The 57,671-nt window shown below is 52.1% G+C and carries 51 protein-coding genes and 5 pseudogenes (1 of these 56 only partly in view); 40 read left to right on the top strand and 16 right to left on the bottom strand.

Annotated features, from left to right (window positions below):
• Positions 1 to 178 precede the first annotated feature (178 nt).
• The 18 genes and pseudogenes from AC6I8J_RS07650 (at position 179) to AC6I8J_RS07735 (ending at position 23,442) form a co-directional block, all read left to right on the top strand.
• Positions 179 to 4,165: an RHS repeat-associated core domain-containing protein gene (locus AC6I8J_RS07650; RefSeq protein WP_497825218.1), complete on the top strand. Its 3,987-nt coding sequence runs from the start codon at positions 179 to 181 to the stop codon at positions 4,163 to 4,165.
• A gap of 3 nt (positions 4,166 to 4,168) precedes the next feature.
• On the top strand, positions 4,169 to 4,420 hold the full coding sequence (locus tag AC6I8J_RS07655) for a YxzC family protein (RefSeq protein WP_161737028.1): 252 nt from the start codon (positions 4,169 to 4,171) through the stop codon (positions 4,418 to 4,420).
• A 232-nt stretch (positions 4,421 to 4,652) separates the two neighbouring features.
• Positions 4,653 to 5,741: pseudogene (locus AC6I8J_RS07660) on the top strand (RHS repeat-associated core domain-containing protein); the annotation flags it as partial.
• A gap of 1 nt (position 5,742) precedes the next feature.
• Positions 5,743 to 6,099 carry a hypothetical protein gene (locus tag AC6I8J_RS07665; protein WP_145886919.1) on the top strand — a complete coding sequence of 119 codons (357 nt, stop codon included), beginning with the start codon at positions 5,743 to 5,745 and terminating at the stop codon, positions 6,097 to 6,099.
• Between the two features lie 383 nt (positions 6,100 to 6,482).
• Positions 6,483 to 6,773 (top strand): annotated as a pseudogene (locus AC6I8J_RS07670) (hypothetical protein); the annotation flags it as partial.
• Positions 6,774 to 6,956: 183 nt separating this feature from the next.
• Positions 6,957 to 8,351: pseudogene (locus tag AC6I8J_RS07675) on the top strand (type VI secretion system Vgr family protein); the annotation flags it as partial.
• 2 nt (positions 8,352 to 8,353) lie between these two features.
• On the top strand, positions 8,354 to 9,148 hold the full coding sequence (locus AC6I8J_RS07680) for a DcrB-related protein (RefSeq protein WP_497825219.1): 795 nt from the start codon (positions 8,354 to 8,356) through the stop codon (positions 9,146 to 9,148).
• Between the two features lie 3 nt (positions 9,149 to 9,151).
• The gene (locus AC6I8J_RS07685; protein WP_497825220.1) at positions 9,152 to 10,339 is read left to right on the top strand and encodes a PAAR domain-containing protein; all 1,188 of its coding nucleotides are present in this window, start codon (positions 9,152 to 9,154) and stop codon (positions 10,337 to 10,339) included.
• A 70-nt stretch (positions 10,340 to 10,409) separates the two neighbouring features.
• The gene (locus tag AC6I8J_RS07690; RefSeq protein ID WP_260057978.1) at positions 10,410 to 10,667 is read left to right on the top strand and encodes a hypothetical protein; all 258 of its coding nucleotides are present in this window, start codon (positions 10,410 to 10,412) and stop codon (positions 10,665 to 10,667) included.
• A gap of 332 nt (positions 10,668 to 10,999) precedes the next feature.
• On the top strand, positions 11,000 to 11,167 hold the full coding sequence (locus tag AC6I8J_RS07695) for an immunity protein Tsi6 family protein (RefSeq protein WP_285088437.1): 168 nt from the start codon (positions 11,000 to 11,002) through the stop codon (positions 11,165 to 11,167).
• A gap of 141 nt (positions 11,168 to 11,308) precedes the next feature.
• Complete coding sequence (tri1, locus tag AC6I8J_RS07700) at positions 11,309 to 12,400, top strand: ADP-ribosylarginine hydrolase Tri1 (RefSeq protein ID WP_285085846.1); 1,092 nt, start codon at positions 11,309 to 11,311, stop codon at positions 12,398 to 12,400.
• Positions 12,401 to 12,794: 394 nt separating this feature from the next.
• The gene (locus tag AC6I8J_RS07705; protein ID WP_497825221.1) at positions 12,795 to 15,380 is read left to right on the top strand and encodes a type VI secretion system Vgr family protein; all 2,586 of its coding nucleotides are present in this window, start codon (positions 12,795 to 12,797) and stop codon (positions 15,378 to 15,380) included.
• Position 15,381: 1 nt separating this feature from the next.
• Positions 15,382 to 16,161 (top strand): Ivy family c-type lysozyme inhibitor, encoded by a 780-nt coding sequence (locus AC6I8J_RS07710; protein ID WP_497825222.1) that lies wholly within the window; start codon positions 15,382 to 15,384, stop codon positions 16,159 to 16,161.
• 214 nt (positions 16,162 to 16,375) lie between these two features.
• Complete coding sequence (locus tag AC6I8J_RS07715) at positions 16,376 to 17,092, top strand: hypothetical protein (RefSeq protein WP_497825223.1); 717 nt, start codon at positions 16,376 to 16,378, stop codon at positions 17,090 to 17,092.
• Positions 17,093 to 17,306: 214 nt separating this feature from the next.
• Positions 17,307 to 18,152, top strand: a complete 846-nt coding sequence (locus tag AC6I8J_RS07720) for a hypothetical protein (RefSeq protein ID WP_497825224.1) — start codon at positions 17,307 to 17,309, stop codon at positions 18,150 to 18,152.
• 17 nt (positions 18,153 to 18,169) lie between these two features.
• Positions 18,170 to 18,610 (top strand): DcrB-related protein, encoded by a 441-nt coding sequence (locus AC6I8J_RS07725; protein WP_260057984.1) that lies wholly within the window; start codon positions 18,170 to 18,172, stop codon positions 18,608 to 18,610.
• Between the two features lie 3 nt (positions 18,611 to 18,613).
• Positions 18,614 to 23,068, top strand: coding sequence for a glycohydrolase toxin TNT-related protein (locus tag AC6I8J_RS07730; RefSeq protein ID WP_497825225.1), 4,455 nt, complete (start codon positions 18,614 to 18,616; stop codon positions 23,066 to 23,068).
• Positions 23,065 to 23,442: a hypothetical protein gene (locus AC6I8J_RS07735; RefSeq protein ID WP_260057986.1), complete on the top strand. Its 378-nt coding sequence runs from the start codon at positions 23,065 to 23,067 to the stop codon at positions 23,440 to 23,442. Before AC6I8J_RS07730 ends, AC6I8J_RS07735 begins: the two co-directional genes overlap by 4 nt.
• On the opposite strand, the gene AC6I8J_RS07740 is transcribed toward AC6I8J_RS07735, so the two are convergent.
• Positions 23,432 to 23,656: a hypothetical protein gene (locus tag AC6I8J_RS07740; RefSeq protein ID WP_260057987.1), complete on the bottom strand. Its 225-nt coding sequence runs from the start codon at positions 23,654 to 23,656 to the stop codon at positions 23,432 to 23,434. The genes AC6I8J_RS07735 and AC6I8J_RS07740 overlap by 11 nt on opposite strands.
• On the opposite strand from AC6I8J_RS07740, the pseudogene AC6I8J_RS07745 reads away from it, so the two are divergent.
• From AC6I8J_RS07745 to AC6I8J_RS07785, 9 genes and pseudogenes are all read left to right on the top strand, one after another.
• Positions 23,555 to 24,874 (top strand): annotated as a pseudogene (locus AC6I8J_RS07745) (RHS repeat domain-containing protein); the annotation flags it as partial. The gene AC6I8J_RS07740 and the pseudogene AC6I8J_RS07745 overlap by 102 nt on opposite strands.
• Positions 24,875 to 24,886: 12 nt before the next feature.
• On the top strand, positions 24,887 to 25,102 hold the full coding sequence (locus AC6I8J_RS07750; protein WP_260057988.1) for a hypothetical protein: 216 nt from the start codon (positions 24,887 to 24,889) through the stop codon (positions 25,100 to 25,102).
• A 799-nt stretch (positions 25,103 to 25,901) separates the two neighbouring features.
• On the top strand, positions 25,902 to 26,048 hold the full coding sequence (locus AC6I8J_RS07755) for a hypothetical protein (RefSeq protein ID WP_260057989.1): 147 nt from the start codon (positions 25,902 to 25,904) through the stop codon (positions 26,046 to 26,048).
• Positions 26,049 to 26,710: 662 nt separating this feature from the next.
• The gene (locus tag AC6I8J_RS07760; protein WP_260057991.1) at positions 26,711 to 26,938 is read left to right on the top strand and encodes a hypothetical protein; all 228 of its coding nucleotides are present in this window, start codon (positions 26,711 to 26,713) and stop codon (positions 26,936 to 26,938) included.
• 320 nt (positions 26,939 to 27,258) lie between these two features.
• Positions 27,259 to 27,504, top strand: a complete 246-nt coding sequence (locus AC6I8J_RS07765; RefSeq protein WP_497825226.1) for a hypothetical protein — start codon at positions 27,259 to 27,261, stop codon at positions 27,502 to 27,504.
• A 308-nt stretch (positions 27,505 to 27,812) separates the two neighbouring features.
• Positions 27,813 to 28,775 (top strand): Ssp4 family T6SS effector, encoded by a 963-nt coding sequence (gene ssp4, locus AC6I8J_RS07770; protein ID WP_497825227.1) that lies wholly within the window; start codon positions 27,813 to 27,815, stop codon positions 28,773 to 28,775.
• Positions 28,775 to 29,356, top strand: coding sequence for a hypothetical protein (locus tag AC6I8J_RS07775; RefSeq protein ID WP_260058088.1), 582 nt, complete (start codon positions 28,775 to 28,777; stop codon positions 29,354 to 29,356). Before ssp4 ends, AC6I8J_RS07775 begins: the two co-directional genes overlap by 1 nt.
• A gap of 435 nt (positions 29,357 to 29,791) precedes the next feature.
• Positions 29,792 to 31,792 carry a hypothetical protein gene (locus AC6I8J_RS07780; protein WP_497825228.1) on the top strand — a complete coding sequence of 667 codons (2,001 nt, stop codon included), beginning with the start codon at positions 29,792 to 29,794 and terminating at the stop codon, positions 31,790 to 31,792.
• Positions 31,793 to 31,970: 178 nt separating this feature from the next.
• Positions 31,971 to 33,029, top strand: coding sequence for a transglycosylase SLT domain-containing protein (locus AC6I8J_RS07785; RefSeq protein WP_497825229.1), 1,059 nt, complete (start codon positions 31,971 to 31,973; stop codon positions 33,027 to 33,029).
• Between the two features lie 55 nt (positions 33,030 to 33,084).
• Here the strand turns inward: AC6I8J_RS07785 and AC6I8J_RS07790 are convergent, their stop codons facing one another.
• Positions 33,085 to 34,143, bottom strand: a complete 1,059-nt coding sequence (locus AC6I8J_RS07790) for a hypothetical protein (RefSeq protein WP_285085839.1) — start codon at positions 34,141 to 34,143, stop codon at positions 33,085 to 33,087.
• Positions 34,144 to 34,157: 14 nt separating this feature from the next.
• Positions 34,158 to 34,829: a hypothetical protein gene (locus AC6I8J_RS07795; protein ID WP_260057996.1), complete on the bottom strand. Its 672-nt coding sequence runs from the start codon at positions 34,827 to 34,829 to the stop codon at positions 34,158 to 34,160.
• Positions 34,830 to 35,290: 461 nt separating this feature from the next.
• Between AC6I8J_RS07795 and AC6I8J_RS07800 the strand changes: the two genes are divergently transcribed.
• The 9 genes and pseudogenes from AC6I8J_RS07800 to hrpT all read left to right on the top strand — a co-directional run bounded on the left by AC6I8J_RS07800 (position 35,291) and on the right by hrpT (position 41,614).
• Complete coding sequence (locus AC6I8J_RS07800; protein WP_497825230.1) at positions 35,291 to 36,280, top strand: sigma 54-interacting transcriptional regulator; 990 nt, start codon at positions 35,291 to 35,293, stop codon at positions 36,278 to 36,280.
• Between the two features lie 141 nt (positions 36,281 to 36,421).
• The gene (locus tag AC6I8J_RS07805; RefSeq protein WP_058956631.1) at positions 36,422 to 36,661 is read left to right on the top strand and encodes a hypothetical protein; all 240 of its coding nucleotides are present in this window, start codon (positions 36,422 to 36,424) and stop codon (positions 36,659 to 36,661) included.
• 63 nt (positions 36,662 to 36,724) lie between these two features.
• Complete coding sequence (locus tag AC6I8J_RS07810; RefSeq protein WP_260058001.1) at positions 36,725 to 37,093, top strand: EscF/YscF/HrpA family type III secretion system needle major subunit; 369 nt, start codon at positions 36,725 to 36,727, stop codon at positions 37,091 to 37,093.
• Between the two features lie 5 nt (positions 37,094 to 37,098).
• On the top strand, positions 37,099 to 37,863 hold the full coding sequence (gene sctJ / locus AC6I8J_RS07815) for a type III secretion system inner membrane ring lipoprotein SctJ (protein WP_497825231.1): 765 nt from the start codon (positions 37,099 to 37,101) through the stop codon (positions 37,861 to 37,863).
• A gap of 6 nt (positions 37,864 to 37,869) precedes the next feature.
• Positions 37,870 to 38,451: a serine kinase gene (locus AC6I8J_RS07820; RefSeq protein WP_285088436.1), complete on the top strand. Its 582-nt coding sequence runs from the start codon at positions 37,870 to 37,872 to the stop codon at positions 38,449 to 38,451.
• The gene (gene sctL, locus AC6I8J_RS07825; RefSeq protein ID WP_497825232.1) at positions 38,438 to 39,034 is read left to right on the top strand and encodes a type III secretion system stator protein SctL; all 597 of its coding nucleotides are present in this window, start codon (positions 38,438 to 38,440) and stop codon (positions 39,032 to 39,034) included. Before AC6I8J_RS07820 ends, sctL begins: the two co-directional genes overlap by 14 nt.
• Before the next feature lie 75 nt (positions 39,035 to 39,109).
• Positions 39,110 to 39,337 carry an HrpF protein gene (locus AC6I8J_RS07830; protein ID WP_069026120.1) on the top strand — a complete coding sequence of 76 codons (228 nt, stop codon included), beginning with the start codon at positions 39,110 to 39,112 and terminating at the stop codon, positions 39,335 to 39,337.
• A gap of 30 nt (positions 39,338 to 39,367) precedes the next feature.
• Positions 39,368 to 41,411, top strand: a pseudogene (sctC, locus tag AC6I8J_RS07835) (type III secretion system outer membrane ring subunit SctC).
• 17 nt (positions 41,412 to 41,428) lie between these two features.
• A complete protein-coding gene (hrpT, locus tag AC6I8J_RS07840) occupies positions 41,429 to 41,614 on the top strand; it encodes an HrpT family type III secretion system protein (RefSeq protein ID WP_497825233.1) in 186 nt (61 codons plus the stop codon).
• 332 nt (positions 41,615 to 41,946) lie between these two features.
• Here the strand turns inward: hrpT and sctU are convergent, their stop codons facing one another.
• From sctU to sctW, 11 genes are read right to left on the bottom strand one after another with little or no spacing between them, the layout of a single operon-like run.
• Positions 41,947 to 43,032: a type III secretion system export apparatus subunit SctU gene (gene sctU, locus AC6I8J_RS07845; RefSeq protein WP_497825234.1), complete on the bottom strand. Its 1,086-nt coding sequence runs from the start codon at positions 43,030 to 43,032 to the stop codon at positions 41,947 to 41,949.
• Positions 43,029 to 43,844: a type III secretion system export apparatus subunit SctT gene (gene sctT / locus AC6I8J_RS07850; RefSeq protein WP_480343641.1), complete on the bottom strand. Its 816-nt coding sequence runs from the start codon at positions 43,842 to 43,844 to the stop codon at positions 43,029 to 43,031. The genes sctU and sctT overlap by 4 nt, the downstream gene beginning before the upstream one ends.
• Positions 43,844 to 44,104 (bottom strand): type III secretion system export apparatus subunit SctS, encoded by a 261-nt coding sequence (gene sctS / locus AC6I8J_RS07855; protein ID WP_086905687.1) that lies wholly within the window; start codon positions 44,102 to 44,104, stop codon positions 43,844 to 43,846. Before sctS ends, sctT begins: the two co-directional genes overlap by 1 nt.
• Positions 44,105 to 44,111: 7 nt before the next feature.
• On the bottom strand, positions 44,112 to 44,765 hold the full coding sequence (sctR, locus tag AC6I8J_RS07860) for a type III secretion system export apparatus subunit SctR (protein WP_497825235.1): 654 nt from the start codon (positions 44,763 to 44,765) through the stop codon (positions 44,112 to 44,114).
• Positions 44,766 to 44,770: 5 nt separating this feature from the next.
• Entirely contained in the window at positions 44,771 to 45,814 is a 1,044-nt protein-coding gene (gene sctQ / locus AC6I8J_RS07865) for a type III secretion system cytoplasmic ring protein SctQ (protein WP_497825236.1), read from the bottom strand.
• Positions 45,811 to 46,350 carry a type III secretion system HrpP C-terminal domain-containing protein gene (locus tag AC6I8J_RS07870; RefSeq protein WP_497825237.1) on the bottom strand — a complete coding sequence of 180 codons (540 nt, stop codon included), beginning with the start codon at positions 46,348 to 46,350 and terminating at the stop codon, positions 45,811 to 45,813. Before AC6I8J_RS07870 ends, sctQ begins: the two co-directional genes overlap by 4 nt.
• A complete protein-coding gene (locus tag AC6I8J_RS07875) occupies positions 46,347 to 46,811 on the bottom strand; it encodes a type III secretion protein (protein WP_497825238.1) in 465 nt (154 codons plus the stop codon). Before AC6I8J_RS07875 ends, AC6I8J_RS07870 begins: the two co-directional genes overlap by 4 nt.
• Complete coding sequence (gene sctN / locus AC6I8J_RS07880; protein WP_480343646.1) at positions 46,789 to 48,147, bottom strand: type III secretion system ATPase SctN; 1,359 nt, start codon at positions 48,145 to 48,147, stop codon at positions 46,789 to 46,791. Before sctN ends, AC6I8J_RS07875 begins: the two co-directional genes overlap by 23 nt.
• Positions 48,147 to 49,010 (bottom strand): FHA domain-containing protein, encoded by an 864-nt coding sequence (locus AC6I8J_RS07885; RefSeq protein WP_497825239.1) that lies wholly within the window; start codon positions 49,008 to 49,010, stop codon positions 48,147 to 48,149. The genes sctN and AC6I8J_RS07885 overlap by 1 nt, the downstream gene beginning before the upstream one ends.
• 2 nt (positions 49,011 to 49,012) lie before the next feature.
• On the bottom strand, positions 49,013 to 51,136 hold the full coding sequence (gene sctV / locus AC6I8J_RS07890) for a type III secretion system export apparatus subunit SctV (RefSeq protein WP_497825240.1): 2,124 nt from the start codon (positions 51,134 to 51,136) through the stop codon (positions 49,013 to 49,015).
• Between the two features lie 10 nt (positions 51,137 to 51,146).
• Positions 51,147 to 52,289, bottom strand: a complete 1,143-nt coding sequence (gene sctW, locus AC6I8J_RS07895; RefSeq protein WP_260058025.1) for a type III secretion system gatekeeper subunit SctW — start codon at positions 52,287 to 52,289, stop codon at positions 51,147 to 51,149.
• Positions 52,290 to 52,564: 275 nt separating this feature from the next.
• Between sctW and AC6I8J_RS07900 the strand changes: the two genes are divergently transcribed.
• From AC6I8J_RS07900 to AC6I8J_RS07910, 3 genes are all read left to right on the top strand, one after another.
• Positions 52,565 to 53,110, top strand: a complete 546-nt coding sequence (locus AC6I8J_RS07900; protein ID WP_260058026.1) for an RNA polymerase sigma factor — start codon at positions 52,565 to 52,567, stop codon at positions 53,108 to 53,110.
• Positions 53,111 to 53,236: 126 nt separating this feature from the next.
• The gene (locus AC6I8J_RS07905) at positions 53,237 to 54,712 is read left to right on the top strand and encodes a PAS domain-containing sensor histidine kinase (RefSeq protein WP_497825241.1); all 1,476 of its coding nucleotides are present in this window, start codon (positions 53,237 to 53,239) and stop codon (positions 54,710 to 54,712) included.
• The gene (locus AC6I8J_RS07910; RefSeq protein WP_260058028.1) at positions 54,709 to 55,350 is read left to right on the top strand and encodes a response regulator; all 642 of its coding nucleotides are present in this window, start codon (positions 54,709 to 54,711) and stop codon (positions 55,348 to 55,350) included. The genes AC6I8J_RS07905 and AC6I8J_RS07910 overlap by 4 nt, the downstream gene beginning before the upstream one ends.
• A gap of 195 nt (positions 55,351 to 55,545) precedes the next feature.
• On the opposite strand, the gene ychF is transcribed toward AC6I8J_RS07910, so the two are convergent.
• Positions 55,546 to 56,637, bottom strand: coding sequence for a redox-regulated ATPase YchF (gene ychF, locus AC6I8J_RS07915; protein ID WP_013357612.1), 1,092 nt, complete (start codon positions 56,635 to 56,637; stop codon positions 55,546 to 55,548).
• Positions 56,638 to 56,745: 108 nt separating this feature from the next.
• Positions 56,746 to 57,333, bottom strand: a complete 588-nt coding sequence (gene pth / locus AC6I8J_RS07920; protein WP_161735576.1) for an aminoacyl-tRNA hydrolase — start codon at positions 57,331 to 57,333, stop codon at positions 56,746 to 56,748.
• A 255-nt stretch (positions 57,334 to 57,588) separates the two neighbouring features.
• Between pth and ychH the strand changes: the two genes are divergently transcribed.
• Positions 57,589 to 57,671, top strand: the 5' end (the start) of a protein-coding gene (gene ychH / locus AC6I8J_RS07925) for a stress-induced protein YchH (protein WP_253421710.1). It continues 193 nt past the right edge of the window; only the first 83 of its 276 coding nucleotides appear in the window; the start codon lies at positions 57,589 to 57,591; the stop codon falls past the right edge of the window.

A 57,671-nucleotide genomic window follows, 5' to 3' on the forward strand; every position in this document is an offset into this window, starting at 1 on the left:
TTGGCAATATCTGGCTGCTTTATCTTTTTTCTCACCGCTTCTCACCGCAATGAATAAATCATTAAGCGGCAACTGGTGAAACTATTTACCTGAACTGCATCGCATACCTTATCTGAATAAGCACGCTTAATATAAAAAATCCTTCTTTAACCTGTATATTTTATGGCACGGAGCTCCAATGGCAACCGGAAATACGATTGGTAAATTACAATATGCGCCTGCGCCACAAGGCCATGTGGCGGCGGGCAGTGCCAACCCGCCGAAAAAGAAAAGCTGGTGGAGCAGTTATGGCGACTGGGTCCATACCGGTCTGGACGTGTTAGGCGCAGTTCCGATTGTCGGCACGGTGGCTGACGGCGCGAACGCGGCCATTTACACCGCAGAAGGCGATTATGGTAACGCAGCACTTTCAGCTGCTTCGGCGGCAGCTAACTTTGTACCCGGTGGTGGGGCGGCATTTAAAGCCGGTAAGCTGGCAGCAAAGGCTGGCAAAGCAGTAGAAGCCGCGAAAGTGGGCAAAGGTATTGCAAAAGAAGGTGCAGAACTGGCAGAAAAAGCAGCCGTCAAGGCTGAAACAACCGCCGCTCAAGCTGAAGCTAAAGCCACCAAAAAAGAAGCTGATGAAGTTATCAGCGCTAAGAAAGCGGGCAGTGAAAAGGGAGGCAGTGACAAAGGACATGCTCAGAAAAAGACTGAGCCATGCAAAATTCCGGCAAGGCCTCTGCCGCAGGTCGATATGGCGATTGGTAGTCCGGTTAACCCTGTACTGGGGATCAAACTGCTGTTCGGCCCTGAAGACAATGATTTCTCTTTTCCAGCCTCGGTCCCCCTTAACTGGCAACGCTACTATTTTTCCGATGAAATCGGCAATGGCTGGCTGGGACAGGGCTGGTCACTGCCCATCTCACAGGAAGTGCGTAAGAAAAATCATCTGCTGATATTGATCGATGAGCAGGGGCGCGAAATAGAGTTTCCTTATCCTGAAGCGGGCCGCCAGCCTCAACTTCATCGTTACGAACAGCTCTATATCTCGCAGCCACAGGCAGAGGAATTCTGCATTTCAGACGCAGATAAAAGTCAGCACTGGCACTTTACACACAAAGCTGAATCTGACCGCTGGCTGCTATCCGCCATCAGCGACCGTCACGGCAACCGCCTTATTATTCGTTACAACATCCTGCATCTGCCGGTGCAGATTGAAGACAGCGCCGGGCGTCGTTTTAATATCAACTTCTCTCAGTTTGAATCGGACATGGGCAGCGCTTTTTTCCGCATCACCAGCGTCAGTGTCTGTTATCCGTCTGATCCTCTGAATGCCGAAATTCTGTGCCGCTACGATTATTCACCTCAGGGCGACCTGATTACCGTGCGCAATGAGCTCAACGAGGTGCTGCGTGAATTCCGGTACCGTAACCATATTATGGTGGCGCATCGCCGCGCGGGGGAAATGGAGTGTTTTTATCACTATGACACCTATGCTCCCGAAGGAAAGGTACTGGCACATCGCGACAGCCTCGGCGGGGAATGGCGTTTTGAATATGGCAGTCAGACCACAACGGTCACTGATGCACTGGGACGCGTGACACGCTATGACTTTGACGACAACAAGGAACTGATTGGCTATCAGGATGCGATGGAAGGGCATATTCGTATCAGACGTAATGCCCGCGGTCAGATGACACAGCTCACCGACCAGAGCGGTCGGATAATGCGTTACCGCTATGATGAACGAGGCAACTGTACGGCCATCATTGAGCCAGACGGTCAGACAACACGTTTTGACTATCACGAGCGCTGGAACACGCCGGTTCGTGTCACCAACATGCTGGGCGGCACGCGTGAATTTATCTACGACACAGCAGGAAACTTAATCCGTTTTTCGGATGAGATAGGACGCATTACAGAATACAACCATGATGACCGTGGCAATCTGGTCAGGGTACGTGATGCTGCGGCGGGCGTACAAACGTTATGCTGGAACCAGGCCAACTTTCTTATCAGTCATACCGATTGCTCAGGGCGCACATCGACATTTGACTATGACAAATATGGCTGGATGAAGCAGCAGACGGATGCGGCAGGAAATCATACCCGGTTCTATAACCGATGGAATGGCCTGCCCCAGCGTATTGTGCATGCCGATGGTGGAACGGAAAGCTTTGAGTTTGACCGCTGGAAACGTCTGATTGCCTGGCAGGATCCTCTGGGGCAGGTTACGCGCTGGACGCTGGCTGCTGATGGCTTGCCGCTATCACGCACTGATGCACTCGGCCACAGCATTGGCTACGAATACGATCTGGCCCGTCGCCTGACCGCACTGATTAATGAGAACGGTGCGCGATATACCTTTCGCTACGATGCCCGGGATAACCGGGTGGAGGAGCGCGGGTTTGATGGTTGTAAAACGCGTTATGAATATGATGACAGTGGCTGGCCGCTGGCTCGTATTGAAGAAGGCGATGGCAGCGGGCAGGTAATTCACTCGCACTATCAACGGGATCCCGCCGGGCGATTGCTGGAAAAGCTGGTGTCGCGCGGTGGAGATGCCACATGGCAACGTACCCGCTATCGTTACGATGCGCTGGGACGCCTGACTGCAGGTGTCAATCACGGCGGTCGCTCTGAGCTGGAATGGGACGATGCCGGGCAGTTACTCGCTGAGCGGACGCTGGTTCGGGGTCACCGTTACGAACTGCGCCACAGCTATGATGAGCTGGGTAACCGGACGCACACCACCTTGCCGGATGGCCGGGAACTGAAGCAGTTTTATTACGGCAGCGGGCATCGGGTCCAGGTTAATTTTGGTAACCGGGTCATCAGCGAAAGCGAACGTGACGTCCTGCACCGGGAAGTGCGACGCACCCAGGGCGCAATCACCAGTGAATATCTGCACGACGAGATGGGAAGGCTGATAAGCCAGCATGCGGGCCGTGGCGCGCAGTCAGCGGTGGTACGCGAGTATGTCTGGCGGCACGATGGACAGCTGACGCAGATGACGGATAAATACATGGGCGATTATCGTTACGAATATGACGCGCTGGGACGGATGACGCGGGCACGTGATGAGCATTTCGCCTTTGATCCTGCGCACAATCTGCTGAGTGATTCGCAGGCGCAGCCCCTGCAGGATAACCGACTCGGGGTTTATGAAGATAAACGCTGGACCTATGACGGCTTTGGTAATGTGACGCGCAAACAGAGTGGCCGCCACACAGACCAGCAGTTTATCTGGAACGCTGAACATCAGCTGACCGAATCGGTGAGCATCCGAAACGGAAGCGAGCAGCGAACCACCTACGGCTATGATGCGTTTGGACGTCGAAGCTGGAAACGCGATGCTTTTGGTATCACGCGCTTTATCTGGGAAGGCAATCGCCTGCTGAGTGAGGTGAGAGGCTCGCGCCAGCACCTCTGGATTTACGAGGATGATGGCTTTGCTCCCCTGGCGCAGATCAGTCTGCAGCAGGGCGAGACGGAGCATGACGCTCAGGTTAACTGGTACCACAACGATGTGTCTGGTCTGCCACGAGAGCTGACCGGTGCTGATGGCAGTGTGGTCTGGCGTGCCGTCTATCGTGCCTGGGGTAATACGCTGCGCACAGAGCAGGCCGCTGCGGAGAATGCAGAGCCGGTTTATCAGCCACTGCGCTATCAGGGTCAGTATTTCGATGCGGAAACAGGTTTGCACTATAACCGCTTTCGCTATTATGATCCGGATGCGGGCAGGTTTGTGAGCCAGGATCCGATAGGGCTTGCTGGTGGGGTTAACCTTTATCAGTATGCGCCGAATCCGCTGAGTTGGATTGACCCGTTGGGTCTCACTAAATGTTCGGCAGGGAAAGATAATAGTGCTCACAATGCAGCGGACTATCAGAAGCTTAAAGATTATTATACCCAACATGAAAAATATGGTGCTGGGGGCGTAAAAAAATTACAGAATGGTCGTTATCGTTTTTATGACGACATAAAACCATCTCGAAACCCAGGTGAGATGAAAGGTGCTAGGTTGGTCAGAGAATGGGATCCTTCTACAGGTAATAAACGTACATGGTATGAAACGGTAGACCATGCTGAAAATATAAGAAGTGTGGCTCCAAAACCTGTTACTCATGAGAAGAATCATCATATATTTGATATTGATGGCAATTATAAAGGAAGGAGGTGATTTTTGGATATTAAAATTCAACGTATTGATATAATTGATAAAATATCAGATATATTGGCAGGTAATGCTAAGAGAGATGATGTGTCTGAATGGGCATTTAATATTTTTGATGATGACTCATTAAGATTAGAAGATCCCATTATTTTAAAATACTTAAAATTGCTAGGAGCTGTGGATTTACCTTCTTCAGATCGGGATTTTTTATATACGGATGATGATCTTCGCCACTGGATAAACGAAATTGAGAATGAATAATAAAACGGAAGCGATCTTAACGATCCTTCTGTCTTTTTAATTTTAGCTGTCTGCTGTCAGAATCAGTCACCCCTATTCAACCTTCATGGTTTCCTTTTGACCGACCTCAAATCTCATCTCAGTCAGCGACTTCCCGGTAATATGTCCCGTTTCTTCTGAACGTAGCGGGCCACTTCCTCATGCAACGAGGCCATGCTGCGATCGTTGAGGATCAGCAGCATCGTGACACCAGGATAACCGACTCAGGGTTTATGAAGATAAACGCTGGACCTATGACGGTTTTGGTAATGTGACGCGCAAACAGAGTGGTCGCCATACAGACCAGCAGTTTATCTGGAACGCTGAACATCAGCTGACCGAATCGGTGAGCATCCGAAATGGAAGCGAGCAGCGAACCACCTACGGCTATGATGCGTTTGGACGTCGAAGCTGGAAACGCGATGCTTTTGGTATCACGCGCTTTATCTGGGAAGGCAATCGCCTGCTGAGTGAGGTGAGAGGCTCGCGCCAGCACCTCTGGATTTACGAGGATGATGGCTTTGCTCCGCTGGCGCAGCTAAGTCTGCAGCAGGGCGAGACGGAGCATGACGCTCAGGTTAACTGGTATCACAACGACGTGTCAGGTCTGCCACGCGAGCTGACCGGCACTGATGGCAGTGTGGTCTGGCGTGCCGTCTATCGTGCCTGGGGTAATACGCTGCGCGCAGAGCAGGCCGCTGCGGAGAATGCAGAGCCGGTTTATCAGCCGCTGCGCTATCAGGGTCAGTATTTCGATGCGGAAACAGGTTTGCACTATAACCGCTTTCGCTATTATGATCCGGACGCGGGCAGGTTTGTGAGCCAGGATCCAATAGGGCTTGCTGGTGGGGTTAACCTTTATCAGTATGCGCCGAATCCGCTGAGTTGGGTGGATCCGCTGGGGTTGAATCGGGCGAAATGTAAACCCGAAGCTGTTGAGTTAGATCCCAAAACGATTCGTTTTAGTCAAAGTTCTGTAAATGGTGCTGCTGATTTAACTCATAGTATGAGAAAGAATGGGTGGGCTGGAGACCCGATTGATGTTGTTAGAATGAGCGATGGAAAATTAACAACTATTGATAATACCAGAGTACTGGCAGCATCCAGAGCAGGGATAAATGTCAAAGCAAGAATTCATGATGGTTCATCATCTTTGCCAAATGAATTTATTGAACGTTTTACTACTAAAAAAGGAACGCCTTCTTCCTGGGAAGATGCAATACAATTACGAATTGGTAAGCAAGCTTCTAAATATAAAAATGGTTATCCTAACGGGTCAAATATAATAGGGTCATTGGACTAATATGGAACAGCTTCTAATTGAAAAAGAATTACCAGCGGGATTTTATTATCCTGATGAATTCAAAAGAATAGTATCACAAGGCTTACTGGATTTTGATCCGTGGCTCATTCTTCAGGGCGAGAGGCTGAGAATTCGCTTTAATGGAATAAAAAGCCGTTATCCATCACGTGAATTAATACCTTTTGCAAGAAGAGAGGATAACGATGATGTTGCTTGTTGGGAAGTGAATAAGCCAGGAAAGGTTATCATTATTCATGACTTCGCCAAAGAAGGTTATGAAAATGTCCAGGAAATTGACAGCTTCTGGGACTGGTTAAGAAGCGCTCTTGAAGCTACGATTGAATACGATGGAGAGTAAAGTTTAAAAAGCCGAAAGCGATCTGATCCTTCCGGCTTTTTACCGTCAGCTGCTGACCTAGGCCTGCAACGGCTTAATCTGCTGCCGGGTTTGTCTGGCGTCCCGCTTCTGCTGGACAAAGCGGGCCACTTCCTCGTGCAAACTGGCCACGCTTCGATCTTCGGGTATCATCAGCAGACAGCCGTCTTTAAAAGTTCATTGTGAAACTTGGCTGGCTAATTAAATTAAGATGGGAAACAGGCTATGAATATAGATACTGGCTATGTATTTCCCTAACGCCGGGCCTCTAAAAACAGAGCCAGCAACGTTTCTCTACCGTCTTTCGGTAAGCCATTGGATAGCGCTAATTTGCGGATGTATTAACACGAGCGCGTGATGAGTATTTTGCCTTTGACCCGGCGCACAATCTGCTGAGCGAGGCCCAGGCGCAGCCCCTGCAGTATAACCGACTCAGGGTTTATGAAGATAAACGCTGGACCTATGACGGTTTTGGTAATGTGACGCGCAAACAGAGTGGCCGCCACACAGACCAGCAGTTTATCTGGAACGCTGAACATCAGCTGACCGAATCGGTGAGCATCCGAAACGGAAGCGAGCAGCGAACCACCTACGGCTATGATGCGTTTGGACGTCGAAGCTGGAAACGCGATGCTTTTGGTATCACGCGCTTTATCTGGGAAGGCAATCGCCTGCTGAGTGAGGTGAGAGGCTCGCGCCAGCACCTCTGGATTTACGAGGATGATGGCTTTGCTCCCCTGGCGCAGATCAGTCTGCAGCAGGGCGAGACGGAGCATGACGCTCAGGTTAACTGGTACCACAACGACGTGTCAGGTCTGCCACGCGAGCTGACCGGCACTGATCAGCATCAGGCGTTTCCGGGCTATGAGACCATTGCCTATCACGTCACCCCGTCGGGCGGGGTGGTTACGGAAGAGGGCATCAGCCAGTGGTCACTGGCGGAGAGCGTGACGCCGGGCATCTACAGCACCGACGACTACGACTTCCGCAAGCCGAACGCCTGGATGCTGCAGGCGCGCCAGAACCCGGCGTCGCCGGTGCCGGGCTCGGTGGACGTTTACGACTGGCCGGGCCATTTTGTCGACCACAGCCACGGCGAGTCCTACGCGCGCATCCGTCAGGAGGTGTGGCAGGCCGAGCACCACAGCGTCAGCGGGTCGGGCACGGCCACCGGCATCGCGCCGGGCTTTACCTTCTCCATCATCAACGCGCCGCACTTCAGCGACAACGGCGAGTATCTGGTGACCTCGGCGACCTATGACTTCGCTGAAAATTCCTACGCCAGCGGCGACACCGGCGACAGCCGTCACAACATCCACTTCACGGTGCTGCCGTCGTCGGTGACCTACCGCACGCCGCCGGAGACGCCGTGGCCGAAAACGCACGGCCCGCAGACGGCGAAGGTGGTGGGACCCAAAGGCGAGTCGATCTGGACCGACCGCTACGGCCGGGTAAAGGTGAAGTTTCACTGGGACCGGCTGGCGAAGGGCGACGACACCAGCTCCTGCTGGGTTCGCGTCTCCAGCGCCTGGGCCGGTCAGGGATTTGGCGGGGTGCAGATCCCCAGGGTCAACGACGAAGTGGTGGTGGACTTCATCAACGGCGATCCGGATCGTCCGCTGATCATCGGCCGGGTTTATAACGAGGCGAGTATGCCGCCGTGGGCGCTGCCGGCGGCAGCGACGCAGATGGGGTTTTTGAGCCGGTCAAAGGATGGCACGGCGGACACCGCGAACGCGCTGAGGTTTGAGGATAAGGCGGGTGAGGAACACCTGTGGATTCAGGCGCAGAAGAACATGGATACACATGTTAAAAATGATGAGTCACACAGTGTTCTGAACAATCGGACAGTTTCGGTAGGTGCCAATAACGAGACTCGGGTAGAGGGCGATCATACTCTCGGGACTCAGGGAAACAGCAAGACGCTGACAACCGGCAACCGTACTGAACAGGCTTTTGCTTCTTACACAATTGCAGCCGGAGATACTTTACGGATTGAGTGTGGCCTAAGCGCAATAGAGTTAACTAAAGACGGCGCAATTAATTTCATTGGCAAAAATTTTAATCTTACCGTCGATAATAATGGTGAGATTAATACTAAGGGTGGTGAGTTACATTTAAATCCAGAAGGAGGAAGTGCTGCAATAATTGCACCGGGTAGTGGACATAAAAATAAAATAAAAAGTGAAATTGAAAACTACTTTTCTTCATCAACAAACAATACTAAAGGATAAAAATGGCCACCTATACTCTTCAGGAAGCTTCAATTGAATTGCCCGATATATTTAAAGACCGGACAATGAATCTTTTTACGATCAGTGAAAATAACGCGAGTGAGTTTACGTTCGTAGTTTCTCGCGCATCTGCTTTTCATGACGATACAGTGCAAAAAGTGGCCGCAAGAATTATCAATGAGATGAGTGTGACTGTTCCCGCTTTTGTAAGCATAACATCACAACTGATTGAGATAGATAATCTGCCTGCAGTTGAGCTTTTTTATCATTTTGAAAATGACGGCGCTGAGATCTGGCAAAAACAATCGATTGTTTTACTTGATGATGACGCCGGGGGGAAAAATATTGTTTGCTATATTGGAACATGCCCAGGGCGATTTAATGATTATTATACTAAACAATATCATGAGATTATTGGCAGTATAAAATTTAATTCTTTCGATTCTGATCATGAGCCGGTGCCGATAGCAGCTGATGCATCGGGAATTTTCTTTTCTTTTGATAACGATACTAAAGTGCTTACCGCATATGAAACGGTGACATTACTTTATCAGAATGTTGATTTGAAAAGATCATTGAATGGCAGTTATTTGTTCTTTGATTCAGCGGGAAGCCCATTACATATCGCCGCCTTAAATAATGGGGACCCATTACGCTATGCACTATGGACATCACCAAATAGAAAGAACTCATCTTTAAAAGATATTCTTGGTATGGCAAAAGCATTTAAAGGACCCGCAGATCTCGCCAGCGAACAACAAATCCTTGCGTTTCTTCAGAGACATAAGGATGTATAAATTATGGCTAAATTCAATGCTGCCAGAGAGCAGGACGAAATAGCGCATACGGCTTCCAAAGGCTGGATGATCGCCGGTCTCATTGGCGGTGCAATATTAGGTGCAGCAGCCGTTGTCGTTACCGGTGGAGCGGCTCTGGTTGTGGTTTCAGCAGCAGCAGCCGGTGCCTGTGCGGCTGGAGGGGTGGGAGAAGTACTTGGAAGCATGTCTTGGGCTCCGCGGCATAACACGGGCAAACTGTTATCCGGATCGCCGAATGTTTTCACTAACAGCAGAGCAGCGATACGGGCACATTTATCCAAAGGCGACTGCGATGAGCACAGCGGCTCATCGCAACGGGTAGCTGAAGGTTCCGATAAGGTTTTTATTAATAACTTTCCTGCCGCCCGTATCGGAGACCGTTTGACCTGCAGTGCGGAGATATCTGGTGGTTCCGCAAATGTGTTTATTGGCGGAGGTAAACTTCAGACTGACGACATCAATCCCGAAATCCCCGGCTGGGTGAACTGGTTGATGATGGGGGTAGGGACTGCTGCCGTCGCGGTGCTGGCTTCTCCGGCTATTGCGCTGCTAGGGTTAGCAGGCGCGATGGGCGGCGGTTACGCCGGCAATTGGGTAGGTGGCAGACTGTTCGGGGAAGGCTCTGACGGACAAAAATGGTCTATGCTGGTGGGCAGTTTTGTCGGTGGGGCATTGGGTGGCAAAGGGGGCATGAAGTTTGATGCCTGGCGTGGTCGTAGTAATATTAATGCTAACAAACTTCCGTTAAATGATGAAGAAATCGCCGAAATACAAAGTATCGAAAAAACATTTAGGCCAGACCCCGAAACATATTTACCTAAGGATTATATTGATTCTCATGCAAAATCCTTTGAAAATGGCGCATCTAGAATAGTCACTAGAAAAAGTTTTGAAGATTATGGTATTGGTAAACCTGATCCAGGGAGGACGGAATTTGTTCTAACCAAGGAGCGCGCTGGACAAATGATTTCTGAATCAAAAGGAGATGTAGGAGTGATTGCAGATAAATTAGGCATTCCACAGGAACAATTGAAAAACGATAGTCTTGTTTTGATTGAATTTAAACCTACAGAGTTGTACTCTCCAAAATGCCTACTGGTAATGAATGGGGAGCTAATAAGCAATGGATTCCGGGTGGCAAACTACCACAAGGTGATCTTGAGGCTGTAGTAAAAACCGAAGGAATGGTTAAAGGCAGAGATTATACCGTGACCGATTTATTAACAGGAGAAAAATTATAATGAGTAAAAATAAAATAGCAATGAATCCTTGGGATTTTACTCTGTATGAGTGTGACGATACCTCATATGTAATGAAGGTTATGTTTAGTGAAGGTGATTACAAAGTTGATGTCGAAAGGTTTTTCATTGTAACTCCATATATTGATATCCGTTCTATCGATATTGAAATGTTAAAAGATCTTTCAAAAAAAATAAGGGAATGCACAGGGCAGTACGTAATAAATGAAATCAACAAGGAGGATTTTGAATTAATATAGTTTTAGGGTTTTCTATTTGGTGAGTAAAAAGGTCTGTCTTTGGCTTACTTTATACATTCCGTTTGTAATAAGGTTGGCCCAGTGATTTTTAATTCAAGATCTGCCTTTGCTCTCAAACAAGAAGAGTGCATATTGGGTTTATGATGAAGAAAGAAGAATATACTGCTTTAGACTACATCAATGATGCTATTGATATCACTAATCGAAGAGCCATGGAAAAGCTGGGGTTTACAGTTTTTCAGGTTGCTTTGGAACAACTTGTTTACTTAAAAAGGTATTAACGGGTGAAGAGAAAGATAAAAGTGTCCTGCATAGTATGAATCTGGGGGAGTCTGGCTTCCAAAGAGTTTGATACAACTGACCCAGAGCTATCCAGACATCTTTCTAACGCAAACTATATTGCCTCTCAAATAGTTGCTGGGCTAAAAGTTATCCTTCCTCGCCAAAACGATCCGGAATATGAAAAGCGCAAAAAAAGATATTTAAAACCCCAGAGTTAAATGGGTATTGATATATTTATGCATAAAAAGAGCGTAAGTAAATAAAATGCGGTGGTAATATAAAATCTATTCCTGTTTATTTGATTTCATTTGGTTGTGTTCTTTCAATTTTTTGAGGATGTAAATTTATAAGGAGGTTCTATGATTGATCTTAGGGCTGATGATGATACGCTTTTCATTTATGCCAGACGTTACGCTCATTTAATACCCCAGGCGTCACGGCAGTTGATGAATAGAATGTCTTATGAACAAAAACCTTTACGCGCTAATCCTGAGGACGCTCTCAAGCCAGAATGGGCGAAATCTTTACCTCAAAAAATTACTGATGAACAGGCATTAGATAAATGTCAGGGTGCTTTAATGGGGTTGGCGGTTGGAGACGCTATAGGCACAACGCTAGAATTTATGCCAAGGGATAAAGCTCGCGTTGATGACATGGTTGGCGGGGGACCTTTCTCTCTTAAACCCGGTGAGTGGACTGATGACACCTCGATGGCGCTGTGTCTCGCTGAAACTTATATTGAAAGCAATAAATATGATATTACATTGTTCCGACAAAAGCTACTCAACTGGTATAAGAATGGGACAAATAGTTCTAATGGCGTATGCTTTGATATAGGTAATACAACGCGCTATGCACTTGAGCAGTTTGTCCTTCATGGACCAACCTGGATGGGGAATACTTCTCCTGAAACTGCAGGGAATGCAGCATTAATTCGCCATGCACCTACTGCTATTTTCAGAAGGAAATCGTTTATTGACGGTTGGCGAGATGCGATGCTACAGAGTGAGGCTACACATTGTGCCGCAGAGTCTATAGATAGCTGTCGCTTTTTTAATGTCATGCTTCATTACATCTTAAATGGTTACAGTAAGAGTGAGGGCTTTGCTCCTCATCTTATGGGATCAACATTACGTGTATTAATCATCAATGCCGGTGAATATAAAGAAAAGCATCGTGATCAAATCCGTTCCTCTGGTTATGTCATCGACACCCTTGAGGCAGCATTATGGGCCGTCTGGCATACAGACAATTTTAAAGATGCCATTTTGCTGGCGGCAAATCTTGCTGATGATGCTGATAGTGTAGCGGCGACGGCAGGCCAGCTAGCGGGCGCATTGTATGGACTGTCAGGCATTCCTCAGGAGTGGGTTAATAAAATAGTCGATAAAGACAGAATTCTTGCGCTGGCCGAAAAGCTGTTTCACTTAGCACCTGAAGAGAAAGATTGATGATAAGATCCCATATCTGAGGTATGGGATTTTTTTAGAAATAAAAAGATTGAAGTTGAAGTGGTTTCTAATCACATTCACTAAACTGTAAAGACATTTCGCTGAACTTGATCTGAGTAATAATGCATTGTTCGTTATTTATAAATTAAAATTATTCAAAAAAGAATTTTCTCCTTGTGTTTTCTGGTTGACATCCAAAAAACATGTTGACTAAAAAATTATTGCGCTGACCATGTTCATAAATGTTTCTCGTTTTTTTAATCGGGATTTTTGATAAATAATTTCATCCTGAAATCCATTGCTTCTAATCAGAAAATGCTTTAAATAAAAAATCTTTTACCTTCCACATTTACTGACCCGCTTCACTGTCAGTTCTGTCTGTATGGAAAAAAACATGTTCTCACGCATTACCGCACAGCTGCCGGCGGACGGCCTGCTGTTCCACACGCTCACGGGCACCGAGACGCTGTCCCGTCCGTTTGTGCTCACCGCTGAACTGCTGGCCACCGACGCGCGCATCGATCGTCACGCCCTGCTGGGCAAGCCGGTGACCTTTTCGCTGCCGACCGATGGCCTGATGAGCGCGCTCAGTCCGCGCTACCTCAACGGCAAAATCACCCGCGTGGCGGTGCGCAGCCAGGAGCTGAGCGGCACCCGCTACGCAGTCTACCAGCTGACGGTCGAGCCGGACCTGTGGCCGATGCGGCGCGACCGCAACCTGCGCATCTTCCAGAGCCAGACGGTGCCGCAGATTGTGCAGACGCTGCTGAAGGAGTACGCGGTTAACGTGGAGACGCGCCTGGCGGGCAACTACCGGGTGTGGGAGTACTGCGTGCAGTATCAGGAGAGCAGCCTGGACTTTATCAGCCGCCTGATGGAGCTGGAGGGGATTTACTACTTCTTCCGCCACGAGGCGGACAAACATACGCTGGTGCTGTGCGACGCGCCGGACCAGCATCAGGCGTTTCCGGGCTATGAGACCATCGCCTATCACGTCACGCAGTCGGGTGGCGTGGTCACGGAAGAGGGCATCAGCCAGTGGTCGCTGGCGGAGAGCGTGACGCCGGGCATCTACAGCACCGACGACTACGACTTCCGCAAGCCGAACGCCTGGATGCTGCAGGCGCGCCAGAACCCGGCGTCGCCGGTGCCGGGCTCGGTGGACGTTTACGACTGGCCGGGCCATTTTGTCGACCACAGCCACGGCGAGTCCTACGCGCGCATCCGTCAGGAGGTATGGCAGGCGGAGCACCACAGCGTCAGCGGGTCGGGCACGGCCACCGGCATCGCGCCGGGCTTTACCTTCTCGATCATCAACGCGCCGCACTTCAGCGACAACGGCGAGTACCTGGTGACCTCGGCGACCTATGACTTTGCCGAGAACTCCTACGCCAGCGGCGACACCGGCGACAGCCGCCACAACATCAGCTTCTCAGTGCTGCCGTCGTCGGTGACCTACCGCACGCCGCCGGAGACGCCGTGGCCGAAAACGCACGGCCCGCAGACCGCGAAGGTGGTCGGGCCGAAAGGCGAGTCAATCTGGACCGACCGCTACGGTCGGGTGAAGGTGAAGTTTCACTGGGACCGGCTGGCGAAGGGCGACGACACCAGCTCCTGCTGGGTGCGCGTCTCCAGCGCCTGGGCGGGACAAGGCTTCGGCGGGGTGCAGATCCCGCGTGTTAACGACGAAGTGGTGGTGGACTTCATCAACGGCGATCCGGACCGTCCGCTGATCATTGGCCGCGTGTATAACGAGGCAAGCATGCCACCGTGGGCGCTGCCGGCGGCGGCGACGCAGATGGGCTTTCTAAGCCGGTCGAAGGATGGGACTGCGGACACCGCGAACGCGCTGAGGTTTGAGGATAAGACGGGTGAGGAACACCTGTGGATTCAGGCGCAGAAGAACATGGATACGCATGTAAAAAATGACGCCAGCCATTCAGTTGCCAACAATCACAGCCATTACGCGGGCGGCAATGAGCTCTACCGTGTCGAAACTAACCGCGTCCACGGAGTGAAAGGGGGCGAAGAGCGGCTGACCGGTAAGGGCAAACTCGATGCGGTGGTTGATACTTACGTCGTGGGGTCGGGCACTAAGCTTCGTTTTGAATGCGGAGAGAGTGCTATCGAACTCAATGCGAATGGTCAGATTAATATCGTCGGCAAGGGGTTCAATATTTTCGTGCAGGGCGATGGTCATATCACCACCTCTGGCGGCAAACTGAACCTGAATACGGATGGTGCGAAACCGGGCACGAGTGCTCCGGGATCCAGTCATAAACAGAACATCAGTCAGGCCGTAGATAACCTGTTCCCGCCGAAGCAGAAAGGGCAGGCGGCACCCGCTGCACCAAAGGCTGCGGCGGCCCCGGCGAAAGGGGCGGCTGCGCCGTTAAAACAAAATACAAATGCGGGTGATCCGAAGAAACTTGATGATAGTGTCGTCCGGTCAATTATGAAGTCAGAAGGTGCGGGTGGTGAACAGGGGGGTGTACCGGAAATGTATGGTTTCAGAAAAGGATTTGGGCCTGCATATAAAGATATCGCTGCCGCCAGGAAACAGTATGGACAGGGTAGCGATGAAGAATTTGCAGTGGTTTCAAAATATATGAACCAGACAGCCCAAAAAGCCGGGGCGCTTAATTTTAGTGATCCAGGAAAACAAGCGGCCGTTATGTCATTAGCTCATATGAGAGGAGTGGGTGGCGCTCAGGCTATACTCAATTCTATGAGTGGTGATGATATCGTCAAATCTTCACAACTCACTGAAAAATCTATTGACTATGTTGAAAAAATGGGTTCTTCTGAATTCCAAAATGACCTTGTCAGCGCCAGATTGAATTATGACAAGGCTATATATGGTTCAACGACTACGGTGAAAAACGGTGTTTCATATAACTGGTGGGATCATTATTCGAACGGTTTGACCAAGCGCTATACTAATGAAGCTGCTGAATTTTTAAAGTTTTCAGGTGAATAAAATGAATTTATTTATTAATTTAATTTTTCTGGTTTTTTTTACAAGTGGCACAATAGGTATTGCAACAGCATCGGATACCCAGGCAGCTTATTCTCAGTATAATAACCTGAATAGTGTTTCAACTATTTTTAATGACCAGAAAGTCGTTTCCAGTTTGAAATCTGTTTTAGGTGGCGAGTACAATGACTTTAGCCAGAATTTTGATGTTTTTGGCCAGCCTCACAAAACAGCAAACGGTGGTATATTCGTTGAGGGCTGGTTAAAAGATCTTTATCTTGAGCAGGCTTCAGCATTTGTTATACAGCCTGATGGTAAAGTCTATGCTGCATGGATGCTACCTGAAGATGATAAGATACACTATGTAAGCAATGATCGTGCAAATAATAATATGCAGGAAGATATTGCGAGTTGGGCAAAACGTTTTGATAAAAAACACTCAGATACTCCCGCTAAAAACCAAAAACAAATGCAAAGCAATGGCGAGAAATTTTTTGAGACGGCGAAATTTAAAATCAGAATAACGTCGCTCTGCGCTGTGGGTTCGGAGTGTAATGACGTTAGTTATGAGGGTGTAAGAAAATCAGATGGGGCTGTTGTCAGATTAAAAGGCAAAGCCATGAAAAGTGATTGTGGTGAAGCTTCCTGCCCGGTTCTGAGTTATAAATTCCGCAATCATGATGCAACCTATATCATTAACAATGTAATTAGTAATCTTACGGTTGTCGTTAATAATAAAATCGTGCTATCTGAAGACGGAAAGTGGAACAATGATTCCAAGTAATTAAATCTCTGCGTGATGGTGCGTCATGTATGCGCACCATCATAGACGAAGTTTGCAAACCATCTGCAAATGATATCTTTTTAAATGGCAAATCTTGAAATAATGTTACTTTTTTGTTAAAGTTTGCTGCTTTCAATTATAGTCCATAATTAACTGAATTTTAACGGCTGGATTAATAGGGTTAATGATTGTCTGTGTTTTAAAGGTTAATTAAATGAATAAAGTTGGATTTAGCTTAGCGGTTTTGCTGTCAATCTCTTCATTATCTTTGTTTGCTTCTGATGACTTTACTGGTCAGTGGAGTGGTCAAGAAAAAAATGATAATGGATCGTTATACTCCACTTTAACATTAAAATTAAAGCAGGATAATAATATCATAACGGGTAGTTATTGTTACATTACCCGGGGTGGAAACAAAATAGATTGTCCTGAGGGTGATGACAGCAATCTCATAGGCACTGCAAATGGTAAGGAAGCTTTAATTGAATTTGATTCTTCATTTGGCGGAGTCAAGGGTAAAGCAAATTTAGAGCTTAAAGATAATAAAGTTTTATGGAAGTTAGCAAAAGACCCTGAGAATGGCGAGTTTTATGCTCCAAAAACTTACGCGCTCGATAAAGAAGTGAACCAGGGAGATTTAAAATCGAGCATGAAGATTTTCTCGACAGATGATTTTACCATTACTTTAGTGAATGGTTGCGGAGAGTTTTATACTGTATGTAATAAAGTTAAATACTTAGGTCTCAGAAATAAAGATGGGAAACAAATCACTCTTGAAGGTAAAACCACGCAGCCTGTCAACTCAAATAAAGCTGATGGAATGATTTTCAATAATAGCGGCGTAGATTATATTGTGAGCTTTAATCCGCTTGCGTTAAAAGTAACGCAGGGGAATAAAACGCTTGTAGAGCAAAGTGGTAAGTGGGAGTGATGATTTTCATTATTCTCAATTAAGAGTTTTTTGCGCTTCAGATGATAATAATAACGTTGATTAATATTATGATATTTTATTGATGTGGTGATGTTTCGTCTCCACCTCACGCATATTATTGATCTGTATATTTTTTATTGAGTCAATTTAATTACGTTGCATTAGTGAATGAATGCTTTTTCTTATTTTTAATTGCCAACCCCGATAAAACACAATGATTGTAAATCGTTTTTTCACCAGCCTTATACTTGTGCCTGTCCTCCTGCTTTTATCCTGCATTGCCAGGGCTGAATCCGCCACGGAATCGTCTGTTCCCGCTCTTAACGAGGGCGATTTTTCCGTTCTGCTGAACGACTATGCTTTCACTCCAGGTGAGGCCTGGAGTAATGAGAATTTTGTACGCGCAGGCAAAGCCCTGAGTTCAGTTCTGGCCGGAGAAGTGGACATCAACAATCAGCAGTACAACTACTACCAGCATAGTTATGACGGTTTTGAGTTGTTCAGCGCGGCGGCGGTCGGAGATGCCAGCCACACGGTTCTGGCTGAGATCCTTCTGGGAAGTGCCAGCGTGCCGACAGCCCGAAATATAAAGGTGGGCGATAGTCTGGAACAGGTTCAGCAAGCCTATGGATCCGGCAAAGAAGATAACAGTGATAATCAGCACTGGCTTGTCTATCAGTCGGGCGGGAAACAGTTAATGTTCCAGATTGACCAGGGGAAGGTCAGTTGCATCATGCTAAAAACCGACCTGGATGCAGAGCAAAGCGAAATCAGCGCTGACCAGGCTCTGAGCGCTGCAACGGAAGCGATCCATACCTGGCACCTGACCAGCCTCGATGATAAATGCCTGCGGTACGATCTCGACGACAGTAGTGATAAAACATTCTATGTCATCACGGTTCGTGAACATAATCACAATAGCAGTTGCGGTGGCGATCCTGATATTACGCATCGACTTTTTGAAATTAAAGTTGCACGTGATAATACACAGCTACTCACTAATGCCGATAACGTTGATGGCGAATTCCATAGCCTGATTCCACCCGCCATAACCCATTAATAAAACGGACACCCAATATGAATTACCAATTCAATGAGGGCGCCTTTGCGCTTTTTCCTGCTGCCTGGCAGGACACCACCATGAATATTCTCCGCGACGAAGTCAGTGGGCTGGCATGGGTTATAAGCCGTGGTGTTATTTCTGAGGGCAGTGATGCGGAAAAAGAATTCCAGCGTCAGTGGGACACGTTGCGGAGTCAGATGGGGCACATTCAGCAGAGTGAATTTGTGCGTCTGATGGCTGGTGTGGACAACACCTTACACGCAATCGAAGTTGAGACCATGTTTGACCGTAACGGGCAAGAGGTGTGGCAGAAACAGCTGGCAACACAGGTGCCTGACTCAAACATTTTTATGATTTTTACGCTCTCCGCGATGCGTCCGTTCAATGAAGAAGACGGACAGCGCTGGAGTGCTTTTAAACAAAGCCTGAGTCTGAACAATCCACGGAAAGCTTAACCTATGGATAACCCTGCGGCCCGCGTGGGCGACGAGATCATTCACTCCAGCATTTTCGCTGATATCACGAGCATTGTGGCTGAAGGTGCGGCCTATGCCGTCATTGGTGCCGCAGTCGGGGCGGCGGCAACCCTGGCTGCGCCCTTACTGGGGGCTGGCATGGCTGCGGCCGGCGTTGCCGCTATCGGTTCCAGCTGTTTGCTCAGCGGCATTATTGGCGGTGTATTAGCGAATGCTGCGGGCATTTCGGATGACATCACTAAAGCGGCCGAGGGTCTGGGTGACATGATATTCCCGCCGTCACCAGCCGGTATGATCGCCAGTGGATCAGAGAATGTTCACATTAATGGTCTTTTAGCTGCTCGCGCGGCCGGAATGCTCACGCCCGGCGAGACATCACCGCCCGAACCGCAATCGCCGCAGAGCTTTGCGGACTACGGCGGCATGCTGCTGTCTGCGGTCGGCCAGTTTGGCAGTGCAATGTGGCAGCCCACGGTCGCCTCCGCCGATGCGGGCACCTCTCCGCTGGAACAGGATAAAGTGGCCTGTGAAAAGCACAGTGCGCCGCAATATCTGGCTCAGGGTTCGAAAAGCGTCTTTATCAATGGCCAGCCAGCGGTGCGCGCAAAGGATAAAACCACCTGTGATGCCACCGTAAGTGACGATGTTTCCCCCAATGTCATCATTGGAGGTGAAACCGTTACGGTCAGAGAGATCAAAAGTGGCAAGGTGCCAGGCCTGGCCGTGATGATGATCGGCCTTTCGCTTATCCGGGGTCGCCCCAGTCAGATCCTGAAAAACATGCCCTGCGCGCTGGCCGGTGCCGTGGGCGGTATGGCAGCGGACATGGCTATTAACGCGGCCTTCTCGTCGCTGTTTCCGGTTCATGCGGCGACCGGCGTCAAAGTCCTTAATGATGATGCCGAGCGTGATTTTTCCCTCCCCGGACGTTTCCCGCTCAGTTTTCAGCGCAGCTATAACAGCCTGACCCAGCGCGCTGGGCTGTTTGGTCAGGGCTGGGCCACGGTGTTTGACAGCTACCTGACGCTGGAAGGAAATCGGGCAACCTGGTTTGATGACAACGGGCGCGAGCTGAGCTTTGACGTTCCCGGTGACAAAGAGGTGCTCTACAGCATCAGCGAAGGGCTGATGGTACGCCGCAACGCGTCTGGCGATATCGCCATTGCCGATGACGACGGTGCGGTATGGCGTCTTTACAGACGCACGGCCGCTGATCCTCAGGTGCTGCGCCTGGCCTCGCTGAGCGACGAGTACGGTAATGCGCTGGAGATGGGCTGGGATGAACAGGCCCGCCTGGTACGTATCCATGACGCGCCGCTGGCGATTGACGTCACGCTGCACTACGACGACAAACAGCACGCGCGGCGTCCGACATCAGCCAGCCATTTTGATGGCGATCAGCACTGGCCTCTCACGCGCTGGACCTACAATGATCGGGGCCAGCTTGCCAGCGTTACTGATGCCGCAGGCGTTGTCTCGCGACGCTTCCGTTACAACGATGATGGATTGATGGTCTGGCACCAACTGCTGGGCGGGCTGGAGAGTGAATATCGCTGGCAGAAGCTGGATCACTGGCGCGTTGTAGAAAACCGCACCAACAGCGGTGATGGTTGCCACATGCATTACGATCTTGAGGCGGGCATTACGCGTGTATCGACCTATGACGGTCAGCAGCGCGAACACCACTGGAATGCCGCGGGCCTCATCACCTGCTTTATCGACGAGCGCGGCGAGAAGTGGCGCTACGAGTGGGATGAAAACGAACTCCTGACGCGTCGCATCGATCCGCTGGGCAACGCGGTGAGCTTCACCTATGACGATCTGGGCAACCGTGTTGAAGAGAAGGATGCTGACGGTGGTGTGCAGGCGGTGCAATGGCTGTCACACCGTTCGCTGCCCACGGTTGTTGCCGGAGCAGACGGTTCTACAACGAAATACTATTACGATCCCCATCACGGCCTTGAACGTGTTGTTGATGCGCTCGGGCAAAGCACGATCTATCAGCGGGATGAGTTCGGACTGGTTGTCGAGGAGACTGACGCAGCAGGTAACAGCTACCGCCGCGAGTTTAACGATGCCGGCCAGGTTATTCGCGAAACCGACTGTTCAGGGCTGACCACGCGCTACCGTTATCATCCCCTGGGCTGGCTCAGCTGTATCATCGCGCCGGATGGTGAAGAAACCCGTTATCACTATGATGCCGCAGGCCGTCCTCTTCAGCTGAAACGCGCAGAAGGATGGGAAGAGCGGTTGCACTGGAGTGAAAATGGACTGCCGCTGGCCTATGAGTCGGCTGATGGCAAGCGCAGTGAATTCCGTTACGACAATGTCGGGCGATTGATTGCCAACCGTAATGCGCAGGGTGAGACGGTTCAGCGAAGCTGGGACAGCCGTGGCCGGTTGACGGCGCTGCAAAATGAGAACGGCGAGCAGTATCAGTTCGAGTGGGGCGCAGATTCTCTGTTGCTGGCCCAGGTCGGGCTGGATGGTGTTGCCACGCGATATGACTATGATGCGGCGGGCCGCACGGTATCACGTACCTTTGCCGCCGGACATCCTCAGTCCATTACCCATCGCTATCACTGGAGCCGTGCGGGGCAACTGCTGGCGCGGACCACGCCGGAAGGCCAGACGCGCTATCACTACAGCGGTGGCGGCCAGCTGGGTAAAGTGTCGCAGCATCTGCCGCTGTCTGACACCGAGTGGAGCCAACAGGCCGAGCAGGAGATTACCTTTAAATATGATGCGCTGGGTCGCATTGTGGCTGAACAGGGGGAGCAGGGCGAACTGGCGTGGGAATATGACGCGCTGGGTAACTGTACGGCCCTGACGCTGCCGGATGGTCGCAACCTGAAGCAGCTTTATTACGGTAGCGGCCATCTGCTGAGCATCGCGTTAGATAACCTGCCGGTCACGGATTTTACCCGTGACACGCTGCACCGGGAGCTGAGCCGCACGCAGGGCGGCCTGACAATGCGCAGTGAATATGACCGGTTAGGCAGACTGCGCCGCCGTGACGTGTTCAAAGGCGACTCGCAGCGTCCTGCACCGCGCGTCTGGTCCCGTCGGCGCGACTTCGATTACGGCAACAACCTGATCCGTGAAGAGCGTGACGATAATCCGTTCAGCCAGACATTATGGAACTACGATAACGCTGGCCGGCTGTTGTCTCAGGACGGTGCGCAGCCGGGTAATGAACAGTGGCGCTGGGATGGCGCAGGTAACCCGCTGGATCGCCATACTGCCGCCCACGTCATGCATAACCGCGTCACCGAACTGAACGGTATCCGCTGGCAGTACGATATTCATGGCCGCACCACTGAGAAAGATGACGGGCACACCCGCTGGCGCTACCGTTACGATGGTGAGCATCGCTTGATGGACGTCATCAGCGAGCCACGGGACCGTAACAAGCCGCGCACAAAGGTGAGTTTCCGCTACGATCCGCTGGGACGTCGCATCAGTAAAACCAGCCAGCAGCTGTTACAGGGAAGACCATCTGGCAACGCCGTAACGACGCGTTTCGTCTGGGAAGGTTACCGTCTGCTGCAGGAAATCCACGACGGCACTCCGCTGACCTACGTTTACAGCGACAGCCAGAGCTATGAACCGCTGGCCCGTATTGATGGCGTGGAAAGCCCGGAGATTTACTGGTTCCATAATGCAGCCAACGGGATGCCGGAACTGCTGACTGACAGTGAAGGGCAAAAAGCCTGGGAAGGGATCAACAGCCCGTGGGGCAAACTGCTACGTGAGTCCAGCCAGCGGATGCCTGTCGTTCAGCAGAATCTGCGTATGCAGGGCCAGTACCTGGATCGGGAAACCGGACTGCACTACAATCTGTTTCGTTATTATGACCCGGATAGCGGACGGTTTACCCAGCAGGATCCGATAGGGCTGGCGGGCGGGATCAACCTTTACCAGTATGCGCCGAATGCGCTGGGTTGGGTGGATCCGTGGGGGCTGAGTAGGTGTAAAAACGAATGGAATGAGTTCCAGAAAAAGTCGAATAATCGACAATTTACTTCAAGGTCACAAGCATCCAAAGCATATGCTTTATGGAAAAAACAAGACTGGGCAGCATTAGAGCAATTCATGGGTGAAGGAGCTTGGCCCCCTAACCGTGGTTTTGTTAAAGCAACAAAAATAACTCTTGAACCTGGCACTTTAGTTGATCGTTATGGTGGTTGGATTGATGATAAAGGGTTCCATGATGGTGGTAGCTTTATTTCTCCTGTTGGCTCTTCATTTGAGGGCAGGGCTTTACAATCAAGCACGCTGAATAAACCCTATTCGATTTATGAGGTGATGAAACCATTGCCGGTCGATAGTGGACCAGCCATTCCTTGGTTTGGGCAGCCGGGTTTTGGAACTCAACATGAAACCTTTTTTAGCATTGATAAATTAGTCGAAAATGGCTTTTTGAGGAAGGTATGAAAATAGTTAACTATCAGAAAAAAAAGACATTAATCCATGATGGATTTGAAGATGAATTCTTAAAGAATCATACGGAAATATCTTGTCCTTGCTGTAATGGTAAAGTTTATTTTGGGTTATATAATTCAGAGGATTTAGATACGTATGATGAAAAGAAAAGAAAAAATATAGTCAGAAATATTAAAGGGATGAAATTTACGGATGGTGAAATCCAGGAGGTTAGATATAAAAACATTCCGCTGAGAGTTTCAGAAAAAAAATGCTCAAATGGTTTGCACGACATTTTAGTTGTTTTTACTTATAAGGAAATACAACCTACTCGCTATGAGTCTTATCTTGTCGGTGTGTTTGATGATGAAAGTCTTAACCAATAGTTTTATAATATTTAGGTTTAGTTAGGGTTTTATGATTTTTTAAATGATGTGTTTCATAATATAAGAAGATTCTTCTTGGTAAGTAAGATCGAGGAGCATAAATAAGCTTACCACCAAACTGAATGGTATCCGCTGGCAGTACGATATCCATGGCCGTACCACTGAGAAAGATGACGGTCACACCCGCTGGCGCTACCGTTACGATGGTGAGCATCGCCTGACGGATGTGATCAGCGAGCCGCGGGACCGCAATAAGCCGCGCACTAAGGTGAGTTTCCGCTACGATCCGCTTGGGCGCCGCATCAGTAAAACCAGCCAGCAACTGTTGCAGGGAAGACCGTCGGGGAACGCCGTCACGACGCGCTTTGTGTGGGAAGGCTACCGCCTGCTGCAGGAAATTCACGACGGCACTCCGCTGACCTACGTTTACAGCGACAGCCAGAGCTATGAGCCGCTGGCCCGTATTGATGGGCTGGCCCGTATTGATGGTGTTGAAAGCCCGGAGATTTACTGGTTCCATAATGCGGCCAACGGAATGCCGGAGCTGCTGACTGACGCTGAAGGGCAAAAAGCCTGGGAAGGTATCAACAGCCCGTGGGGCAAGCTGCTGCGCGAGTCCAGCCAGCAGATGCCTGTCGTTCAGCAGAACCTGCGTATGCAGGGCCAGTACCTGGACCGGGACAAATTTGCATAAGCAAATTTGAACATCGCTTCAGCGATGGCCCCAGGGGGGTGAGGCACCGCAGGGGCCGAATCAACCGGACTGCACTACAATCTGTTTCGTTATTATGATCCGGACAGCGGACGGTTTACCCAGCAGGACCCGATAGGGCTGGCGGGCGGGATCAACCTCTACCAGTATGCGCCGAACGCGCTGGGGTGGGTGGATCCGTGGGGGTTGAGTTGTAAGAATGCATGGAATGCATTTCAGAAGAACACGAAAGGCGTTTTCACAAGTAGAGGATGGGCAGCAAGAGCCTATAAAGCAGTTCGCGGTAGGAATAAAGAGACTAATCCTTTCCCTAATCCTAAAACTTACCTTGAACCTGCTTATGTGGCTGAGCATTTATCAAAGTTCGAAGGCGGGGTGTCAAAGATCGCGTGGGGCATAAATCCTAAATATCCCGAAATTGGACCGCCAGGCGGGCATTTTGTTATGCCTAAAAAAGTTGCAGATGAGTTGATCGCTAACTCTGGAGGTAGCGTTGCTAAATTGGAACATTCTCTTGGTCTCTCTCCTGGGGATTTGGGCGATGCGCCCATCAGAATTGACATAAACAATCCAGAAGGTTTACGGATGCCTTCTGGAAACGAATTTGGTGCTAATAGTTATTGGTTACCGGGGGGGAGGACATCAGGTGGTATACCAGAGGCTACTATAGAACCAGTCAAAGTGTCTGAAGCTATCATTAATCCAGTTTTTAAAAAATAGTAGGTACTGAAAATGGAAAAAAAAATCTTTAGTGATTACGGCATTACCCTTGTTGAGAGACATGGGAAAATTATTGCTTTGTTCGACTCTGGTGAACTTGTTCCCCAATATCTCGAAGCTGAAATTAGCGAGGAGGAGGCTGGAAAAGTTAAAAATAGTCAACAGGATGCTTATGAAGTAATAATGTCACTGGGGAGTAGAATAAAAAAAGTTCCGAGGGAAAAATAAAATAATTTTTGAAAAAATATTTAATTTATTAAGCATGTAGTTAAATTTGAAAAGAGATTTTAAGTTTTATCGATGTGGAATATATTCACTGTAGGGCTTTATCCCCTACGGTGAATTTTTGTAGCGAAAATATTCATGTCTCTTCGAGTTCAAATGAATGTGTAAAGTTTTTTTATTTTTATGCAGCTAATACTAATGAAAATTTCTTATTTTAGATGCTCCAGTGCATGTGAAATAATAGTGTAATTATTATGGCAAGGATTATCAAGGAAATGAAAGTTGATGTATTGGCAGTTTATTCTTCAAAGTTTTTTACAACGATGTTTTGAATTATGCTTTTAGCTCAAGTTATCGTATTTAAATTCAATTGATATTTTGGTTCCATTATTACCGTCCTGACCGACGCTGAAGGGCAAAATGCCTGGGAAGGTATCAATAGTCCGTGGGAGAAACTATTGTGCAAACTCAGTCAGCGGATGCCAGTCGTTCAGTAGAACCTGCGTATGCAGTGCCAAATGAAACTAGGCCTAAAATAGGTTATAGGTACATGAGGTAATTAAATGATGGTAGGACACCAGACAGATTTTTAGAATCAACCCTTAACACTAAATCTGCGCCAATTACCTATTTTGGTTTCAAGAAATTCGAAAGTGGAAGCGCTACTCGTGATGCTTTCAAAATTAAAGGTCTTGATCCGAACAACCCTTTAGATGTTTCATGGAGTGATAGCAGATTAATAGGCAAGTTTGATACCTTACAACTTTACGAAAATGGTATACCTCAGGCTAAAGTTCCTAGAATGTTTGGTAATAAAGAGGGGACTCCTCTTGAACCATTTACCGAAGCTTACCCAGAATATGGAAAGGGTGGGGTTCAACAACTTATTGCTGACAAAAAAACAGTAATATTTGATGAGATTAAAGTTCTTCCAGATGGCAAAAATTAACCTTGATTCTTATAATGAAGTTTTAGACTATCTTAATGAATATTTTACATTAAGGGTTAAAGATGAGATTTATTTACGTGAGTTGAGAGAGTTGATCGAGGGGTCTAGAAGAAAAAAACTGTAACTATCAGACCCATGCAGATACTTTTTTTAGAATATGTAAAGAAATATAATGACTATAACGTAGCCACTATGGAAGAAGAAAAAATCTTTGGAGAGATCTTTTAGATTGCTGGCAATAATTCGATATAAATCTATTATTTCTTGCCCAGTTTAGCCTACATTTCACCCTTATTAAAATATTTGCGCTGGTGGGCGAAGTTAAATACAGTTTCTATGCGCTAAGATGTAAGGCTGTTATAATTAATGTAATGTATAAAACCTGAAAAATAGTAACATAATGGCAGTTATCCTCAAAATTATTTCGATGATAAGGCTTTTTTAGAGCCTTTGCTGGGATTGAATTTCGGTAGTTCAGGGATGTGACCAATAAGAAATTACTTACTCGCACCTCTTGGATATATGATGTCATTTTGAGGAATGCATGAGTTGATGAGCATTATTTATATGGTAGAAAAAAATCCGGCAGGGTGATTGAAGACTTTATTGATCAAGTGCCTCTTAGTGATGCAATTTTTTAACCGACGTTTAAGTGTATTCCTATGAGATTTATTAAAAGTGATTTGATTTTTACAGGTTATGGTGTCGATATATTAAAGAAAAACGATGGTTACTATATTCGATATGACGATGGTACCGTAGCTACGTTTGAAAAAGAATCAAAAATAACTTTTGATGAAGCAATGAGGGCTCAAAAAAGTGAAAGTGATGCTTATGAAGTTATTATTGCTATCCAATCCAGAGAAGGACGGGGACGGCCTCAATTTTGATTGTTGAAAATTTAAAATGCTTAAGTGTCATTCCTTCTGTAAGAAATATAAGTAAATTGCAATGGTGAGTGATTTATTTTAGTCCTTTAGATAAGTCATGAAGTGATGCCAGCCGTAGAGGTGAATTTTATATGTTACAACTTTAGGAAACGGCATGCCACAAGTGCGTCATCCACAAGTGTTTGGTGATAAAGACGTAACCCCTCTTGAACTATTCAGCAAAGAGCACCCAGAATATGGTGCTGAAAAAATTCAACAGAAAAATTCTGATTAAAGAAAATAGAATTCGGTAATGCTGATATTTTATTTGGTAGAGAGTAATGAATTTATTTTCTCACAATGAAGTTTTAGATTTTCTTGAGGAATTTTTCCAGAGGATGATTAAAAGTGAAGCATATTGCGAGGAGATGAAATTTATCATTGATGGGAGCCGGAAGAATAAAACAGTTCCAATGCGGGCCATAGATGTTTGTTTCATGAATTATCGTAAGGTTACGGGTGACTATAGTCTTCCTACAGATGAGGAGATGGAAATCTGGAAGCGGTTATTTAATGTTTGGCAGTGATACTTGAATTAATTAAAATAAGTTGTGAGTTATGATTTGCTTCACATTGACTATTTTAATGCCGTATTTAGAGAGCGATTGTTTTTAAAATTTTTTCAGGTGACATGCAAACCCTCTATTAGGGCTTTTGAGTCAAGAAGTGCGGGGGTGGAATAACTATTTTTTTTGCAATCAAAAAACGGTAAGCTTGCTATTATATTTCCTGCATATTGATATATAGTTTTGGTGCGATAATGATGTTTTTTCCATTTCGAATTTCAATGTCTTGAAAATTCTCTTTTATCATTATGAGCCTATAAGGAGATAAAATGAACCTGCCAGGAATGAATCCCGAGAATAACTTACCGGGTTATGACATCGCCAGGATGACCGGGTATGGGGCACCTGATTTTGATTTCAAAGCGCTGGGTGCAGCAATGGATTGTACTCGGGAGTTTTATCAGGCTGGCATCATCTATGCAGATGGCGCACAGCGTTATCTTGTTCGGCCTGGTCAGCGTCATCCTAATGGTCAAAGTGGTATCTTTACACATCTGATTGTGACCAAAACGCCTAAGCAAGCCACAGCGTCTAATACGGGCAAGTCACTTAGTGAAGCAGTAAGCGTAACCTCAATGGGAACGGAGATTGCCTCGACCGTGCTTTCCTGTGGTGCAATGATTATTACTGCTGGCGTGGCGGTTATCGGTGCTTCAGCAACGCCTATAACCGCTGGCAGTAGCGGCGTGCTTGTTGCTATTGGTTATGCTGGCGCTGCCGCAACAGGCGTGCAATGTGTCAATGGTATTTACCGGGTTTATGATCTCGTCGAAAACGGTGGTGAAAACGTAGCGTGGCTGGACTCTCAGGATTGGTACGTTGCCACTTCAACGTCCCTTGACCTTATTTCACTAGCCAGTGTGGGCGGTGCGTTAAAAGAAGCCCTGGCAACATGGCGAGCGATGAAATCAGTCTCTTCTTTAAAAGCAACGGAGTGGCTCCGGAACTATCCAAGGCAGGACCGGGCTCGCCTTACTGAATTAATCATTAAGGCACAAAACCCTGGTATAAGTAATAAAGAGCTTAAAGCCGCCATCCGTGCAGGACTTTATCCAAAGCGTTTCCCTGTTGAGTCGGTGCAAAAAGAACTTGTTAAGCAACTCGCGCAGGTCGTAACGAGCGCAGCTGCTGTGGCAGGCAGTGCTGTCAGTGGTATCATTGCTGCTCCAGGTAATGTGCCACGCTCCGGGCGCTATATTGTGGGGACAATTCAATCACTGGCGGTATTTTAATGCAATTTCTATCATGGCTTGTCGGGCGAAGTATCACTGAACTACTGCAACATGGTCGCGAAATAGATCAGGTCATCGCACGGCAGGATAATTCGATACTTGCCCGTTCCACTACAGAGCTTGAACGTTATTTTAAACAGCCTGCTGAGTCGCTTCCCAGGCAAAACGGCTTCCCGGTTGCGATAGTGCTGATGCTGTTGCTGATTGCATTTGCATTTAATTTGCTGACGTTTCTGCACGCTTTACCTCCGCTCAGTCCACAGATACATGCGTTGAGTTTTTTTGTTCCCTCAATCGTCGTTATTGGCGCGATACTCACGGCCAGTTACCTGCTTGCGCGAGGCCATACAGCCGGTGTGGCGGGGCTGGCTTGCGTCTGTGCGATGTTGCTTATATCGACCGTTTTACTCTTGAGCTACAGCGTAGTTATGGGTAGCCACTCGGGCCTGTGGCTGATTCTGGCACTCGCGGCTTTGGTAGGTGCTCGCTGGATACTTAATGGGCAGGCTTTCATCCTGTTTGCCATTTATTGCCGGACACAACGCCTCGCCAGCGTCGCCCGGCAGCGTCGCATGAAATAACCTCTGTCCGTGTTCTGTTATTGCGGAACAGCCGTTCCGCAACCCTTCATACAAGACACTCAGGTAAGATTCCGCTTCATCTGGGAAAGTTAACCCCTGCTGCAGGAGAGCTAGCAAGCCACTCCGCGGATCTGTGTTTATAGCCACAGTCGCAGGCCACTCTGCAACTCAGGCAGATGATCCGTGACAGACTGTGGCAGATTACCCTGCAGTGCGAAACGCCGTTTATCCGTCGCTGAACCCGCGCCGCGTGCTATCGCTCCCCATTCAGCTAATTGTGATGCACATCACAAAATACTAAAAGTTCACTCCTGATTTGAAACCCGGCTCGCTCGCGCATCACTCAACCCTGAGGTTGCGGGGTGAGTAGCTCATTTCGCAAGTTATCAACTGACCGGTGACTGATAACCGGCATAACCTGGCGGAGTGAGAATTATGGATGGAATTAGACGCCCACTTTCCCCTGTACATCACGAAACGATTGAACTGCCCACGCGCGGTGGGCCATCAACTAACGCAGTCACTGCTACAACCCCTGCTGAGAGGGCTCGTTCAGCGGAGATTAGTCGTATTACCACGACTCTGCATAACGCGTGTAAAGGCGGACCGGACGTGCGTGAATATCTGCAGGGAATCGCTGTCGAGCTGCACGATGAATTGCACCAGACGGACGATCAGGTAAAAGATGTCCTCAAATTGGCTAGCAGCTGTGACACGATGATCATGGCCAAGGCAAAGGGGGCGATTGGAATGACCTATGCCCTTTCCGGTGTACCTGGCGATCTGGTGGGTAAGGGGATAGCGAGCGCGATGAAGCTGGAGCCGGGTACTCCCATGCACAACTTTGTCGCTGGCGTAGCGGGAGGGATGACCGCAGTGGCTTTTAAAGCGGTGCTCACGCGGGTTATCGGTAGCAGTATCCAGGATTCGAGATGGATGCAGGCAGATGGGGATGCGCTGAATCCTCTTATGAAAAAAGAGGCAGAAAAACGCGAGACTTTTGGACATAAATTAAAAATGACGGCGCTGGGCGGGACGGGCTTTAACGTCCGCAACCCGGTGACGGGGGGAATTTCCGGTGCAACCCAGCTATTACCCGAAAATAAACCGCGGCCAGAGCCGATGGGGATTATACAGGGTGCGCTCAAGCCGGGTTATGCCATCAACCAGATTGCAGGTTTTGGCCTGACTTCCGCTGCCGGTGCATTGAGTGGAGTCGTTGAAAACTACTACGACAACCTGCACGGCGCGGAGTTTTTATTTGGCCGTAACGACTGGAAGGATCGTTATAAGGCGCTGTCCAACGGGCACACGAATAGTAGCGAGGGGAGCCACTTCGATGCAGTGTGGGAACACGCCAAATCGCCAAAACGTTGGGTTGAAGGTGTTACAACGCTGAGTGCATTAAGTGCGGTAGCCTCTGAGACGATGGAAGCGCTCGGTTTGGGCCTCGGAGCGGGCGCGGCACGTGTGACCAAAGGGGGTGCAGAGAAGCTTTTCACCTCCGGCAAGACGAGTGCGGCAGAGACCGCTTTAGATCTGGCGAACAAATCCAGCTTCCGCGTTTCGCGCGAAAGTGTTGGCAATGCGGCTGCCCTGCTGCCAAACGCCTATTCTTACCTGCAACAGGGGGTGTTCGGTCTTCTTTATCAGGAGGCTGAGCGAGCAGTGGCAAACAAGCTGCACCCGAAGGCCGCCGACACGACAGAGGAGGGAGCCCCGGTAAGTTCCGGGGCAAGAACACCAGACGGCACGCCAGCACCGAGTGTGGGTACCGGGGCAAGAACACCAGACGGCACGCCAGCACCGAGTGTGGGTACCGGGGCGAGAACACCAGACGGCACGCCAGCACCGAGTGTGGGTACTGAGGCGAGAACACCGGATGGCACGCCAGCGCCGAGTGTGGGTACTGAGGCGAGAACACCGGACGGCACGCCAGCACCGAGTGTGGGTACTGAGGCGAGAACACCGGACGGCACGCCAGCACCGAGTGTGGGTACTGAGGCGAGAACACCGGACGGCACGCCAGCACCGAGTGTGGGTACCCGGACCAGAGTACCGTCAGAAGAAGGCGAATCGGACAGCGGCAGCGTGCATTCGCAGAACTCCGGCCCATTACGTAATACCCCGCCGGAGCGTTCATCAGAGATGCGCACCGCGGGTGATACTCATGCATGGTGGCACGCCTTCCCGGAGCTGGCGAATATCAAAAGCCCACAGCCTGAGAAGTTAACCCAGGCTGACTATGAAGCCATCATCGCCGTCCTTGAAGCTGAAGCGGAGAAGATGAGCGAGCGCATTGCGGAGATGATACCGTTGCCAGACTCTTTACCGACATCGGCAGCAGCATCAGAGGCACCCGGATCATCTGCATCTTCAGAAGCCGGAGGACCAGCAGGATCGCCAGAGCCTGAAGAGACGAAAAAAGCGTCCTGATGCCACACCTTACAAGCCGCAGCGATGCGGCTTTTTTTACGCCTGAATTTGCGCTGTCTCACGCGCAGTCCGGAACTCCCGCTTCGCGCTTTCCACTCAATCCTACCCCGGTCATAGCGGGAAAGAGGCGTCAGTCTGACTGGCGCTAATGATGACGCTTTGTTGAGAGGAGAGAAGGATGAATATCTCGTCAGGGTCGGTTTTCGGGCCGATACAGCCGCAAATGCCTGATTTTAGTGCGCTCGATGAAAAAAATATAGCCGCGTTTGGCCCGTCAGATGCTGGCGGCAGCAGCCAGGCGATTAACTTTGGCAATGATGCCATGAGCGGCACGGATTTCAGTCGCCTCACCGCCACGCCCGACAGTGGGAGCAGCAGGGATCCGATGCAGATGCAGGGGCTGATGCAGCAACTGGGGCCGCAAATAGAGGCACTACTGCAAATGCTATTAATGCTGCAACAGCTTTTCTCTGGTCAGCAGCAAAATAACAGCGCAGGAGCAGGAGCAGGAGCAGGGGCCGGGCGTGGCGGCGGTGCCGATATGCCGGGCACCTCAGCAGAAGGGGGGACTTCGCTCACCGCACCGTTTAACGCCGCTCTGCAACCGCCAGTTAACCCGACCGATGCCGCGTCTGCGCAGCAACCGCTTCCGGCCAGTACAGCGCCACAGCCGGGTACGGCTTCTGATGCAGCACTGAACACGCCTGCCTGGCAGACGCCAGCATCCGGCGGCGTCCCGCTGATAAAAGGCGAGTCGGGGTTACATTTACCTGCTCCGTTACTGGATCATGAGCAGGCTATCATGCGTGCCGCCAGAGAGACTCACCAGGCGCCTGAAGTGCTGGCAGGGCAAATCTGGCAAGAGTCACGCGGAAAAACAGAGGCGACTACCGTTAACGGCGGTAATGGTCTTTCCGACAGCGGCCTGATGCAGGTTAATTCCAACACCTTCGCCGATCTGCAAAGCAGATACCCGCATCTGCTGGGGCCTGATGCCAGCCCGTCTGCCCCTGAAGACAGCATCATGGCTGGCGCGCTCTATCTTAAAGAGCAGCGGGAAACTTTTGGGGGCGATCTCGGTGCCGGGCTGCGAGCCTATAACTCAGGACCGGGGAATGTGAATGTCAACGATCTGACGGATATCTCGAAAACCGGAACCGGCGATCCGACCTATGTCGGGAAAGTTCTCAACTTTGCCGACATTATCGCCAGTGGCAAAGGCACGTTACCTGCATAAGGGGCAAAAAAAGTCCCTGTACCGGGTACAGGGACAGACATAAGCCACGTCAACATCAGGCAAACGGCGGCGGTTCGTTCTTGCCTTTCCCTCCGCTATTTTCCACCGCAATCTGCACGGTATCGGTCGCTGCGGTGATGCCCCAGCCAATCGGCCCACGCGCCACGCTCATTCCACCCTCGGCCAGTCCTTTCAGGCCACCGGTAAAGACTTCACCCAGGTTGCGGGCCTCGCCTATATTGTTAAAGAAAGGCGCAGCAACAGATTTGAGAATCGGGATGTTCGACAATATTTTGCCGAATTCACCCATGCCCCACTGGAAGTTGTCTTTATTGGTGCCATCCATACGAACGTGCGAATCATTGGTCTCCGGCAGCTGTTTATTCTCCGGCAGCATCTTCAGACCCTGCTCAGCGATATCCTTGAGCACACCCGCCTCGGTACCGTGGCGCGCGTCACCATCTTTGGTGATGCCCTCTATTTTATCGTTAGCTGAGATCTCCTTCCGTTCGCTGCCATCGCGCGCATTCAGGCCTTTTATGCTGTTTAACACGCAGGCCATGTTATACGCCGCATCCGCACGGCTCTTCGGATCTTTATTGGCATCCGTCCAGTCGCCGAAACGCTCTTTTAGCTCCGCCTGCTTGATATCTTTCTGGTTGCCGAGGTTTTTCAGCACCGGGTTTTCATCAATGATCTGTTCGGCGCTGCGGTTATCACCCGGTGGGCGACCCTTCAGATTCTCCTCCGTCGGCCTGACGCTGATATCCTTCTCACTGGTTCGCACGCCATCGCCCGGTGCCTGAGGAGTATCTTCACCGGCTGTTTCGCTGGCAAATAACGCCGTGGGCATCGTCTCTTCATCAGCGGCTGATGGATCGACCAGCGCCCCCAATCCAGCCTGCGTTAAGAGTTGATCAAGCTGCTGGAGCGGATCGGTCAGGCCCGCCAGCGGCGTTCCGCTCCCACCGGCGTAGCTGATGGGGAAATCGCTGCCCGGCCCTGAGAACGCAGAGCCGGGCAGGGGAGTGGATAATGGCAGGTTACCCGGCAGTGGCCTGCCGGGTGAAAAAGCGGGGGTAATTCCCCCCCCGCCAGGTATTGGCATAACCATACAGGCCCCCTGCGTTAGCTTTGCGGATTTTTCTGGGAAGATTGGCCCTCACCGCCGCCCAACAGCCCCTGCAACAATGAAGAAAGCCCTAACAGTGACAGCAGGTTTTGCATCATTCCGCCCTGTTGCCCGCCATTGTCAGTCGCTCCCTGAGCCGGTGCCTGCGGTGCATTTCCGCCAGATTCTCCGCTGTCTGACCCTTTACCTTTATCGATCCCCATCATCTGCTGGAGCAGTTGCTGAAGCATCTGCATCAGCTGCTCAAGCGGATTGCCGTTGTGATTCGTGCCCTGTGAAGGCGCAGGCGTATCTGGTTGCTCCGGCTGCTGCGCCTTATTACCGCCACCCAACAGCTGTTGCAGACCTGTCAGCATCATAATCTGCTGCAGTAAGCCACCGCCCGACGGGATGTCGGGCGAGTTTGCACCGTGTGACTGGCCGTTTTTCTGACCTCCGCCTGAACCGGTCAGCGAAGCCAGCGTGCTCAGGCCGTCAAAGGCGTTACTGGCAAAATTGAGCGGGCCTGTTTTCGCATTACTGAGAAAAGGTAATGACGATTTTCCGGGCTGATCGGGTAAGTCTGGTTTACCTGACGGACTGCCCCCCGTTTTGCCTGGCATATTTGCCGGAGGCATATCGATTTTATTCGCGTTTGCAGCTCCACCACCAAATCCTGGAATCTTCATAAATTTATTCCTCAGAGTTAATAAGTCAGCGATTGATTAGGCAGCAGCAGCGGTAACATTTTGCAATCCTGATTACTGACGATTGCATAATTTTACCGTTCAGGCTGATGCTACCTCGCACTGTGAGTGGCAGTTGTCCCGGGATGGTTCCAGTAAAAATGTTCCCTTTGTGATGCAGATTCAGATTTGTAAAAATTCGGCAGCATTGCCATCGATAAATTATGTGGTTGTTTTAACAGATTTTTATTTGGTTCGTGTAGGGTGATCCTTACCGACTGAGCGTCTATCCCTACAAGATAATAATCCTGGACTGATAGCGGGGATGACCTGATTGGGTGAGAGTGAGGCCGCGGTAAATTTGTAATTCTTTGCAACAGGCTCTGCTTCCAGAACATCCACAAGTGCTGAACGAGCAGCGTGTCACATGTAAGTCGCGCTTATGTGAAGCTAATGGAGAATGTATGGTTCGTCTTTACAGGACACAGTCAGACCAGGTGACTGTCGATGAGGAGAGTGCGGATAACGTCTTACGGCAGGTTGATTCCCGCCCATATTCGGCGGATTACCCGGAGCCCGTAACCGATATCCATACTCATCTGTATAAGATTTTAAATACGATTGCACCGTTAAACATAGATGTCTTAATCGAGGGAGAAACGGGTACCGGGAAAGATGCACTGGCCCAGCGGCTGTATCAACTTTCCGGCTGTCGCGGCCCGATGGTGCCGGTCAACTGTGCGGCCATCCCGGAAACACTTGCCGAAAGTGAGCTGTTTGGGGTCATGGCCGGGGCGTTCACCGGCGCAAGCAGTTCCCGCGCCGGGTATATTGAGAGCGCTAACCACGGGGTGCTGTTTCTGGATGAAATAGACAGTATGCCGCTCACGATGCAGGCTAAACTGCTGCGTGTACTGGAAAACCGCGCGGTAGAGCGGCTGGGCAGCACCAAAAGTATTGGACTGGATCTGCGGGTGGTCGTCGCCTCGCAAATTCCACTGGCGCAGCTGGTGGCTCAGGGGCGTTTTCGTCGGGATCTCTTCTTTCGCCTCGACACAATTAAAATTGCCACGCCAACCGTTCGATCACGACCGGAGCTGATTTTGCCCATGTTTCGCCAGTTTACCCAAGAGGCGGCGCTGCGTCTGAATCAACCCCTGCCGCCAGGATCGCTCGCGCTTGATGAAACCCTGCTGCTGCATAGCTGGCCGGGAAATATCCGCGAGCTGAAAGCGGCGGCAGAACGCTTTGTGCTGGGCTTACCGCCGCTGTGCTGTGAGATAAAGCAGGAAGGGCGCGTGTTATTAAAAGACAGAATGCGGCGCATTGAGCGCAGCCTGATCCACGACTGCCTGAACCGGCACGACAATCGTATTGATGATGTTATTCTTGAGTTAGGGATCCCCAGGCGCACCCTTTATCATCGCCTGAAGCTGTTAAAACTTACCGCCTGACAGATCGCCCCCCTCGCTTGCCGTGGGCCAGAGGGCTTAATCTGCATAAATATTTACTCTGCGATGGAACCGGATAGCTTCATTTATTACTTAATGAAGGCAACACCCAAACACAATCTATCATCAACGCGAGGAATGACTATGTCAGGTGCTAGCTTACTTTCCAACGGGATCACCAACGCAGCTTCTGCTTACACTCAGGTTGCCGGTGCTTACAGCGGTGCGAAATATATGGTCCGTTCGCAACAGGCGATGGACAAGATGCAGGAAAACCAGGCCGATAAAATGGATCGCGATGTAGAATTCCAGCGCATTAACGGCATCGCCGAAAGTAATGCGCAGGCCGCGTCTGCCGCAGCCCAGGTCAAAATTCAGTACTAATCGACTCCGGCAGGGAGGTGTTTTTCATGTCTCCCTGCTCTCTCATCCCTCAGGAGTTTGCTGATGAAAGTTTCTCAATCTTCCTTGCTCACTTCAGAGCCGGTTCCGTCAGTCGAAATGTACCAGGAAGCACCGTCGGCGGAAGATATTCAATGGTTTAATGCAAAGCTTAATGGCCCTGCGCCTGACAGCAGCCAGATGAGCGCTTCAGAGCCGGGCGTGGTCGGCAATATTCTGCAATCGCTGAGCGGCAGCCAGCGTGCGCAAAAAGAAGCCTTTAGCGATCTCCGAGTTGCTTCACGGTCATCCAGTGCGGAAGATTTCTCCCGCGCCAATGCGCAGCTCTCTGATTACTATATCGAAAGCCTGATGAACGCCAAAGTGATCGCCAAAACCGTTCAGTCAGTCGATAAACTCAGTAACCTTCAGTGAATCTTATGAATGGCGCCGTCATTAAATGCTTCTGTGCGCTGTGCCTGGCGTTGCTGCTTACCGGCTGCGGTGATCAGACCCAGTTGCACAGCGGGCTGTCAGAAAACGATGCCAACGATGTGGTGGCAGAGCTGAGCCGCTTTAAGATTGAGGCGGAGAAACAGGTTTCTAAAGAGGGGGTCAGCGTCAGCGTCGCACGCAGTGATATTGAGCGGGCGGTGAATATCCTCAACGCCGCCGGACTGCCCCATCAGGCACGGACCAGCCTCGGCGCGGTTTTTCAGAAAAGTGGGGTTATCTCCAGTCCGCTGGAGGAGCGCGCCCGCTATATCTATGCGCTGTCACAGGAGGTAGAGGCAACACTGTCACAAATCGATGGCGTCGTGGTGGCGCGTGTGCATGTCGTATTGCCGGAACGTATTGCCCCCGGCGAGCCGGTACAGCCCGCTTCCGCCTCTGTATTTATCAAATATCATGAAAACCTCGACCCGGACAGTATCGAACCGCGCATTCGCCGGCTGGTGGCGACCAGCATTCCAGGGCTGGGCGGGCGCGATGATCGCGACCTGGCGATTGTCTTTGTCCCGGCGAAAGCCTGGCAGGATAAAATTGAAATGGTGCAGCTGGGGCCGTTTCAGCTTAGCCCGGAACGATACGGGATGATTAAGATAGTTACAACATGCTTAGGGGCGCTGCTGCTGTTACTGGTGGCAAATTCATTCATTCGTCAGGCACTGAGTCGTAAGCGCCAGGCTGCGCAGGCGAAGTGATTGATTATGCTCAACGCTGCACCTGATGAGGACATTGCCCTGCGCTGGTTGCGCTGGTGGCACGCTGACTTCTGGTTACAGGCTGATGAAAGCTGGCGCATCCAGCCACTGGCACGGTTATCTGCGCCTTTACAGAGGCACTATCTGCGCCAGCATGCCGCGTGCTGGCAACGCACGCTGGGTGTACCAGGCCAACTGGTCGCGCCGGAGCCGATGGTGCTGGCCATCAGCGACTTAAGCGGCGAACAACGCGCGCAACTGTTGATTGTCGTCGCGGAGATTTGCGCCGGCGCCATGCCATTGCCCGCAGAGTTAAAGATCTGGTTGCGGCGTCTGGCGAAAGGAATGCGCACTGAGTGCTGGCTGCCCGCCGGGCTGTTCACGACTGGCGACAGCGCCGACAGCCTCTGTCTGCTGCAGGCGTTATTTCCGGCTATCTGGCCGCGCCTGCGGCTACTCTTCCCGGCAAGCGACGCGCCGGTAAACCCGGCGCTTTCACTGCCTGGCCATCGTCTGCGTCCTTTATGGGAAACGGCGATCTGGCAGGTGCAACACCCTTCGGGAGAGACGCACGATGTGGAAACTTAAAAGCCTGCCTCTGCAGGGCGGCAGCGCGCCACCGGATAATGTGCTGCGCCGCGAAGAAATTGCGCTCAGGCTTGAAGCGGCTTCCATCATCGAGCTGGCCCATAAACAGGCGCAAACGATCCGCGAGCAGGCACGCGCCGAGGCACAAGCCGAAAGGGCGGTCAGCCAGCGCGAATGGGAAGCCCGGTTCTGGCAGCAGGCTCAGACGCTCTTTGCTGACTGGCACGAACAGCGTGCAGCCGAAGAGACGCAACTGGTGTTGCTTGCCGGAAAGGTTCTGAATGAGGCACTGCAACATCTGCTCGATGAGGTGGATGATGAGCGCCGTTTTCACGCGTTGCTCAGACAGTTGTTGCGTCACTATCCGCGTCAGCAGCAGGCGACGCTCTATTGCGCCAGCGGGCAGGAGCAGGAGATTAACGGCTGGCTGGTCATGCAGCCTCAGCTGAGCTGGACGCTGTGCGCCGACCCGGCGCTTGATCCAGATTGCTTGCGTCTTATTACCGACGCGGGTGAGCTGATGATTAGCTGGCAGACGCTGAGCCAGCAACTCGCGCCAGCACTGGCAGAAGAGAGTACATAAAAAAAGCAAAATCAGTGGAACTGCTTCGCTTGTCGCGCCACTTAACAGGGGTGCCCAACAAGAGGAGTCAACATCATGAGTTCCAGTGATCTGTTACAGCGTCAGTTATCTTCCAACTCAAACCGCAAACATCATGAAGCCTATCAGTTTGCCCGCGATGTTTCGGGCGAGTCGTTCAGCATTGCGGATATGTATGCCTTCCAGAATCGCCTGCAGGATATGTCCAACGCCAGCTGGGCGAGTTCGCAATACACCCAGTTTAAGTTTGGCATCCGTAAAGCGATCATCGACGCTGTTAACTAAGCCCCTGTCATCAAGGAGTCAGGCGTGTTTATGTTTTCTTTTCCGGGCCGCCTGCTGGCGGCCATTACCCTGCTGCTACTGAGTATGGGCATCACAAACGCTCGTGTGCCGGATGAGTGGAAGCAGGGTGCCTATGCCTATTCGGCAGATAATACCCCGCTTAACATTATTCTTGACGATTTTGCCAGCAGCTTTGGGGTTGAGGTCAATCTTGGCACGCTGGGCGACAGCAATGTCACCGGTAAACTACGGGCAGACAGCCCGGAAGCCTTCCTTAATCGCCTGGCGCTTGAGTATCGCTTTCAGTGGTTTGTCTACAACAACACTCTCTACATCAGCCCCCAGGCAGCGCAGACTTCACAGCGTATCGAGATTTCACCGGAAGCCGCGCCGGATCTGAAAGAGGCGCTGCGCGGTGTCGGCCTGCTGGAACCCCGCTTCGGCTGGGGCGAAACTGCCGGATGAAGGCGTGGTACTGGTGACCGGTCCGCCGGAGTATGTGCGCCAGATAACGGAATTTGCCCGTAAATCGGAAAGCAAACCTGAAGCCGGGGCCAGTAAAGATATGATGGCATTCCCGCTGCGCTACGCAGCCGTGGCGGATCGCACCATTCGCTATCGCGATCAGGAGCTGCTGGTGCCGGGCGTGGCCACCATACTGAATGAACTGCTGGGTCAGTCCGGCAACGCCTCTTCCGGCAAACTGTCATCAGGCCAGGGCGAGGATGAGCAGGTATCACGCGAACAGTCGCAAAGTGTTTTAAACGAGCTGATTAATCGCAATATGCCGGTCTCCGGGCGTAAAAAGGCGCCTGTCAGCACGCTGGCCGGTAAAGTTTCAGCGGATGTGCGTAACAACCTGCTGCTGGTGCGTGACGATCCGAAAACCCGTAGCGCGTATCAGGCATTGATTACCTCCATTGATGTTCCGCAAAAACTGATCGAGATCGATGCAGTGATTGTCGATATCGACCGCAGCGCGCTGAAGCGCTTCTCCAGCAACCTGGCCGGTCAGTTCGGCAGTGTCGCCAGCGGCGCCAGTATGCTCTCCGGTGCCAGTACGCTGTTTGTGACCGATTTCCAGCGATTTTTTGCCAGCATCGAGGCGATGGAGGGGGAAGGGACGGCGTCCATTATCGCTAACCCCACAATCCTCACGCTGGAGAATCAGCCCGCGGTGATTGATTTCAGCGATACTGCCTTTATTCGCGCCATTGGCGAGAGGGTGGCGGATATCCAGTCTGTTACCGCAGGGACCAGCCTGCGGGTGACGCCACGCGCTATCAGCACTTCACAAAAATCGGCTATCCAGCTCATTGTTGATGTGGAAGATGGCAAGCTCGATAAAGATGAAGAGGGCGACGCGCAGGGAACCCATAACGCAGCGGTCAGCACTCAGGCGCTGGTGGAAGCGCGACGCTCGCTGGTATTGGGCGGGTTCCATTCCAAAGAGACGGGCGACCGCGAGCGACGCATCCCGATCCTCGGCAGTATTCCGCTGATCGGCAAACTCTTTACCTCAACGCGCTATGAAACCTCCCAGCGTGAGCGGCTGTTTATTATTACGCCGCATTTAATTGGCGACCAGGTCGATCCGACCCGGTATATCGCTGCCGGGTCGCGCGAGCAGCTGAATAGCGCGATGGATGAGGTGACTAACCGTCATAAATACACCGACGTCAAAGGGATGGTGGAAGGTGCGATGCGGGACCTGGCGCTGAACCGCGTGCCAGCGGGAATGACCAGCGGTGGCACGGGGCAGACGCTTTCCTCCCTGTGCCGCATTCCGGGCGCTTTCGGGAGCGATTTCCGCCGCCATCAGTGGTATGGCAACAGCAACGTACAGATAACGGTTGGGGTGATCACCAACAGCACCGGTCAGACGCAGCGTTTTGATGAGAGCCTGTGCCGCAGCGACCGCACGCTGGCGGTAGCGGTCTGGCCGCGCGCAGAACTGCGCCCGGGTGAATCGGCGGAGGTCTTTGTCGCCTTTGATAGCCATGCCCCGTCACGTCCGTCACGCGCTTCGCTGCTCTCTGCAGCAGGCGGCGCACCCGCTAAAAACCTCTACTGAGCTGATAAGGAAAAAGCATGTTAGTGAGAAAAATCGTGCTGACCGCCGCCGCGCTGATACTGAGTGCCTGCGCGAAGCCGCAGGGTGGGTGTAATGACGTGGGCTGCCGCCCCTCTTCAGACCTGCATAACCTGACCATCTGGTGGCAACCCCAGCTGCGTAATAGCCCGAACGACTTCACGCGGATAACGGTAGATAACTGACCGCGTTCCGGCAGTCTCAGACCCCGGCTGATCGCTGGGGTCAAATTTAGGCGAGGATCGAACATCACCATTTCCCTCCTGTTTCTGTGAAGCCTGCGTACGGCGCACTCTGTGTCGCATGCCAGTGCTGGTACCACTATTCCATTACGTCCGTTTCCCCGCCGCCTGCAGCAGGTCGCAGGCAGCGTTATTATCAGTAACCGCTTGCCGGTTTAACCCCGGCGATATTTAGCGCTTCTATACTGGCTTTTATTCGGCAGGCAGGTGAGATGCGACTGTTACTGTCGGAGCGTGTTGCTGCCTGATAAGAGAATGCGGCGTTAAACTCAGCACTATTCTTCCCGAATCTCAATCACCTCCTCCAGATAGTGATCCTCCAGCTCCCGCAGAAGACGATAGACCTGTGCGACGGCATTTAACGTTTCGCGTGGAACATAAGCCCCTTCGCGCGTGGTGCGCCACAGAGTGCGGGTCAGCCAGATAAAGCGGATCACCGGTCTCTTTTTACGCTGCGCCTCTTCAATTAATGCACGAGCCTCTTCATCGCAAGCCTTAAACAGCAGTCGCGGCAGCGGCGTTTCATCCGGGCGGTAATAGAGACCGACGGCAAAATGGGTGGGGTTGATCAGCAACACATCCGCCTCTTCCACATTAATCTCACGGGCAGGTACCGACTCTTCATTCAGGATCTCCTGCGCCACCTGACGGCGGTGGCCTTTCATATGCGGATCGCCTTCGCTCTGCTTGAACTCGTTTTTGATATCTTCATGACTCATACGCTGCTGTTTAAGGAAGAAGTAGCGCTGAATACCAAAATCGAACAGGCTGATTATCAGCATCACCATCAGCACCCGACGTGACACCTTCATAAACAGCGCCATGACCCCCTGCCAGAAACCGTTGAGATCGTCAAGCGCCAGCTGAGCAAGGCCACCGAGGTCCGGCATGATCGCCTGCCATACCACCAGACCTATCACCACTGCTTTAAAGATGCTGGTCAAAAGCTGGGTAAACTGGCGGGCGGAAAACATATTCTTCAGGTGATTAAACGGGTTAAGCGTATCCAGTTTCAGTGCCAGCGCTTCGGTGGAGAAGAGGGGGCCGAACTGCACCCAGCCGCCCACCACCCGCAGCAGCATGGCAATGGCGCACGGGATGCCCACCAGCACCAGCATGACGGTGACACTATCACTGATCACTTCCTCCATGGCGTGATCGAATGGGTCGCGCAGACGCGTTAACGGCAGCAGCATCATCGCCTGCAATCGCTGCATCCCGCTGTCCACCAGAGCAAACAGGGTTTCAAGGATACCGATGGAGATAAGCAGCTTAGGGATATCCTGGCTCTGGCTGACCTGGCCTTTTTTGCGCGACTCGCTGAGTTTTTGCGGTGTGGCGTCTTCGGTTTTTTCGCTCATGGTGCGCTCCCGGCTGAAGAGGCAAATATCTGCGACAGGACAGGGATAAGATCCCGGAGTTCATACAACCGCGCATTACCCAGATGGTCCAGCAGCGGCAGATAGAGGATAAAGAACAGCATGCCGAGCAGGCATTTCAGCGGAATTGTCAGGGCGGTCGCCTGGAGCTGTGGGCTATAGAGACTCATCACACCGATGGCAAAATCGAGCAGCAGCATCAGCGCCACCGGCGGCCCGGCGTAAAGCACCATATCGCTGAAGATTTTCCCCAAAAGCGTAAGCCAGACGTGAAAACCCGCCTCTGTGGGGAAAGGTATCCACTGGGTGGCGGACCACAGATGATAGCTGTCCCAGATAACCTGGGTGATGGTTGATAGTCCCAGCCCTGTGACCAGCAGCAATATCAGCACCTGCTGCATTAACTTCCCCAGCGGGGTCACGTCCGGTCCCAGCTGGGGGTTTATTTGCCCACCCATTAAGGCACCACGCTGGTTATCGAATAACGCGCCGACAGACTCATACAGCCAGAAAGGCATCGCCAGCAACAATCCGAGCAGGGTGCCTATCATCAGCTCTTTGAGTACCAGCCCGGCCAGCGTCATCATCGTCGGCTCCAGCGCATCGATTTGTTCTTTGATGCCCGGGGTGATAAACAGCGCCAGCGCCACAGCAATAGCGGTTCGCAGCAGCCCTTTTATGACGCTGAAAGAGAAGATTGGTGTCAGTAACAGGCAGGGAAAGATACGCGCCATGCCAAGTCCCAGCGCGAGGATGGCATGAAACGTATCGGTGAGAGGGTAACCTGTCAGCATCAGGAACTGACCGTTGACATCATCGCAAACGCAGCCTGCGCCAGCTCCATCAGCTCAACACCGACCCAGCGCCCGGTGAGCGCCAGCGTCAGGCCGACCGCGATAAGCTTGATGCAGAACGGCAGGGTCTGATCCTGCAACTGCATCGCGGCCTGCACCAGCGAAATGATCACCCCGGCGATCACGGCCACCAGCAGCGGCGGCGCGGAGAGAATCACCACCAGCAGTAACCCCTGGCGAAACAGCGTCAGAATATCCATGATGACCTCATAAATAGCTGTAGAACAGGCCGTCCAGCAGCCGCGTCCAGCCGCTGATGAGCACAAACAGCAGGATCTTCAGTGGCAGCGAAACGGTCATCGGTGACACCATCTGCATCCCGAGCGCCAGCAGGATATTCGAGACGATCAGGTCAACGACAATAAAAGGAATAAAGATCAGAAAGCCGATTTTGAAACCGTTCTGCAGCTCCGACAGCACGAAGGCCGGAATAATGAGCAGCATATTGTCGGGGGTAACCGAATCCGCCATTTTCTTTGGCCACATACGCTGGGCATTTTCCTGCAGATGGATAACGATGTCCGGATCGGTGTTTTTATGCATAAACGATTTCAGCGGTTCGATACCGTTCGTGGCGGTATAGTCGAGCCGCTCCATACTGCTGAAGTCGACAGGGATCGCTTTCAGCCGGTCGGCTATATCGCTGAATACCGGCGCCATAATAAAAAGCGTTGCCGCCAGCGCAATGCCGTTGAGCGCCATCGTCGGCGGCACCTGCTGCACGCCCATCGCGTTGCGCGTCAGTTGCAGCACCATCGTAATTTTCAAAAAGCTGGTACAGATAATCAGCATCATCGGCAGCAGCGCCAGCGCGCCGAGAAACAGCGCCAGCATAATCGGGTTGAGTGGCCCCATCTCCATCGGAATCACCTGTTCACATCCCCGACGCTCGCCACGCCCGGCAGCATATGGGTAATCTGTAACCCCAGACGCCCTTCGACATCGACCAGTTCACCTTTCGCCAGCGGAAACTCGCCGTGACACAGCAGTGCTTCACCGGGGACGACATTTTCGACCGTCACCGTCGAGCCGACATCCAGACGATTTAACTCACCCAGCGTCAGCCTGAGATGGCCGCAGCGTACCGTTAAGGCCAGCGGCAGCGCATCAAAAGGTGAGGCCACAGGCGCGGTTGTTTCAGTCAGGCTTTCATCCGGTTGAGGGGTATCGGCAGGCAGATTATCTTCGGGGGTCACATTCATGTAACTATTCTCCAGACGGGTAATAAGAAAACGGGCAGGATGCCCCTCCCCGAACAGCAATTCGCCCTCAAGGTGCAATTGCGCAAGGCGAAGCTCGCCGCGACCGGTCGGGAAAAAATACGAGGTAGCAGGGAAAATCACATCGCCGGGGCGAAGTGTGCGTAACTGCGAGGGGGCAAACGACACTGCACCCATGTCTATCGGCAGCGATAACGGCAGGGCGCTGCAAAGCGGTGCAGGAAGCGGAGCCCAGCCAGGCTGGTTTAACAACGTCGCAAGTGTGGCGGGCGCAAGATATAACTGACTTTGCGCCTGCGCCTCACCCATCGTGACGCTAATCGCAAGCCACATCCCCTCAACCGGTGCGCAGAGCGCGTCCTGCGGCGTCAGGTCGCCAAACAGCGCGTGCAGTGCCGGGCTGAGATGCTGGTTAAAGAGCGGCCAGTACCAGTCAGCGCACGCCCCGGGTTCTGGCAGCAGCGGGCAGGTGGAAAACAGACTGAGCAGCGCTTCGCTCTCTGCCAGAGATAACCCTCCCGCCTTGCAGGAGAAGCTCTGCGTCGGTGGCCGCTCGCCGGGCGTGGCGAGCCGCAGCTGAAGCTCACCCGCTTCGCCCGCAAGCGTAAAAGGATAGCCAAGACCGTGGCCGATACGTTGCCGCAGGCTGGCTTCTTCGCGCGGCAGCGTGCGCAGGGACAAGGGTTTCATTCCCTGCCTCCGCGCTGCTCAAAGCGCAGGCGCACCGCGCAGGCCATCCGGCGGCGCAGGGACTCACGGCAGCGCTCCTGATGGGCCGCCATCATCGTCATGGCAGGTGGCGCAAAACGCAGGCTGATATCCCAGCCCGCGGCAAAAGGACTCAGGCGGGCATCCACTTCGCCTAAAAGGGGCAGCAGTAGCGTCATCGATATCGGACCAGCAGGCTCCTTTTCCACCATGGCACACAGGGGGGGCTCCAGTTGTTGCCAGGCTCTGACCGGAGAGGCGGCAGGCGCAGGATCATGGGGTAACTGTGACCCAAAAGAGGGGGAGCCTTCCCACGGGGTGATAAGCGGTTGCGTCGGTTCGCTGGGGGTGAGCAGCAGCGCATCAAACAGCGAACACTCTTCGCGAAACGGCTCGGCACGGGATTTACGCTCGGACGCTGCGGCATCTGAATGTCCGGTCTGCTGCGAATGGCGCTGCACCTCCGGGCGTGCCGGCGGCGCTGGATGAGTTTGCGGAGGGTGGGGTAAGGCTGTCATCGTAATGCCTCGCTGTGCGCCATCAGATCTTCCAGTTTTTCCACATCACGCAGACGCGCCTGTGTTTGCTGCTGTGCGTGCTGTACCTGTTGTTGTTGCATGACCTGCTGTGCGCGGCACTGCTGCAGCTGATTACGCTGCCCACTCACCGCGTCGCTGGCCTGACGCTCCCGGGTCAATCCTCCGATCAGTCGCTCCTGTTTTTGCAGCCCCGACTGGTGGTGTCCGGCAAAGCTATCGCGCAGCTGCTGATAATGTTGTTGTGCGACTTCAAGCTGTTGTTCCGTTTCGGCAGACTGACGTTGTGTTTCGCACAGAGCCTGCTCCGCTTGCCGTTGCAAACGTTCGCTGCGGCGTAAGCGCTGGCGGCGAATCGGCAGCAGCAGAGAGAAGGCCTGCTGCAATTCAGTGCTGCTCTCTTCAGTCGTGATGTCGTGATCAGGTAACGGATGACGGCGCATGCTGGCTTACCTCCGCTAAGTGGTGCAGTGTGTCGTCATACCCGCAGGGCGCGTGCATCGCCTGTTGCAGATAGCCATTTATCGCCTCCTGAGCCGATACCGCCGCATCGGTCATGGCATCGTGCCCCGGCTGGTATTCCCCCAGGCGGATCAACATCTCTACCTGCTGCCAGGCGGACATCATGCGGCGCAGCTGCGTGGCGTCGCGGATATGCTCGCGAGTCGCGACGTTGCTCATGGTACGGCTCAGACTTGCCAGCACATCAATAGCCGGGTAGTGACCGCGCTCCGCCAGACGACGGGTCAGCACAATGTGGCCATCAATCAGGGATCTCACTTCATCCGCGACCGGATCGTTCATTGAATCGGCTTCAATCAGCACGGAATAGAGGGCGGTAATAGACCCGCGTGAGGTCTGTCCTGCACGCTCCAGCAAGGTGGGCAATAAGGTATAAACCGAAGGCGGCAGCCCGCCACGACCCGGCGGTTCGCCCAGCGCGAGACCGATTTCACGCTGGGCGCGGGCAAAGCGAGTCAGGGAGTCGAGGATCAACAGCACGCTCTTGCCCTTATCGCGCCAGGCTTCAGCGATGGCCGTGGCGGTAAAAGCGGCCCTGGCGCGTTCCATACTGCTGCGATCGGAGGTGGCGCAGATGAGTACCGTACGGCTGCGCAGCGCCTCATCCAGCTCGTGGTCAAGAAACTCGCGCAATTCGCGCCCACGCTCGCCAATCAAACCAAAGACAATGACATCACAGGGCGTATTACGGGCAATCTCCGCCAGCAGGGTGGTTTTCCCGCAGCCCGCGCCGGCGAAGATCCCCACCCGCTGTCCCACGCCGAGGGTCAGCGGACCATCAATGGCGCGAATGCCGGTCGGCAGCGGCGTATCGATGCGCGGACGATCGGTGGGTGCCGGGGCATCGCCCAGTACGCCTGCCGCATCATCCACCGTACCGGGCAGGGCGAACGCGCCAGGCTGGCCTGAATCCAGTGGGCGGCCGAAGCCGTCAAGTACGCTGCCGAGCAGGGCGTCCGACACCACAATACTGTGCGGCAGGCACAGCGGAACCACGCGCGCGCCCCGGGCTATGCCGTCGAGTTGGCCAAGGGCGGAGAGCAGCGTGTGCTGCGGGTTAAAGCCGACCACCTCTGCCAGCACGCTTTGCCCGTCATCCCGGGCGATCTGGCAGAGATCGCCAATCCGCGCCTGGGGCAGGCTGCTTTCGAGCAATATCCCGCTGATCCCGGTAATGCGGCCAAAACTTTCGACCGGCGAAAAGCTGGTCAGCCGCCGCCGCTGCTGTTGATACCACTGCTCCAGCGCCATCGTCATTACCAGCTCACCTTAATGTTATCGCGCCCGTTAAACTCGATCTGGTTACTGGTAATCGCCACCAGCCGCAGGTTGTCGACTTCATCGCCGATAAACAGACGCTGCCCATCATCAGTGACGATATTGGCGCGACTACCGGTGGTGATTTGCACAATGCGAAACGGCAGCCTGACCTTCAGCAGCCTGACCTGGTTATCCAGCGGGAGGTCGCTGGTGTACGTTGCGTTAAAACGCTCCAGCATTCGTTTAAAGATTTGCATCTGTGGCTTACTGAGGCGGCCTGTAAGACGCAACCGCTGGTTATGCATGTCCACTTTCACGAGGCTCGCCAGATCGCGTTCGCGCAACATTTTCTCTAACGGCGCCTGCAATGCTGCGGGGGTGCTCAGTGGCCGGGAGGAGGTGACCTGAGTCTGGGCAACGGTGGGCTGCAAAACCCAGCTCGTTACCGTCAGGGTGAGCAGCAGCATCAGGCTCCAGGTCAGCGTACGGATGCTGCGGGTGAGTATCCCTTTACGGGCGGCTGGGGGAACGGCCTCAGTCGGCGTTTCAGCAGATTCTTCTGGCTTAGCTGGGGTGGCAGGCGGCATACAGGCGGCCCACGGCGTGTCGATACGCGCAACGCAGAGCCAGACGTCAGCGACCAGAAAAGGTTCCTCAATGTTAATGCCACAGGCTTCCCCGCCCTCCGGTTTTACCCGCCACTGTGTCTCCTCCCGGCGCAGCTCGCACTGGCGGGCAGCAACGCAAGCATCGCTAAGCATCAGATCGGCCTCATCAGCGCTGCCAATCAGCCATTTATCGCCGAAGAGGGGTAACGCGGCGCCTAAATGCAGGCCAGACAGCACGCGCAGTTCGAACATGATTAACTCTCCCACGTGGTAAGTGAGTAAGCGGCCGGATCAGGCTCTATACGCCCCAGCACATTTACTGCGAGATTAGGTTGCAGCTCTGCAAACGAGAGCACCGGCACATAGTGGAACTCTTCCTGGATAAGCCCGCGCAGCGGGCTGCGCAGATCCTGGGCGACCAGCAGCACGGCGCTTTCCGGGGTGTCAGCCGGGAAAGCGTTCGCGATGACCGGGAGAATGGCGCTGATCTGCTCATGGGTAAGCGCAAAGAAGAGATCGTTTTGCGTCTGACGCAGCGAGTCACGCAACTGTTCTTCCAGTTCCGGTGTCAGCAGCCAGACATGCAGGCCATCCGGGCGGGCATACTGGTAGCAGAGATGATTTTTTAACGAGATGCGCACCTGGTCGGTCAGCAGCCCGATGTCACGCTCATGCTGCCCATGCTCGATCAGCGCTTCGGCAATGGCCCGAACCGATCGCAGCGGAATACGTTCTGACACCAGTTTTTGCAGGACGCTGGAGAAGCGTGAGAGGGGCATCACGCGCTGCAACTCCTGCGACAGCTCCGGCTGCTCTGATTCCAGCCAGCTCACCAGCGCGCGGGTTTCCTGCAGACCAATAAAATGCGGGCTGCTGGCGTGAATCGCGTTCTCCATGCGCTTGACCAGGAGTTCGCGCGCGGTCCAGCGCTCGACCTCTTCGTTTTGCAGCAGCGGATGATCCGCCGGCAGCCAGATAAGATCGTTTTCCTGACGCCGCGCATCGCCCTCTGCCACGCTTTCCCTGTCAGCGGACGCGATCTCGTCCAGCCAGCGGCGTTTCACCGCCCGGTGCGACACGTTAAATGTGCCTTTTACTTTCGGGATTTCATAAACCGAGAAGCGAAACTCATCTTCCGTCTGCTGGTCGAGAAACTCGATATCGAACGCGGGCAGGGTAAAGCCGAAGTGGTAAACGATACGGTTACGCAGGCGGCGAATATCCTGCACCAGCTCCAGCATCTCCGTATGGCAGCGCCATGAGGAGGAGAAATTGATCAGATAAGGCCGTGTCGGGTTAAACTGACGTAAATCCTCCTTGCCGTTCAGCTCAGGGGGAATGACCTCATTTTCCATTTGTGGCTGCGCAAGGCTCAGGGTCTTCCTGACGCGCCAGATCTGAAAACCGCCGCTAATCATCGTCAGCGCGGCCAGCAGCAAAAAAATGGCCGTTGGCATACCCGGCAGCAGGGCAAAGCCCACCATACCCATGGATGAGAGCAGCCAGGCTTTCGGCTGGCTGGTTAACTGCTCGGCAATCTCGCGGCCGATATTATTATCGACCGTCTGTTCATCGTCGGACGAGACGCGGGTAATCAGCATCCCGGCGGTCAGCGAGATCAGCAGCGCAGGGATCTGCGCAATCAGTCCGTCACCGATGGTCAGAATCGAGTAGATATGCATCGCTTCGCCGGCCGGCATGCCCAGCTGCAGCACGCCAATACTGATGCCGCCAATCAGGTTAATCACGACAATCACCAGCCCGGCGATGGCGTCACCTTTAACAAACTTCATCGCGCCATCCATCGCCCCGAATAACTGACTCTCTTTTGCCAGTTCATTACGCCGGTTTCTGGCCTGTACCCCATCAATCAGTCCGGCGCGCAGATCGCTGTCGATGGACATCTGCTTACCGGGCATCGCATCAAGGGTAAAACGCGCGGCCACTTCGGCTACCCTTTCGGAACCTTTGGTAATGACCAGGAAGTTCACCACAGTCAGGATCAGGAACATCACCATCCCAACTGCAAGGTTGCCGCCCACCACAAAATTACCGAAAGCCGCCACCACATGGCCCGCATCCTGCTGAATTAAGATCTGGCGGGTGGTGGAGATAGAGAGCGCCAGGCGGAACATGGTAGTGAGCAGCAGCACGGCGGGAAAGGTCGAGAACGCCAGCGGCTTGGGCAGATACATGGCCAGCACGACCAGCAGAGATGACAGGCAGATATTCACCGCTATCAGCGCATCAATTAATGGCAGCGGTAACGGAATAATAAGCATGAACACCAGCGCCATGGCAAAAGCCGCACCGACCACTTCGGAGCGTTGCATGGCGCTGATAGCGATGCGATTCAGTATCTGAAACAGGGTATTCATCTTTGTTGCCTCACGACGCTGCGTTCCGGTTGCGGCGTTGCTGTTGCTGCTCAGTTTTGGTGACGTCCGTAATCATGCCGCGCAGCAGTTTTAACGCGTTGTCGCGGTTTTCCTGGGCGGGCCACAGCGAGGCAGGCACGCTGTGAAGGAGCGGAAAAAGCGAACTAAAAAAGAGCGGCAGATGCTGCCTGTTCTGGCCGACAATATCGTCCGCCAGCCCCGTAAAATCACTCTGATAAGCGCCGTTATGGCTGATTTGCAACATCCGGCGCGCCAGAGTCAGGCTGTTCATGGCAACACCGGGCAATTTGCTGCGCATACGCTGCAAAAAAGTCGTGCTGTCGCTTAGCGTCTGGCTTATCCCGGCAGCATCGCGCAGTCCGCGGTGGATACGTCCGAGAGTCATGACGCTGATTGAGGGGGCAAGCGCGGCGATATCATCCGCCAGCGCGCGCTGCATAGTACGCAGCGTCGGTATCAGATGACGTGAGCCGATCAGCTCCAGTAGCATATCCAGCATCCTTGTTGCGGACTGCTGGTGGACGATGCCGTCGTAATAGAGGTTGCGCAACGACTGTTTACGCTGCGGATCGCAGGTGTACCCGGCGATGGCTGACGCCGTGTTGTTGCCTGCACGAATGGCCTGGCCGTGAGTCTGCTGTAGCTTATTCAGCTGGGTTCCGGCCAGCCCGGCCAGTTCCCCGTCGCCTTCATCCTGTGCCTGTTCGCCGAGCATACGCAGTAACAGGGCGGTACGTGCCGGATCGCCGCCGGTCTTTTCAAGGAGTGTGTCGCTATCCGGTGGCGGATTCTGGCGCAGGACGCTGCGCAGCCACGCCATCTGCTCCAGCGTTTGCTGTTCATCGCCGCCATCGAGCAGGGAAAATAGCGCATTCAGCTCACCGACTTTGCCGAGTGCCTGTCTGCCACGCTGCGGGTTACGTGATGCGTTACGGCGGTTCTGCGCCTTTTGCCTGCGCTCCATCTTTTCACTGAACGTGGCACCAATTTCTTCCATCGCGTCATTCAGTGACGATTCCCGCGCGCGGACATTATCCGGCAGGTCGTTTTTACCTGCTGCCTGTGGCGTATTTTTATGCAGAGCTTTTAGCGAGTGCGCCAGCGCCGGTATCGCATGTTGTATTTTGAGCATCGCCAGCCATCCTCAGTGGTTATTACTCTCTTTCTGTGTCAAAGCACGCCTGTCGGTTCCGAAAAAAGCAGTAAAAAAAAGGGCGAATAATTTCGCCAGGAAATCAGTGCAATTTTTTGCATTATTCAGCGATAAGGAAAGGTAAAAACTGTCTCAGATAATTCTGTATTAAGAATTAATTGTTTTCATAAACAGTGGGTTATTTGCTGAGCGGCGGATGGCATATCTCTTGCTATGTCAGGCAATCAATAGCCACTACTCAGAGAGATAAGAAAATGATTAATTCAACGCTCGTATCCGCTGTCGCAGAGTCACCCTTATCAATTAACGTAAACTGGGATGAGATCTTCATTACGCATAATAAGAAGCTGTTAAATTTCATTCGAAAACGTATTGCCAGCCATGAAGATGCTGATGACATCCTGCAAATGACCTGTCTGGAAGTGTTGTCTAACTGCCATAAGTTTCGCGGCGCATCCCGTCCGGAAACCTGGGTGTTTGGCATCGCAGTTAATTTAATTCGCAACTATTACAAGTCGAAACAGATGCACTATCTGTTTGATAACCTTAATGATGAGGTTGTCGCCGATCTGATGCTGGATAACGATCCCAGCGATCTGACGGAAAACAGGCAATTACTGAGTCATACGCTGGCCTCCCTGGAAATTTTGCCGAAAGACGTCAGGGTTATGCTGTCTATCCTTGTGGAGGAGGAGGGCAGCTATCAGGATATCGCTCAGCATTTAGCCATCCCGGTCGGCACCGTGCGTTCCCGACTCTCACGCGCGCGGGAAACATTGAAAGGGAGAATTTACGCATGAACCTGGGCTTACGATAAATGGCAATTTAACTGCTAAGCTTATCAGCTCGTTAATATTTAGCGGGTTATGACTATTATGCCGTCGGGACGTTATTCTCTGCGGCATGATAAATTCGTGGAGGGAATAATGCTTTTACAGGGTGTATCTGGTCAGAATGAAAATCACGAAATTAATATCACCGGCTTATCAAATATTGCCTTAAACAAAATTCATGATGCGATATATTTGATAGACAGCCAGCTGCATATCAAATATGTCAACGATAAAGCCTGCCAGTTGACGGGATATTCCCGTGAGGCATTTTCGCAACTCAGCTTTGACATCATAGATAAAGAACTGCGCGACAATGATGTTTTTGCCCTGTGGTGGAAACTGAGTACTCGCCCTGAAGGGATACAATTCACTTCACATCATACCGGTCGGCATGACGTTTTTCCCGTAGAGGTGAGTTGTAGCGGATATCACCAGGATGATGAGCTGCATATCTTATGCATTGTGCGTGATATGCATGAAATTCGTAGGCAAAAAGAGCAGCAGCAACTGCGGGAAAAACAGCTGCATCAGGTAGTGGAAAATTCTCCCGACCTCATTTTACGTTTTGATTTGCAGACCCGTTGCCTCTATGCCAACCTGGCGGTCCGCAGCTGGTTTAATCTTAGCGAAAACGATATCAGTCGGATGCCGCTGACCGAAAGCGTGCAGCGCGGGGGGATTGGACTGAGCCTGTTTAAGCTGGTCTCACGCACGATGGTTGATGAGAAAGTGGCCGAAGATGAGCTGGTGGTAAAGCATCAGGGTGATAAACGCACCCTGCATGTGCGCTGCGTGCCGGAATATGATTTACAGGGCGAGCTGGTTAGCGTGCTGGCGGTTGGGCGCGATATCACCGCAATCCGCAAGACCGAAGAGGAGTTGCGGCAGTTAACTCATAATCTGGAGCGGGCGCGGGAAGCGGAAAAAAAACAGCTTGCGCGTGATATTCATGACGAGCTGGGGCAGCATTTAACCGCGCTGCGCACCGGATTGTCGCTGCTGGCGATGCGTAAAGATCAGTCTGTCAAAGCGCAGCAGGCAAAAATACAGCAGCTGATGGTGCATCTGGACAGCACGATTCAGGTGGTGCGCGATGTTTCGACGCGCCTGCGGCCTAATGTTCTCAATCTTGGGTTAATTCCGGCGCTGGAATGGTTGCGCGATCAGTTTATAAAAGACAATGGTATCCGCTGCATTTTGCTGGCACCTGATGAACACACCGTGGTGCTGGATGAGGCGACGCTGACGGCGGCCTTTCGCGTGGTACAGGAGTCCCTCACCAATGTCATCCGTCATGCCAGAGCCAGCAATGTGTATATCTTCGTCAAACTCAAGCCGGATGCGCTGCTCATCGAAGTGGTCGATAACGGTAAAGGGTTTCATCTGAATCGTGTGAAGAAAGGGACGTGTGGGCTGCACGGCATCAGGGAGCGAGGACGCATGCTAAATGGAGAAGCGACCATCGATAGCACGCCCGGAAAAGGGACCCGGGTTAAACTGAAGTTCCCCCTCTCTGTAAGCGTTAAATCAGAAGCATCCAGTCCGAAAACCGGGAGTATTAACCCATGAGTAAATGCATACGTCTGATGATTGCCGACGATCATGCCATTATGCGCGAGGGCCTGAAGCAAATTTTTGCTCTTGATGACAATATCGACGTGGTATGCGAAGCATCGGATAGCGGCCAGGTGCTGGAGCGTCTGCGTCAGCACGAAGTCGATCTGCTGCTGCTGGACATTTCGATGCCTGGCATGAGCGGAGAAGATCTGATTACCCGCCTGATGCCTCTCTATCCTGGGCTGCACATTCTGGTATTGAGTATGTACAACGAACCGCAGATTACCCGGCGGGTGTTAAATAATGGCGCGCTGGGCTATATCACCAAAGACAAAGCACCTGATGTTTTACTCAACGCGATTCGTACGGTGGCGCAGGGATCACGCTATATCGATCACGATCTGGCACAGGAGATTATTTTCTCCGACTACCAGAGCAATAATCGTGCGCCTCATGAGAGCCTGACAATGCGCGAACGGCAAATCATGATCATGCTGGCCCACGGGGAGTCGATTAATGCGATAGCCGATGCGCTCTCCATCAGCAATAAAACCGTCAGCACCTATAAGTCACGCATGATGAAGCGAATGAAATTTACCAATAATGCCCATATTGTGAAATATTCCCTGCAGCATAACCTGGTGCAATAACATGCTGAAGGCACCGTCTGATACGCCTGGGGCGGGGTCGATCTGAGCCTGTTTTGAAGCTCGGCTGGTGGAGAGGACGTCTCCGCATGAATTTTACGCCCGACCGCACAATAAAAAATCCACGCAGTTGCGTGGATTTTAAAGATTTTTGTGTCGTCATGAGATTCAGTGAAACCTCATGCGGCAACAACCCAATCAGACGTTAAACAAAAAGTTCATCACATCGCCATCTTTCACGATGTACTCTTTACCTTCTGAACGCATCTTGCCGGCTTCTTTCGCGCCTTGCTCGCCTTTGTAGGCGATAAAGTCTTCAAACGCGATAGTCTGGGCGCGGATAAAGCCTTTCTCGAAGTCGGTATGGATTTTACCGGCTGCCTGTGGGGCAGTGGCGCCAACCGGGATGGTCCAGGCACGCACTTCTTTCACGCCAGCGGTGAAGTAGGTCTGCAGGTTCAGTAGCGAGTAACCGGCGCGGATAACGCGGTTCAGGCCCGGCTCTTCCAGTCCCAGCTCCGCCATGAACTCTTCACGATCTTCATCTTCCAGTTCGGCAATGTCCGACTCAACGGCGGCGCACACCGGCACGACGACTGAACCTTCTGCTTCGGCGATAGCACGCACCTGATCCAGGTACGGGTTATTCTCGAAACCATCTTCATTGACGTTAGCAATGTACATGGTCGGCTTCAGGGTCAGGAAGCTCAGATAGCGGATGGCCGCTTTGTCGTCAGCATCCAGATCCAGTGAACGCAGCATGCCCGCTTCAGAAAGATGCGGCAGGCACTTCTCCAGCGCAGCCAGCTCGGCTTTGGCATCTTTGTCGCCACCTTTGGCTTTCTTCTGCACACGCTGAATCGCACGCTCACAGGTTTCCAGATCGGACAGCGCCAGCTCGGTGTTGATCACGTCAATATCTTCCGCCGGGTTTACTTTACCCGCAACGTGGATGATGTTGTCGTTTTCAAAGCAGCGCACCACGTGGCCGATCGCTTCGGTTTCGCGAATGTTGGTCAGGAACTGGTTGCCCAGGCCTTCACCTTTGGACGCGCCTTTTACCAGGCCCGCGATATCGACGAATTCCATGGTAGTCGGCACCACGCGCTGTGGCTTAACAATCTCAGAAAGCTGGTCCAGACGCAGGTCAGGCATGGGTACCACGCCGGTGTTTGGCTCAATGGTACAGAAGGGGAAGTTAGCCGCTTCGATGCCCGCTTTAGTCAGCGCGTTAAACAGAGTGGATTTACCGACGTTCGGCAGGCCCACGATACCGCATTTGAATCCCATGGTTTGATACCCTTTATAACTGGATGGACAGCACGCCATAAGGCGGACTGTCGGAGACGAATGGAAAAATTTCGCGCATTATACACGGAATCACGACGATTCGGGCGTTTAAGCAGGCCTGAAGGCGTGCAGCCGGTTCATTGCCTTGATGCGATCCTCTTTCAGCCACAGTTCGGTGCAGCGCGCCGCCTCATCAATGGCCTCATCAATCAGCTTCTGCTCGCTGGCGGGCGGCTTGCCCAGCACAAATCCGGTCACCTTGTTGCGATCGCCGGGATGCCCGATACCGATGCGCAGCCGATGAAAATTATTGTTGTTGCCCAGCTTGCTGATGATGTCTTTCAGCCCGTTATGGCCGCCATGGCCGCCGCCCTGCTTGAACTTTGCCACACCGGGCGGCAAATCGAGTTCATCATGCGCCACCAGAATCTCTTCTGGCGCGATGCGATAAAAGGTCGCCATTGCCGCCACCGCTTTACCACTCAGGTTCATAAAGGTGGTCGGCACCAGCAGGCGCACATCCTCGCCGGCTATCGCCAGGCGGGCGGTATAGCCATAGAATTTGCCTTCCTCTTTCAGTGACTGATTGTGGCGCTCAGCCAGCAGATCCAGATACCAGGCACCCGCATTGTGGCGTGTGGCGGCATATTCAGCGCCCGGATTGGCCAGTCCCACAATCAGTTTAATGCTGCTCACAATGATTATCCTGCTGTTATCGCGAAAGGGCGTTAGTTTACTTCGCCACAGGCGAGATGACAAAGCACAAGCAGCGAAATGGTTCAGAACCGTGATTAATCATTTTCCATCTGAATCAACAGGCTGCATTCAGGGCCAGGTCATTCTTTATGACTGATGTGTGATCCAGTCCGCAACGTGGACCTCAGCCATTGCCTAAACTTATGACACTTAACATTGTGTGCGGTTATTAACTCATATGGATGGAGGTGCAGCATGAAACATCAACACTGCCGCGTAGCGGGTAACAGCTTGATGGTACTGGGATTAGTCACAATGGTGCTGGGTGTTGGGTTTTC

The sequence above is a fragment of the Pantoea sp. X-Soil-ISGK-355 genome, assembly GCF_059730805.1.

What these genes read in the sequence shown, in the direction of transcription:
- AC6I8J_RS07650 (WP_497825218.1), top strand. Translation starts at nt 179, where the DNA reads ATGGCAACCGGAAATACGATTGGTAAATTACAATATGCGCCTGCGCCA.
- AC6I8J_RS07665 (WP_145886919.1), top strand. Translation starts at nt 5,743, where the DNA reads ATGGAACAGCTTCTAATTGAAAAAGAATTACCAGCGGGATTTTATTAT.
- AC6I8J_RS07680 (WP_497825219.1), top strand. Translation starts at nt 8,354, where the DNA reads ATGGCCACCTATACTCTTCAGGAAGCTTCAATTGAATTGCCCGATATA.
- AC6I8J_RS07685 (WP_497825220.1), top strand. Translation starts at nt 9,152, where the DNA reads ATGGCTAAATTCAATGCTGCCAGAGAGCAGGACGAAATAGCGCATACG.
- AC6I8J_RS07690 (WP_260057978.1), top strand. Translation starts at nt 10,410, where the DNA reads ATGAGTAAAAATAAAATAGCAATGAATCCTTGGGATTTTACTCTGTAT.
- tri1 (WP_285085846.1), top strand. Translation starts at nt 11,309, where the DNA reads ATGATTGATCTTAGGGCTGATGATGATACGCTTTTCATTTATGCCAGA.
- AC6I8J_RS07705 (WP_497825221.1), top strand. Translation starts at nt 12,795, where the DNA reads ATGTTCTCACGCATTACCGCACAGCTGCCGGCGGACGGCCTGCTGTTC.
- AC6I8J_RS07710 (WP_497825222.1), top strand. Translation starts at nt 15,382, where the DNA reads ATGAATTTATTTATTAATTTAATTTTTCTGGTTTTTTTTACAAGTGGC.
- AC6I8J_RS07715 (WP_497825223.1), top strand. Translation starts at nt 16,376, where the DNA reads ATGAATAAAGTTGGATTTAGCTTAGCGGTTTTGCTGTCAATCTCTTCA.
- AC6I8J_RS07720 (WP_497825224.1), top strand. Translation starts at nt 17,307, where the DNA reads ATGATTGTAAATCGTTTTTTCACCAGCCTTATACTTGTGCCTGTCCTC.
- AC6I8J_RS07725 (WP_260057984.1), top strand. Translation starts at nt 18,170, where the DNA reads ATGAATTACCAATTCAATGAGGGCGCCTTTGCGCTTTTTCCTGCTGCC.
- AC6I8J_RS07730 (WP_497825225.1), top strand. Translation starts at nt 18,614, where the DNA reads ATGGATAACCCTGCGGCCCGCGTGGGCGACGAGATCATTCACTCCAGC.
- AC6I8J_RS07735 (WP_260057986.1), top strand. Translation starts at nt 23,065, where the DNA reads ATGAAAATAGTTAACTATCAGAAAAAAAAGACATTAATCCATGATGGA.
- AC6I8J_RS07740 (WP_260057987.1), bottom strand. Translation starts at nt 23,656, where the DNA reads ATGCTCACCATCGTAACGGTAGCGCCAGCGGGTGTGACCGTCATCTTT.
- AC6I8J_RS07750 (WP_260057988.1), top strand. Translation starts at nt 24,887, where the DNA reads ATGGAAAAAAAAATCTTTAGTGATTACGGCATTACCCTTGTTGAGAGA.
- AC6I8J_RS07755 (WP_260057989.1), top strand. Translation starts at nt 25,902, where the DNA reads ATGTTTGGTAATAAAGAGGGGACTCCTCTTGAACCATTTACCGAAGCT.
- AC6I8J_RS07760 (WP_260057991.1), top strand. Translation starts at nt 26,711, where the DNA reads ATGAGATTTATTAAAAGTGATTTGATTTTTACAGGTTATGGTGTCGAT.
- AC6I8J_RS07765 (WP_497825226.1), top strand. Translation starts at nt 27,259, where the DNA reads ATGAATTTATTTTCTCACAATGAAGTTTTAGATTTTCTTGAGGAATTT.
- ssp4 (WP_497825227.1), top strand. Translation starts at nt 27,813, where the DNA reads ATGAACCTGCCAGGAATGAATCCCGAGAATAACTTACCGGGTTATGAC.
- AC6I8J_RS07775 (WP_260058088.1), top strand. Translation starts at nt 28,775, where the DNA reads ATGCAATTTCTATCATGGCTTGTCGGGCGAAGTATCACTGAACTACTG.
- AC6I8J_RS07780 (WP_497825228.1), top strand. Translation starts at nt 29,792, where the DNA reads ATGGATGGAATTAGACGCCCACTTTCCCCTGTACATCACGAAACGATT.
- AC6I8J_RS07785 (WP_497825229.1), top strand. Translation starts at nt 31,971, where the DNA reads ATGAATATCTCGTCAGGGTCGGTTTTCGGGCCGATACAGCCGCAAATG.
- AC6I8J_RS07790 (WP_285085839.1), bottom strand. Translation starts at nt 34,143, where the DNA reads ATGGTTATGCCAATACCTGGCGGGGGGGGAATTACCCCCGCTTTTTCA.
- AC6I8J_RS07795 (WP_260057996.1), bottom strand. Translation starts at nt 34,829, where the DNA reads ATGAAGATTCCAGGATTTGGTGGTGGAGCTGCAAACGCGAATAAAATC.
- AC6I8J_RS07800 (WP_497825230.1), top strand. Translation starts at nt 35,291, where the DNA reads ATGGTTCGTCTTTACAGGACACAGTCAGACCAGGTGACTGTCGATGAG.
- AC6I8J_RS07805 (WP_058956631.1), top strand. Translation starts at nt 36,422, where the DNA reads ATGTCAGGTGCTAGCTTACTTTCCAACGGGATCACCAACGCAGCTTCT.
- AC6I8J_RS07810 (WP_260058001.1), top strand. Translation starts at nt 36,725, where the DNA reads ATGAAAGTTTCTCAATCTTCCTTGCTCACTTCAGAGCCGGTTCCGTCA.
- sctJ (WP_497825231.1), top strand. Translation starts at nt 37,099, where the DNA reads ATGAATGGCGCCGTCATTAAATGCTTCTGTGCGCTGTGCCTGGCGTTG.
- AC6I8J_RS07820 (WP_285088436.1), top strand. Translation starts at nt 37,870, where the DNA reads ATGCTCAACGCTGCACCTGATGAGGACATTGCCCTGCGCTGGTTGCGC.
- sctL (WP_497825232.1), top strand. Translation starts at nt 38,438, where the DNA reads ATGTGGAAACTTAAAAGCCTGCCTCTGCAGGGCGGCAGCGCGCCACCG.
- AC6I8J_RS07830 (WP_069026120.1), top strand. Translation starts at nt 39,110, where the DNA reads ATGAGTTCCAGTGATCTGTTACAGCGTCAGTTATCTTCCAACTCAAAC.
- hrpT (WP_497825233.1), top strand. Translation starts at nt 41,429, where the DNA reads ATGTTAGTGAGAAAAATCGTGCTGACCGCCGCCGCGCTGATACTGAGT.
- sctU (WP_497825234.1), bottom strand. Translation starts at nt 43,032, where the DNA reads ATGAGCGAAAAAACCGAAGACGCCACACCGCAAAAACTCAGCGAGTCG.
- sctT (WP_480343641.1), bottom strand. Translation starts at nt 43,844, where the DNA reads ATGCTGACAGGTTACCCTCTCACCGATACGTTTCATGCCATCCTCGCG.
- sctS (WP_086905687.1), bottom strand. Translation starts at nt 44,104, where the DNA reads ATGGATATTCTGACGCTGTTTCGCCAGGGGTTACTGCTGGTGGTGATT.
- sctR (WP_497825235.1), bottom strand. Translation starts at nt 44,765, where the DNA reads ATGGAGATGGGGCCACTCAACCCGATTATGCTGGCGCTGTTTCTCGGC.
- sctQ (WP_497825236.1), bottom strand. Translation starts at nt 45,814, where the DNA reads ATGAAACCCTTGTCCCTGCGCACGCTGCCGCGCGAAGAAGCCAGCCTG.
- AC6I8J_RS07870 (WP_497825237.1), bottom strand. Translation starts at nt 46,350, where the DNA reads ATGACAGCCTTACCCCACCCTCCGCAAACTCATCCAGCGCCGCCGGCA.
- AC6I8J_RS07875 (WP_497825238.1), bottom strand. Translation starts at nt 46,811, where the DNA reads ATGCGCCGTCATCCGTTACCTGATCACGACATCACGACTGAAGAGAGC.
- sctN (WP_480343646.1), bottom strand. Translation starts at nt 48,147, where the DNA reads ATGACGATGGCGCTGGAGCAGTGGTATCAACAGCAGCGGCGGCGGCTG.
- AC6I8J_RS07885 (WP_497825239.1), bottom strand. Translation starts at nt 49,010, where the DNA reads ATGTTCGAACTGCGCGTGCTGTCTGGCCTGCATTTAGGCGCCGCGTTA.
- sctV (WP_497825240.1), bottom strand. Translation starts at nt 51,136, where the DNA reads ATGAATACCCTGTTTCAGATACTGAATCGCATCGCTATCAGCGCCATG.
- sctW (WP_260058025.1), bottom strand. Translation starts at nt 52,289, where the DNA reads ATGCTCAAAATACAACATGCGATACCGGCGCTGGCGCACTCGCTAAAA.
- AC6I8J_RS07900 (WP_260058026.1), top strand. Translation starts at nt 52,565, where the DNA reads ATGATTAATTCAACGCTCGTATCCGCTGTCGCAGAGTCACCCTTATCA.
- AC6I8J_RS07905 (WP_497825241.1), top strand. Translation starts at nt 53,237, where the DNA reads ATGCTTTTACAGGGTGTATCTGGTCAGAATGAAAATCACGAAATTAAT.
- AC6I8J_RS07910 (WP_260058028.1), top strand. Translation starts at nt 54,709, where the DNA reads ATGAGTAAATGCATACGTCTGATGATTGCCGACGATCATGCCATTATG.
- ychF (WP_013357612.1), bottom strand. Translation starts at nt 56,637, where the DNA reads ATGGGATTCAAATGCGGTATCGTGGGCCTGCCGAACGTCGGTAAATCC.